This is a genomic window from Martelella mediterranea, assembly GCF_021021415.1.
GTDB lineage: Bacteria > Pseudomonadota > Alphaproteobacteria > Rhizobiales > Rhizobiaceae > Martelella > Martelella mediterranea_C.
The window spans coordinates 1-56,450 of record NZ_JAINWJ010000005.1 but is presented as its reverse complement, the minus strand read 5'-3'; the positions used below and the strand labels follow the sequence as shown (position 1 = coordinate 56,450).

Genomic DNA, 56,450 nt, shown 5'->3' with positions numbered 1-56,450 from the left:
CCGCGATCCAGGTTTCACCGGAATCGGTGGTGGCGGTGAAGGGGCGCTTGGACAGGTCGAGCTTGGTGACGATATCGTTGACGATCTCGGTCCCGACATTTTCCGCCTGGGCGAGCATCTGCTCCATCAGCCACGGGCCCTGAATCGGATCGGCAAAGCCCGGATAATTCTCGACATCGGTGGTGATCGTCAGCTGTCCGCCCTGTTCGAGCCCTGCGATCAGCACCGGCTTCATCATCGCGCGCGCTGCGTAGATCGCGGCGGTATAGCCGGCGGGGCCGGAACCAATGATGAGCACCTGGGTGTGGTGGTCTGCCATCTCAAAATCCTTTTGGCGCGCCACAAAGAGGGGCACGCCGCAACAGTTGCAAGTCTGCCCCCATTTATGGCTGGAAGGCCGTCTGTTTCAAGGCCGGACGGCAAGCTACCAACAGACCATTTCTCCCAGTTGAAAGAATCTGGCTGTATGTTGTAATAAAATTGCGTATACGCCCGATTTTCCCGCCGCAGGAGCCCTTGATGCGCGCCGATCTCGATTCTGTCGATCTTAAAATTCTGCGCGAACTCCAGCGGGACGGTCGCATGACCAATGTCGAACTCGCCGAGCGGGTCGGCATTTCCGCACCGCCATGCCTGCGCCGGGTGCGCCGGCTGGAGGAGGCGGGCATCATCGAGGGCTATAACGCGATGCTGAACGGGCCGAAGCTCGGCTATGATCTCGTCGCCTTCTGCATGGTCGGGCTGAAGCATCAGTCGGAGGTGGAGCTCAAGGCGTTTTCGCGCGCCAGCGAGGACTGGCCGATCGTGCGCCAGGCCTGGATGACCTCGGGCGAAACCGACTTCCTGCTGCATTGCGTGTGTGAAAACCTGATGCAGTTCCAGGATTTCGTCATCGAGGTTCTGACCGCAAACCCCCATGTCGATACCGTGCGCACCATGCTCACCATCCGCCAGATCAAGAAGGAAGGTCTGGTGGCGATCTAAGGCGCTGCCGATGAGCCAGAGCGGAAGTCCTGGCTCTGGCGATGTCTACGCGCTCATCACCGCCTCATAGGCGGAAAATTCCTTCTCCAGCATCATCTCCACGGTGAAATTGGCGAGCACATGGGCGCGTGCCGCTTGCCCCATTGCCTTCAGCCGCGCCGGGTCGGCAAGCGCCGCGTCGATGGCCTCGGCAAGGGCGTCGGCGTTTGCGGGCGGGACCAGAAAGCCGGTCTCGCCGTCGATGATCGTCTCGAGACTGCCGCCATGGGCGGTCGCGATCACGGGCGTTCCCATCACCTCCGCCTCGATCGCCACCCGACCGAAGGCTTCCGGGCGAGTGGAGGTCGAGACGACGAGGTCGGAAGCGGCCATGATCGCCGGAATGTCGCGACGGCTTCCGGCGATGGTGACGCGGCTGCCAAGGCCGCGCTCGGCGATCAGCGCCTTGAGGTCGGCGATAATGCCTTCATTGCCCGATCCGACGATGGCGAGATGCCAGGTCTTGTTCGCCGCGCGATCGGCCGCCTCAACGAGGTAGCGATGGCCTTTCCAGTCGGTGAGGCGACCGACAATGGTGACGAGCGGCGCGCCGTCTTCCGCCCCGAGGTCTTTGCGCACGCTTTCGCGCTGTTCATCGCTGACAGTGGCAGGGTCGAACAGCGTCGTGTCGACGCCGCGCGGGGAGAGGATGATGCGCTCGGCCGGGAAGCCGTAGACCGAGATGATGTGGTCGCGGATGAAGGCGGAATTGGCCACCACGACCGGCGCCTTCAGCATCACGCTGTTATAGGCCCGCTTGAACGCGTTGCCGTGGCTGTAAACGCCGTGGAAGGTGGTCAGAAACCGGGGCTTGCGACGAGACAGGCGACAAGCCAGCCAGCCGGCCCAGGCCGGCGCGCGGCTGCGGGCGTGCACGATATCGATCCGGTTGTCATCGATGACGCGCGCAAGTTTCCTGGCATTGGCGACAATCGCGAGCGGCGATTTGCGGCCTACGTCGAGCGGAATGTAATGCGTGCCGGTGGCCTTCAGCGGCTCCAGAAGCGGGCCGCCCGCGCTCGCCGCCCAGTTTTCGATATGCCTGCGGGCGAGATAGGACGCCATTTCCACGGTGCCGCGTTCAACGCCGCCATCGCCGAGCGCCGGCAGCAGTTGCAGAATTCTGGACTGGGTCTTATTCATGCGAGCCAACGCCGCATATCGTGATGTGTTTCGTCAAATTCGGGCTTGCTCCGTCTGAAACTGGGGATAAAAAGGTTTCCGGAGAAGAGGGGCCTCACAACCCATCCGAATTTTCCCCCATTCTAAATTACTGCCAAGGTTGCATTCGATGTGCCATATTACCTACATGGCTGACAAGTATCTCGGCCTCGCTCTGACGCGTCGGGTTCCCGCCGGAATTTCAAGGATTTGAACTTGCAGACCATCGTATGCATGAAATGGGGAACACGTTACCCTGCGCTCTATGTGAACCGTCTCTGGTCCATGATCAAGCGACACACCGTGCGCCCAACGCGGCTGGTGTGTTTTACCGATGACCCCACCGGCGTTGATCCGGCTGTTGAAGTCTTTCCGCTTCCCGAAATCCACATTCCGGATGCGATCGCCTGGACGCCGTGGCGCAAGCTGTCGCTGTGGCAGTCTCCGCTTGCGAATCTGTCGGGCGATGTCCTGTTTCTCGACCTCGATATCGTCATCACAGGCGATATCGACGCAATGTTCGATTACAAGCCGGGCGTTTTCTGCGCCTGCGAGAACTGGACCCAGATCGGCAAGGGAATCGGTAACACCTCCGTCTTCCGGTGGAATGTCGGGCGCAATACCCATATTTTCACCGATTTCGAGGCGGATGGCGAAGGCATTTGGCGCAAATACGGGATCGAGCAGGTCTATATTTCCAGGGTCATCGACCGGATGGAATTCTGGCCGCGCGACTGGTGCGTCAGTTTCAAGCACACCCTCGTGCCATACTGGCCTCTGAACTTCTTCAGAACGCCAAAGCTTCCCGAAAACGCCAAAATCGTCGCATTCACCGGCAAGCCCGATCCCGACGAAGCGGCGATCGGGGCCTGGCCGGTCGAGCAGGCCTGGAAGAAAATCTACAAATACGCCCGGCCGACGCCGTGGATCGACGAATACTGGCAGTAACGCTCAGGTGGAGGCGCGGCGCTTGCTCTTCATGGCGTAATAGGGCGTGCGCTTGCGGTAGACCGGCTTGCCGACGCGCTGACGCGAACGGAACAGCCGCTTCTTCGGCACGGATCCATCCTGACCCGCATGGGCGGTGAGGAAGCCGAGGCCGAACGCCAAGAGACCGACCAGGGCCAGCGCCGAGCCGCTGCCGGCCGGATGTTTGCGGGCGGTGCGGGCCAGCGCATCCACCTCGTCGCGTACCATCGCGCTGGCGCGTTCCACGGGTGTTTTCTGGGAAAAGCGCAGGCGATCCATGATGTCGCTTGCGGAAGTCTTCTGTTCGAACATGTCTGTACTCCCATGCGTTTTGCGCGACCGTCGCATTAAATTGCGGCGGTAAACGGGCTTCGCGGTGCGCTCGAAAGCCACGCCGCGAAGTCCAGTCATATAACGCGAAACCAGGGGCGCCGGTTCCTTGAAGGGCTGCATGCCCATCCGGCGCGGGACGATCCTTTAGATGAACAGCATGGCCGCGACGAAAACGAAGGCGGCTCCGATCAGGATCGTATGCAGGGAACGTGATAAGCTCATATCGTCTCCTCCATTTATGGTTACGAATATATGACTATTTTCGGCGCTGACAAAGCGATTTTGTTGCTGCGGTGCGCAAACTGCGGCGAAAAAGCGGATGCCTGTTCGCGCATCACGCGGCGATCGTCGTGCCTAAACCCTTCAGGAACAAGGGGTTAAGGGGCGATACCTTTTGGTTATATAGTGATTGCTCAGGCTTATATCTTTTTTTCCACCGCGCGGGACGCTTGAGCTTTTCAGGCGTTACCGCCTATGTTCTGATCCATAGCAAATCGAAAGGAAATCGATGGAGCAGGTTGTCCACGAAGCCGTTGCGCAGGCCGGGTCCCATGGCGGCGATTTTGCGGCTGTCGCGCTGGTCATCGCCGTTGCAGCGCTCGCCGGTCTCGGTTTTCTGTGGCTCAGACAGCCGCCGCTCGTCGGGTTCATTCTGGCTGGCATCCTGCTCGGACCCACCGGCCTGGGGCTGATCGAGAACAATGACAGCGTGGCCTTTTTGGGCGAAATGGGCGTTGTCGTGCTGCTGTTCTTCATCGGCATGGAGCTGTCGATCAAGGCCTTCGTCATCTCCCTGCGCCAGGCGCTCCTGGTGGTCGGCGGCCAATTGGTCAGCGCGGCCGTGCTGGCGGTGCTGATCGGCCTGCTGCTGGACGTGACCACCCGCGAGATCGTGATTCTGTCCTTCGTCATTGCGATCTCCTCGACCGTGGTGGCGATGAAGATGCTGGACGAGATGGATGCGTTGCGCGGCGATGCCGGTCGGATCGCGGTCGGCGTGCTGATCGCGCAGGATATCGCGGTCGTGCCGATGCTGATCTTTGTCTCGAGCTTCGGCGGGCAGGGGTTCGATATCACCGCGACCGCGATTCGCGTGATGGTGGCCGTGGGCATCATGGCGGGGCTGCTCTGGTATTTCGGCCGTTTCGGCAAGCTCAAGGTGCCGTTCGCGGAAAAGGTGGAGGACAAGGTGGAACTGCTGGCGCTCGGCGCGCTGGCGCTGTGCTTTTCAGCGGCCGCGATTTCGGGCGTTGCCGGGCTTTCGCCCGCCTATGGTGCGTTTCTCGCCGGCATCTGCATCGGCAATTCCACCCTGCGCAGCCGTGTCATTCCCGTGGTCGAGCCGATCCAGAGCGTTCTGCTGGTGATCTTCTTCCTGTCCATCGGCCTGTTGATCGACCTGACCTTCATCTGGGACCATCTCGCGATCGTCCTGCTGGCCGCCGTCGGTGTCGTCGCGGCGAAATCAGTGCTGAACGTCATGTTCCTGCGCTGGACCGGCTCTTCGCCGCAGACGGCGCTGATCGCCGGACTTTCCATGGCGCAGGTCGGCGAGTTCTCGTTCGTGCTCGCCGCCGCCGGGCTGGCCGCCGCGGCACTCAGCGACGATCTCTATCGTCTCGTGATCGCGGTCACGGCAATCACGCTGCTGGTCTCGCCGGTCTGGGTTTCGGTGATGCGCCGCGTGGAGGCGACGCTGACGGAGGGGCTGGAAAGCTACCGCAATGCCCTTGCCGTCGCCTATGCGCAGGAGCTGCGCGAGGTCGGGCGCGGCCGGGCCTTTGTAGGCCACGCGGTCGCCGGCTCGCGCGCAAGGCTGATCGCCTTCAACCACGCCCGCCGCGAACGCCGCCGCCGCAAGGCGGAGCACCGGACGGAGAAAAAGGCGGCCAAGCGGGCGAAGGCTTTGCCGGCGCGGTCCGAGCCCGGCGACGACCCGCATCCGTGACAGGGGTTGCGCTGCGGCAAGCCGTGGGGCTAACCTGACGTCGCTCAGTCTCCCGATCCTAGGGAGGCCCCGGATCGGCAGACCGGGAGGAGGGCGGGGCTCGCCTTCGGTTCGCCCGGTTCAGAGGCTTTCAACATGCATTTCCTGTCATTCCTGCGTGAAAACGCCCGCTGGGTGGGCGGCGCCTTCGTGATGAACTACTTCACGGCCTTCGGTCAGACCTATTTCATCTCTCTGTCCGCTGGCGAAATCCGCGCCGAATATGATCTCAGCCATGGTGCTTTCGGCCTGCTCTACATGGGCGCAACCTTGCTGAGCGCGCTGACGCTCGCGCGTTTCGGCCGGATCGTCGATTACAAGAGCGTGGTTCAGGTGGTGCTGATCGTCATGCCGCTGCTGGCGCTTGCGACGGTCATCATGGCGCTGTCGCACTGGATCGTGCTTCTGTTCCTGTCGCTCTACATGCTGCGTCTGTTCGGGCAGGGGATGATGAGCCATATCGCGGTAACAGCGATGGGGCGCTGGTTCAATGCCATGCGCGGCCGCGCCGTATCGCTGTCTTCACTCGGCTTTCAGGTCGGCGAGGCGAGCTTTCCGCTAATCTTCGTTGTTGTTTCGGGAGTGGTCGGCTGGCGGGGAAGCTGGCTTGCAGCGACCGCGCTGATTCTCGTCGTCGGCCTGCCGCTGGTAGTCGCGCTGATGCGGGTGGAGCGGGAGCCGCAGACCGCTGCCACCGAGAACGGCGCCGCCGCCGCGCCTCGCGACTGGACGCGCGGCGAAGTGCTGCGCGACCCGCTGTTCTGGCCGGTGCTTGCTGTCTTTCTCGCGCCGCCCTTTATCGGCACCACGATCTTCTTTCATCAGGTTTACATGGTGGAGCTCAGGGGCTGGACGCTGGAGATGTTCGCGGGCTCGTTTTTCCTGCTGTCGATCGCAAGCCTCACCGCGATGCTGGTAACCGGCGTGCTCGTCGACCGGTTTTCCTCCGTCGCGGTCATGCCCTTCATGCTGCTGCCGCTGGTCGCCGCCTGTTTCATCATGGCTGTAACGGGCGCATCGTGGAGCCCCTACGTCTTCATGCCGCTGATCGGCTGCGCCATGGGCGCATCGAGCACGCTTAACGGCGCGCTTTGGCCCGAGCTTTACGGATCGCGCTATCTCGGCAGTATCAGGGCGAGCGTGATTGCCTTCATGGTGTTCTCCACTGCCGTGGGACCGGGCCTGACGGGCTATCTGATCGACTGGGATGTCAGCTATCCGGGTCAGATCGCGGCAATGGGGATCGTCTGCGCGGCACTCGCGGCGCTGATGTTCGGCCTGCGCGGTCAACTGATCGCACGAGCGGCCGCCTAGCCCCAAAACGAAAAACGCGCGGGCGAGAGCCCACGCGTTGAAAAAAATGCCGATGGAAAGCCGCGATTACTTGATCTTGGCTTCCTTGAATTCGACGTGCTTGCGCGCGATCGGATCGTATTTGGTCTTGACCATCTTTTCCGTCATCGTGCGGCTGTTCTTCTTGGTGACGTAGAAAAAGCCGGTGTCTGCCGTCGACAGCAGCTTGATCTTGATCGTTGTTGCCTTTGCCATTTTATTCCGCCTTCAAGAGCAATCCGCTCTCCCTGATGGAAAACGGAACCGGTACGCCCGGACTTTAATTTGAAAATCAAGAAGCGCCCGCATCGGACGCCTCGCATGCTCGCCGGACCAGTGGCCACGGCAAAATCTGGCGGGACACTACGAATCCTGGCGTAAAAGTCAATACGGCCCCGTTCCAAAAGCCGAACTTGTCGCATTTCTTCGTCGGTTGCGTTGCAGTGGAGGCGATTTTGGGCGAGTTAGAAGGGACAGACAGACTTTACCCGCAAACAACCATGCGACCGCAGCCATGATTCCCTGGATAGAACTTGATAGCGCCGCCATTCCCGGCGAGGCAGGCACGCTGCGTCTGAAGCGCCGCGGCGACGAGTTCTCGATCATGCTCGGCGCGAACGAGTTGATGAACAGCCGGCTTTCCGGGTCCGAGGAGGCGTTGGCGGAACTGTCCTGCGCGAAGCTGGCCGGGCGCAAGGCGCCGGTGGTGCTGATCGGCGGGCTCGGCATGGGGTTCACGCTGCGCGCCGCCCTTGCCGTTCTGCCGGGCGATGCCAGGGTCGTGGTGGCCGAACTGGTGCCGGCGATGGTGAAATGGGCGCGCGGAGAGATGGCCGCGGTCTTCAAGGGATCGCTCGATGATCCCCGCGTTGAAATTCATACCGGCGATGTCGCAATCCTGATCGAAAAATCGAAATCGGCATTCGACGCGATACTGCTCGATGTCGACAACGGTCCCGACGGGCTGACGCGCGCCTCCAATGACCGGCTTTATGATGCCGGCGGCCTGGGGCGTTCCGGAAGGGCGCTGCGCCCTGGCGGCGTTCTCGCGGTCTGGTCGTCCGGTCCGGATCCGCGTTTCACCGCCAGGATGGAGAAGGCCGGCTTTGCCACGGAGGTCCGGATCGTCCGCGCCAATGCCAAACGCCGCGGCGCGAAGCATGTCATCTGGCTGGGCGTCGGCCACAGATAAACTGAGAGTTGGCTTAAGGCGGATGCTTGTCCTGTGTCTCAACCGGCCCATATCTGAGATTAGTTTCGAAGTAGTGCGGGCCAAAACAACGATCGCGCCGATATGGAACGAAAACTGAGGAAAATTCTGCGGTTCATCGAGACAGCGGGTGTCATGTTCGCGGTTTTCGATGAGAACGATGTCCTGGTCTATGCCAACCGGCTGTACCGGGAGGCGTTCTTCCTCACGGACGAGGAATATCCATACTGGGGCGATATGATGCGGCGCAATTTCGAGGCGCGTCGCGGGACGGTTATCGGCGAGGCCGATTTCGATCTCTGGCTGAAGGGCACGCTGTCGCGGCGCGGCAAGGTGCCGTTCCGCGCCTTCGAGACCGATGTCCACGATGGAAGCTGGCTGTGGATGACCGAAACCGTCGACGAGGACGGCTGGATGGTCTGTATTGCCAGCGATATCACCAAGCTGCTCGTCAAGGACAGCGTGTTGCGACAGGAGCGCGATATCGCGCTCAGGCGCTCGCTGACCGACGACCTGACGGGGATCGCCAACCGGCGCTTTGTGATGGAGCGGCTGAACGACATGATCGCCCGGGACGGCGTGGCCGCCAACGGCCGCCCCGGGTGTTTCGCCATTCTCGATCTCGACAATTTCAAACAGGTCAATGATCGTTTCGGCCATTTTTCCGGCGATCGGCTGCTGATCGATTTCGCCCGCGAAATCTCGCTGCAGGTGCGCAGAACCGATTGTTTCGGACGTCTGGGCGGCGAGGAGTTCGGCCTTGTGCTGCCGGCTACGACCGGCGCGGAAGCGATCGTGATCATCAACCGCATGCTGGCGCAGATCAGTTCGCTGCGGCCGTTCCCGGATCACCCGGAATTTTTCTACTCCTGCTCGGCTGGCGTGGCATCGGTTATACCGGGCGAAGCGCAGAGCGAACTCTATGCGCGCGCCGACGAAGCGCTGTACCGCGCCAAGAGCGAGGGGAAGAACAGGGTCTGCGCGTCGGACATCGCTGCTTGAGAAAGACCTGAAGATGCCGGCGGAAAACGGCCGACGTCAGTATTCGGCCGGCTGGTCCTCGCCCTTGCCGTCAAATCCGTGCATCCTCAGCGCCCATTGCAGGCCGACAACGGCGCCCTTGATGGGCTGGATGATGGCGAAGGCGGCGATCGCCGTCAGCGGCACCCAGATGGCGAGATGGACCCAGTCCGGCACATCCAGAAGCTCCGCGCCGGTCATGTAGCCGCCGACCATGAAGTGGCCGAGGATCAGGATGACGAGATAGGCCGGCAGGTCATCGGCGCGATGGTGATGGATTTCGGTGCCGCAGGCCGCGCAGGCATCGACGGTCTTCAGGTAGCGGGAAAACAGTCTGCCCTCGCCACAGGCCGGGCAGCGGCATTTCAGCCCGTTGATGATCGCGGGCATCCGCTGGCGGTCGCTTTTTTCGCCGTAGCGATGATGATTGGCTTGGTCGGCCATGATCGTCTCCGTGAAGCGTCCGACTGTTTCAGAATGGCGCGCCAAAGGCAATCGCCATCGGTCAGTCGAGCCGGCCGGTCTGGCCGCGATCACGCAGGTAGTGATCGGCGATCGTGCATGCAAGCATGGCCTCGCCGATCGGCACCGCGCGAATGCCGACGCAGGGGTCGTGGCGGCCCTTGGTGCGCAGGTCGACTTCCTTGCCGTCCTTGTCGATCGTCTGGCGGGTGGTCAGGATCGAGGAGGTCGGCTTCACGGCGAAGCGGGCGACGATCGGCTCCCCGGTCGAAATCCCGCCGAGAATGCCGCCGGCGTGGTTGGAGAGAAACCGCGGGCGGCCGTCATTGCCGATCCGCATCTCGTCGGCATTTTCCTCACCGGTGAGTTCAGCGGCATTGAAGCCTTCGCCGATCTCGACGCCCTTGACCGCGTTGATCGACATCAGGCCGGCGGCGATCTCCTGGTCGAGCTTGGCGTAGATCGGCGCGCCGAGGCCCGCCGGCACGCCTTCGGCGACCACTTCCACCACAGCGCCGACAGAGGAGCCGGCCTTGCGGACTTCATCGAGATAGCCTTCCCAGACCGGCACAATTTCGGGGTCCGGGCAGAAGAAATCGTTGTTGGCGATCTCGCTCCAGTCCCAGTTGTCGCGGTTGATCCTGTGCTTGCCGATCTGCACCAGCGCGCCGCGATAGGTCACATCGGGCAGCACCTTGCGGGCGATCGCGCCGGCGGCGACGCGGGCCGCGGTCTCGCGCGCCGACGAACGCCCGCCGCCGCGATAGTCGCGCAGACCATATTTGACGTCATAGGTGTAGTCGGCGTGACCCGGGCGGTATTGTCTTGCGATCTCGCCGTAATCCTTCGAGCGCTGGTCGGTGTTCTCGATCATCAGCGAGATCGGCGTGCCGGTGGTGATGAAGGTGACGCCATCCTCCTGCGGCAGCACGCCGGAGAGCACCTTCACCTCATCGGCCTCGCGGCGCTGGGTGACGAAGCGCGACTGGCCCGGCTTGCGGCGGTCGAGATAGGTCTGGATGTCGGAAAGCGTGAACGCGATGCCGGGCGGGCAGCCATCGACGACGCAGCCAAGCGCCGGCCCGTGGCTCTCGCCCCAGGTGGTGACGCGGAACATGTGTCCGAATGTGTTGTGCGACATCAAAAACCTCCTGCGACCGGCCATTTCTCACGGCTCGGCTCTATAGCAATTGGTCGAGGAGGAAAAGGCTCGACGCTACACAATCCAGCCGATCACGCCGGTCTCCGGGTCGAGGCTCAGGATATTGTCCTGCGGGATCGCGAGTTCGGCGGCCTCTGCCGTGCTGGCGCCGCCGACGATCCTGAACAGCGAGCGGATGACGCCGCCATGGGCGACGCAGACCGTCGGCCCCACCACGTCCTTCAGCCATGCGCCCACCCGCCAGGACAGGATTTCATAGCTCTCGGCATCGTCGCCGGGCGGCACGAAGGACCATTTGTCCTTTTCGCGCTCCTCGAGAAGCGCCGGGCTGACCGTCGAGAGCTCCTTGAGCGTGCGGCCTTCCCAGTCGCCGAAGGAAAGTTCCTTCAGCCGGTCGTCGGTGCGGTAGAGCTCCGGCGTCAGCCCCATAGCGGCGCGCACGCGCTCCATCGTCTCGCGGGTTCTCGAAAGCGGGCTCGCGACGAAATCGTAGAGATGGGCGTCGGCGCCGAGAATTTCGGCGAGTTCGCTGCCATTGCCATTGGCCTGGCTGCGGCCCGTATCGTTGAGCGGTATGTCCTGCTGGCCCTGGAGCCGGTACTCGGCGTTCCAGTCCGTCTGGCCGTGGCGGATGACATAAATCTGCAATTTCGGCGTCCCGTGGTTGCTGGCGCGTCGTCCGATCAACTTTCATTACAGGCGGATGCGAAAGTTCAAAAGGAGGAGGGGGTTTTGCACACTTTTCGGCGAGCGGGGAATGGTTCTCAAGCCTTTGAAAGAAAAAGGCGCGGGATGGTTCGCGCCCTCTCTGGCCAGGTGCCGCTCAGTCCTTGACCACCGAAATGTCCGGCGCGTCGACGGCCTTCATGCCCACCACGTGATAACCCGAATCGGCATGCAGCACCTCGCCGGTGACCGAGGTGGAGAGATCGGACAGCAGGAACAGCGCGGTGTTGCCGACCTCGTCGATCGTGCAATTGCGCTTCAGCGGCGAGTTGTATTCGTTCCACTTCAGAATGTAGCGGAAATCGCCGATCGCCGAGCCGGCCAGCGTCTTGATCGGACCGGCGGAGATGGCGTTGACGCGGATGCCGCGCCCGCCGACATCGACGGCCATGTAGCGCACGCTGGCTTCCAGCGCGGCCTTGGCGACGCCCATGACATTATAATGCGGCATCACTTTCTCGGCGCCGTAATAGGTCAGCGTGAGCATGGAACCGCCGTCATTCATCATCTTCTCGGCGCGGCGCGCGATGGCGGTGAAGGAATAGACCGAGATATCCATCGACTTCGCGAAATTCTCGCGCGAGGTGTCGATGTAGCGGCCTGTGAGTTCTTCCTTGTCGGAGAACGCAATGGCGTGGACCACGAAGTCGATCTTGCCCCATTCCTGCTCGAGTGTGGCGAAAACCGCGTCGATGCTTGCAGGATCCGTGACATCGCAATGGCCGGCCATCAGGGCGTTGAGCTCGTTTGCGAGCGGCTCGACGCGCTTCTTGAGATTGTCGCCCTGCCAGGTCAGCGCGATCTCGGCTCCGGCGTCATGACATGCTTTGGCAATGCCCCATGCGATCGAACGGTTATTGGCGACACCGAGAATAATGCCGCGTTTGCCTTTCATGAGGCCGGTTGCTTCCGCCATGTGTCGATGCTCCTTGAAACTCATCTGGTTTCTGCCTATGGCATAGGCGGCTAATCGGTTCAAGCTGACCTTTCCGCGTCGATCGCGCTTTCGCCGGCGAAACGCCGCTTGCAAGGCGCCGCGGTTTGGTCTTCTCTCATATCCATTCTCTGGCTTGCCGGAACGGACATCCGGCGCGATTTTTCCGCGATTTGATTGCGACCGTGCGGCAGGCGAAACATGATCGGGAGTGACGACGATGGCTGACGACGGCGGCAAGGCTGATTTCACCGAGGAGAACGACCCTTTCGAACTGTTCGCCAAATGGCTCAAGGATGCCCAGGCGAGCGAGCCCAATGATCCGAACGCCGTCGCGGTCGCGACCGTCGACGAGGACGGCCTGCCCAATGTGCGCATGGTGCTGATGAAGGAATTCGACGCCAACGGTTTCGTGTTCTACACCAATTTCGAAAGCCAGAAGGGCAGGGAGCTTCTCGGCCAACCGAAGGCGGCGATGTGTTTTCACTGGAAATCGCTGCGCCGTCAGATCCGGCTGCGCGGCCCCGTGGAAGTGGTGACCGACGCAGAAGCCGATTCCTATTTCCAGTCGCGCCCGCGCGGCAGCCGTATCGGCGCCTGGGCCTCGAAACAGTCGCGAACGCTGGAAAGCCGGTTCGCGCTCGAAAGGGCGGTTGCCAAGACCACGGCGAAATACGGCGTCAGCGAAATACCGCGCCCGGCGCACTGGTCGGGCTTCCGGCTGAAGCCGGTCTCGATCGAGTTCTGGCATGACGGCAAGTTCCGCCTGCACGACCGCATCGAGTTCCGCCGCAATGCCGCCGAGGGCGGCTGGCACAAGGTCCGCATGTATCCGTGAGAAAAGCCCGGGAGTTATCGATGGCAAACGAACTTGAAGATCAGGTCGCCGGCCAGGAGAAGAAGCTGGTTCTCGCCCGTTTCGACGAGACCGATGCCTGGGATCTCGGCCAGCGGCTGGTGGACCGTGCGCTGGCGCTCGACGCGCCGGTGGTGATCGATATCCGCACGCCAAGCCGGACGCTGTTTCATGCGGCCCTCCCGGGCTCGGCCCCCGACAACGACATGTGGGCGCGACGCAAATCGAACGTCGTGTTCCACTTTCACCGCTCGTCCTACGCGATCGAGCTGGAACATCGCCGCAAGGGCCGCACCATCGGCCCCGAACTCGGCCTGAACCTCACCGACTACGCCGACCACGGCGGCAGCTTTCCCGTCCGCATCCGCCATGTCGGAGTCGTCGCCGCGATCACGGTATCCGGCCTTGCGAGCAAGGACGATCACGGGCTGATCGTCGATGTGCTGACGGCGTTTGTGAAGGAACAGGGCTGACGGAGAACACTTGGCGCTCGTCAGTTGCGGGCGGCCCCGATCTCGGATCGCTGCCACGTCGTCGGAACCGGCTTTTGCATCATGATCAGCGGGAAAGGCAGGCCGTTATCGTCGGTTTGCCGCCGCTTGATGCCGCAGAAGCCGTGGCGGCGGTAGAAGGAAAGCGCGCGGGTGTTGGCGGCGTAGACTTCCAGCAGCAGGTGGCCCTTGAGGCGGAAGGCGTGGTCGAGCAGCGTGGAGCCGATGCCGCCGCCCTGGCAATCGGGCGAGACGAACAGGCCGCCGATGAAGCTGTCGATAAGGCCGATGAAGCCGACGGGCGTTTCGCCGTCGACCGCAACCCAGGTCTCGGTTTCCGGCAGGTATTTTTCAGAAACGAGCTTCTTCTGCGCGACGAGCAATTCGGCCGGCAGAAAATCATGGGCGACGGACGAGGCCCGATGCCAGATGTCGACAAGCGTGGCGTTGTCCTCCGCCCGATAGGGACGGATGTCGGGTGCGGAAGAGGCCATGGCGGCGGAAGAAGGGGTTACGCAATACATGGGGCCCATTGAGCCCGAAAGGCGTAAACAATCCGCTAAGCCGTGCCTTCAAAAGGCAGCGCTTCTGTCTGTCAGTTTCACGAGATCGTATACGTAGGATTTGTCGTTCTTCTTGCTGACCCACTCGCCTTCGAAAGGGGCCGCGCCCTGTTCCTCAGGTTCCACATTCCACGGGCGGCCGTTGATCGTGCCTGCACTGTCGACCGTGCACCAGCCCTTGTCGGCGTGCCGGATGAGCCGGATATCGAGGTCGACGCGTTTCCAGGCGGGGAAGCCGTTTACAAGTCCGTCAGGCGCGAAACGGTAGATCACGTCGTCTATTCGCCGCCGGAATTCGTATTCGATGGTCACGCCTGCGTGCCGCCGACGGTGATCTGGTCGAGTCTGAGATGCGGCTGGCCGACGCCGACGGGGACCCATTGGCCGGCCTTGCCGCAATTGCCGATGCCGTTGTCGAGCGCGAGATCGTTGCCGACCATCGAGACCCGCTTCATCGCGTCCGGCCCGTTGCCGATCAGCGTCGCGCCCTTGATCGGCGCGCCGATCTTTCCGTTTTCGATCAGATAGGCTTCGGTGCAGTCGAACACGAACTGGCCGGAGGTGATATCGACCTGGCCGCCGCCAAAGGTGACGGCGTAGATGCCCTTCTTGACCGAGGCGATGATCTCTTCCTTGGTCTTGTCGCCGGCCAGCATATAGGTGTTGGTCATGCGCGGCATCGGCAGGTCGGAATAGGACTGCCGGCGGCCATTGCCGGTGGGCGCCACGCCCATCAGCCGGGCATTCATGCGGTCCTGCATATAGCCGGTCAGCCGGCCGTTCTCGATCAGCACATTGTAGCCGGACGGCGTTCCCTCGTCATCGATCGAGATCGAGCCCCGACGGTTTTCGATCGTGCCGTCATCGACGATGGTGACGCCGGGGGCGGCGACCATCTGGCCGACAAGCCCTGAAAAGGCCGAAAGCCCCTTGCGGTTGAAATCGCCCTCGAGCCCATGGCCGACGGCCTCGTGGATCATCACGCCCGGCCAGCCGTTTCCGAGCACCACGTCCATCGTGCCGGCGGGCGCGTCGATCGCCTCGAGATTGACGAAGGCCTTGCGCAGCGCTTCCTCGGCGCCCGACTGCCAGTCCTGGCGCGCGAACAGGTCGGCGAAGCTTTGCCTGCCGCCAATGCCGAACGAGCCGGTTTCCTGACGGTCGCCGTCGCCGACGACGACCGAGATGTTGAGCCGCGTCATCGGCCGCACATCGCCGACGCGATAGCCGTCGGCGCGCAGGATTTCGACGACCTGATGGCTGGCGGCGAGCGAGGCGGAGACCTGGCGCACGCGCGGGTCGCGTTCTCTGAGATAGGCGTCGATTTCGCCGAGCATCGTGATTTTTTCCTCGAACGACGGCGCGCCGATCGGGTTGTCCTCGGAATAAAGCCGCGTATTGGTTCCGCGCGGCGGTTCGGCATAGGTGCCGTCATAGCCTTGGGTCACGGCCTTGGCGGTCGCCGCGGCCCGCTTCAGCGCGCCGAGCGACAATTCGCCGGCATGGGCAAAGCCGCTGGCCTCGCCCGCCACCGCCCTGAGGCCGAAGCCGTGGCCGGTGTTGAACGCGCCGCCCTTCAGCCTGCCATCATCGAAGGACAGCGATTCGCTCTGTGAATATTCGACATAGAGCTCGCCGTCATCGGCGCCGTGCAGCGTGTCTTCAACAATGCCGCGGATCGTCGCTTCATCGGCATCGAAATGGCTGAGGAGGTCGCGGTCTGTCATGGTGATTTCCGTCTTTTTATTCGTCATGCGTCCCATATAGGAACGATCGTCCCGCGATATCAGGGCAGGGCGTCATAGCCCTCGGCAAAGCCCGAGAGGTCGACCGGAATGCCGATCGAGTTCTGATCGACCGAGAAGTTGAGGGTGAACACCGCCTGGGTTCCGGCGCGCAATATCCGCATCAGGTCGTCGTCGATATCGACCTCGACATAGCAGCCGTCGAGATAGCAGCGCGAGAAATAGGCCTTGCCGATATCGACGTTGTCGACGAACAGGTTCATGCCTTCGGGCAGGAAAACGCCGAGCGGGGTCAGAACGCGCAGCAATTTCGCCTCGCGGTCGGCGGTCTTCAGTACCGCGATCGAAAGGCCGATTTCCGGGCGGTCGTCGGCGATCACGTTCTGCATCAGCGCGCATTGCTCGACGCTGGAGCCCGGCGGCTGATCGCAGACCATCGACCATGCGCCGTGATTCTCTCGCACCACGCTGTTGTCGGCCGGCGGCGCGGGCGGCGCCGGCTGAGGGGCGGGTTCGGCGGCGGGCGTTGCGGCTTCCTCAGATGTTTCCCCGGCGCCGTCATCCGCGGCCTCCTGGGCGAGAGCGGGCAGGGCGGCTGAAAACAGCAGGCAGGCGAGGCTTAGCGCACCGACCCTTCGAAGCGCATGATCTGCGGGAAATACGGGCATGGCGCGGGCTCCTCGGGTGAATTGATATCTCTCTTTTTCGATAGCGGGCTTTGTGCCGCGTTCAAAAGAAATTTTCAACGGCTGAAGAAGGGCTTGACCTGGGAAAGCGCGGCGAAATATCAGAGGGAGCGCGTGCCGCATGAGACAATTTGACGCTTCAAATTGGCAAATGCTATGGCATAATTGTGACTGAGGGACAAAAACGGTCGACGGTGTCGTCTGTTCGCCGGCCAAGGGGTGCGTCGGCGTCTTGAGATACTATCATGGCGCTATCGCGCCGCGGGCGGTTTTGTTACTTCTGGCGCAAACGAACAGGATCCGGTTTGACCGAGGTCAAACAATGGTGGGAGAATTCAACGTGATGAATAAAACCAGAGCATGCATGACAGGTCTTCTCTGTCTTGCGGGCAGCGGGAGCGCCTTCGCCGCGCAGCCGCAGCCGTGGGAGATGACCCTGCAGCCGGCGGCATCGCCGATCATGCATCAAATTACCTGGTTCGAGCAGTATACGCTCTGGTTTATCGTGCCGATCGTGCTTCTGGTGCTGGCCCTTCTGGTCCTCGTGATGGTGAAGTTCCGCGAGTCGAAGAACCCGACCGCCTCGCGCACCAGCCACAACACCGCGATCGAGGTCGTGTGGACCGTCGCGCCCGTGCTGATTCTTCTGTTTCTCGCGGTGCCGTCCTTCAACCTGCTCACCAACCAGCTCACCATGCCGGAAGAGCCCGATCTGACGGTCAAGGCGACAGCCACGCAGTGGCTGTGGAGCTATGACTATCCCGAGATCGAGGACGGCGCGATTTCCTATGCTTCCTATCTGCTGACCGATGAGCAGCGCGCCGAATACGGCAAGGAGGACCGGGCGGTCTATCCGCGGCTTCTGGCCGTCGACAACGAGATGGTGGTTCCGGTTGGCGCAACCGTGCGCCTGCTTGTCACCGCCGCTCCGACCGACGTCATCCACTCCTTCGCCATGCCGGCCTTCGGCCTCAAGATCGACGCCATTCCCGGCCGCTTGAACGAAACCTGGTTCAAGGCCGAGGCCGAAGGCATCTATTACGGCCAGTGCTCGGAACTCTGCGGCAAGGACCACGCCTTCATGCCGATCGCGATCCGCGCGGTTTCGCCCGAGCAGTTCACCACATGGCAGGCTTCCGCCGCCACTGACGTCGAAGCCGCCAACCGCGCTTTGATGGCAAGCATCGACAATCAAGAGCAGGGCGCGGACGCGGTCATGCTCGCCGACAAGAATTGAGGAGAGCGATATGGCCGAAGCAGCGCACGCTCACGATCACGACCATAAGCCCGGCTTTGCCGCGCGATGGCTTTTCTCGACCAACCACAAGGATATCGGAACGCTCTACCTGATCTTCGCGATCTGTGCGGGCATTATCGGCGGTCTTCTGTCTGTCGCCATGCGCATGGAGCTGCAGGAGCCCGGCATCCAGATCTTCAACGGCCTGGCCGCGATGGTCTATGGCGATGCCGGTGCTGCCGCCATTGACCAGGGTAAGCATCTCTACAACGTGTTCACCACCGCGCACGGCCTGATCATGATCTTCTTCATGGTGATGCCGGCGATGATCGGCGGCTTCGCCAACTGGATGGTGCCGATCATGATCGGCGCGCCGGACATGGCGTTTCCGCGCCTGAACAACATTTCGTTCTGGCTGCTCGTTCCTGCCTTCCTGCTGCTTCTGCTTTCGATGTTCGTCGAGGGGCCGGCGGGTTCCAACGGGGTCGGCGGCGGCTGGACGCTTTATCCGCCGTTCTCCACCAGCGGCATGCCGGGACCGGCGGTCGATCTGGCGATCTTCGCGCTGCATGTAGCCGGCGTTTCCTCGATCCTCGGCGCGATCAACTTCATCACCACCATCCTGAACATGCGCGCGCCGGGCATGACCCTGCACAAGATGCCGCTGTTCGCCTGGTCGGTGCTGATCACCGCCTTCCTTCTGTTGCTGTCGCTGCCGGTTCTGGCGGGCGGCATCACCATGCTGCTGACGGACCGCAATTTCGGCACGACCTTTTTCACGCCGGATGGCGGCGGCGACCCGATTCTCTACCAGCATCTGTTCTGGTTCTTCGGTCATCCAGAGGTCTACATCCTGATCCTGCCCGGCTTCGGCATTATCAGCCACATCATCTCGACCTTCTCGAAGAAGCCCGTGTTCGGTTATCTCGGCATGGCCTACGCCATGGTCGCGATCGGCGCGGTCGGCTTCATCGTCTGGGCCCACCACATGTATACGGTCGGCCTGTCGCTCGACACGCAGCGTTACTTCGTCTTCGCCACCATGGTGATCGCGGTGCCGACGGGCGTGAAGATTTTCTCCTGGATCGCGACGATGTGGGGCGGGTCGATCAGCTTCAAGGCGCCGATGGTGTGGGCGATCGGCTTCATCTTCCTGTTCACCGTCGGCGGCGTCACGGGCGTGCAGCTCGCCAATGCCGGCCTCGACCGCTCGTTCCACGACACCTATTACGTGGTTGCCCACTTCCACTACGTGCTGTCGCTCGGCGCCGTGTTCGCGATCTTCGCCGGCTGGTACTACTGGTTCCCGAAGATCACCGGCTACATGTACAATGAGAAGGTTGCCCACATTCATTTCTGGGTGATGTTTGTCGGCGTGAACCTGGTGTTCTTCCCGCAGCACTTCCTGGGTCTTTCGGGCATGCCGCGCCGCTACATCGACTATCCGGATGCCTTTGCGGGCTGGAACGCGGTGTCGTCCTACGGCTCCTATATCTCGGCCATCGGCGTGCTGATTTTCCTGTTCGGCATCTTCGAGGCCTTCGCGAAGAAGCGGGTCGCCGGCAACAATCCGTGGGGCCCGGGCGCGACCACGCTCGAGTGGCAGCTTTCCTCGCCGCCGCCCTACCACCAGTGGTCGGAACTGCCGCGCATCCGCTGAGGCGATGCGACAAACAACAAAGCTCGCGCGCCGCCAAATGGCGCGCGGTCTTGTTTGAAATGAGAGCTGACAATGACAGTAATCGACAACGACCTCGGCGACGATCTCGTGCTTTCGGAAGCAACCGGGCGGGATTATTTCGCGCTGTTGAAGCCGCGGGTGATGTCGCTGGTGGTGTTTACCGCTTTTGCCGGCCTGTTCCTGGCGCCGGGATCGATCAATCCGGTCATGGGGGCGATCGCGATCCTGTGCATCGCCATCGGTGCCGGCGCGGCCGGCGCGCTCAACATGTGGTATGACGCCGATATCGATGCCGTGATGTCGCGCACCGCAAACAGGCCGATCCCGGCGGGCCGGATCGGCCGCGAGGAGGCGCTCGCCTTTGGCATTGCGCTCGCCTGCTTCTCGGTGGCGACGCTTGGCCTCGCGGTCAACTGGTTCGCCGCCGGTTTTCTGGCGTTCACGATCTTCTATTACGCCGTGTTCTACACGATGTGGCTGAAGCGGGCGACGCCGCAGAACATCGTCATCGGCGGCGCGGCCGGCGCTTTTCCGCCCATGGTTGGCTGGGCTGCGGTGACCGGCTCGATCTCGCTCGACAGCATCATCCTGTTTTCGATCACCTTCCTGTGGACCCCGCCGCATTTCTGGGCGCTGGCGCTCTTCAAGATGCGCGATTACGACGATGTCGGCATCCCGATGATGCCGAATGTGGCGGGCGAAAAGTCCACCAAGAATCAGATGGTCGTCTATGCGGTGCTGACCGCGATTGCCGGCGTCGCACCGGCGCTGACGGGGCTTGCGAGCCCGTTCTACGCCGTGTTCGCGGCCGGGCTCGGGGGCTACTTCGTCTATCAGTCGCTGAAGGTGCGGGCGATGGCCGAGGGCGACCAGAAGATGGTGCCGGCGAAGAAGATGTTCACGTTTTCGATCTTCTATCTGGCGGCGATCTTCGCCGGCCTGATCGTCGATCGCGCGGCCATGCTTGTGTTCGGGTGAGGCCATGATCGAGACAGTGAAATTGACCGACAAGCAGAAGCGGGCCCGGCGCGCGCGTAATATCGCGCTCGGCTTCGTGCTGTTCGGCCTCGTGGTGCTGTTCTACATCATCACCATGGTCAAGTTCGGCGCGGCCTGAGGAGGCGAAATGACGCAAGCGAGCGGCAAACGCAATAACGGCGCCATCGTCCTGATGTGCCTTGTTTTCGTGTTCGGCATGACCGCGATGAGCTTCGCCGCCGTGCCGCTCTACCGCATATTCTGTCAGGTCACCGGCTATAACGGCACGGCCCAGCGGGTGGAGCAGTATTCCAACGTGGTGCTCGACAAGTCGATCAAGGTGACCTTCGACGCCAATGTTGCGCCCGGGCTGGACTGGGAGTTCAAGCCGGAGCAGAAGTCGGTGTCGCCCAGGATCGGCGAGACGGTGCAGGTCATGTTCACCGCCCGCAACAAGAGTAGCGAACCGATACTCGGACAGGCGATCTTCAACGTCACGCCGCTTCAGGCCGGCGCCTATTTCAACAAGGTGGAGTGCTTCTGTTTCACCGAGACCGTGCTGCAGCCGGGTGAGACGCTGGAGATGCCGGTCGTCTTCTTCGTCGATCCGGCGATTGTCGATGCGGAAGAGACCAAGGATATCAGGGTTCTGACGCTGTCCTATACGTTTTTCGAACACGAGAAGCCGGTCGCAGCGAAGGCGTCTGCCGCAGGCTCCGACGGCAGCTCCTGAAGGAGCGCTGCCACCACTCGCGGATTATCGTTCGCGGGGATTGATTAAAACGGCAAACTCGGACCAAATGCTGATAAAGCAGCGGGCGATTTGCCAAAGACCGGAAACGGTGTAGATGCTAGTTTACTGAGGCGGCGCCCGACGCGGGGCGCGGTTTTCAGGGAGAGAGGAAACGGGGACCAGGAATGGCAGACGCGCATCACAAGAACCACGATTATCATATCATCGACCCAAGCCCCTGGCCGCTGGTCGCTTCCATCGGCGTTTTCCTGCTGGCCTTCGGCGGCGTTGGTTATATGCGCTATCTCAGCGGTGGGTCCTTCAGTATTCTCGGCCTCAATCTGGCGCAGCCGTGGCTGATGCTGATCGGCCTCGCAGTCATCATCTATGTCATGTTCGGATGGTGGTCGGACACGATCAAGGAAGGACGCGAGGGGCATCATACCCCGGTTGTCTCGCTGCATCTGCGCTACGGCATGATCATGTTCATCGCCTCGGAAGTGATGTTCTTCGTGGCGTGGTTCTGGGCGTTCTTCGACGCCAGCCTGTTCACCGGCGAGGCGATCCAGGCGGCGCGCGTGGAAGCGACCGGTGGAACATGGCCGCCGGAAGGCATTGCCGTCGTCGATCCCTGGCATTTCCCGCTCTACAATACGGTGATCCTGCTGCTCTCCGGTACGACGTTGACCTGGGCGCATCACGCCCTGATTAACGGCGATCGTCGTGGCTTGCTGCAGGGCCTCACGCTTACCGTGTTGCTCGGTCTGCTGTTTTCCGGCGTTCAGGCCTATGAGTATTACGAGGCGCCGTTTGCCTTCAAAAACTCCATTTATGGCGCCACCTTCTTCATGGCGACCGGTTTCCACGGCTTCCACGTGATCGTCGGTACGATCTTTCTGATCGTCTGCCTGATTCGCGCGGCGCGGGGATCGTTCACTGCAGAGCGGCATTTCGGCCTCGAGGCCGCCGCATGGTACTGGCACTTCGTCGATGTGGTCTGGCTGTTCCTGTTCTTCACCATCTATATCTGGGGCGGATGGGGCGCGCCGCTGGCTGAAACCGGCCACTGAATTTGAAACCACCCTCCGCCGCCCATCGAGGCGGCGGTCGGTTTTTGGGAAAGGCGCATCATGGCCATACAGGAAGAAAAGACCGCCTCGGGCGGCCGCTATTACACGGTCGTTGACGGCCATGAGGCGGAGATGACCTACTCCCGCAGTTCCGAACGGCTGATCATCATCGATCACACCGGCGTGCCGGACGCGCTGCGCGGCAAGGGTGTTGGTCAGGTGCTTGCCGAACATGCTGTCGAGGAAGCGCGCAAGGGCGGCTGGAAAATCATTCCGCTCTGCCCGTTCTTCAAGGCGCTGAGCGTGCGCAACTACAACGACTGGCAAGACGTCATCAAGTGAAGAGGCGCCTTCCGGCTTCAGGAAGGCTTTCAGGTTCATGCCCGCAGACCAAAATCCGCTCGCCCCGCTCATTCTTTCCGGTCTCAAGGGCCGCTGCCCGCGCTGCGGCGAAGGCCGGCTTTTCGATGGCTTTCTGGCCCTGAAGCCGGAATGCGACAACTGCGGCTTGGACTACGGCTTCGCCGATTCGGGCGATGGGCCGGCGATCTTCGTGATGCTCGCCGTCGGCTTTCTGGTGATCGCGCTGGTGCTGTGGACCGAGATTACCTATTCGCCGCCGTTCTGGGTCCATATCGTGATCTGGGTGCCGCTTGCGATCGCGCTTTCGCTGGCGGCGCTGCGGGCCTTCAAGGGCGTTCTGATCGTGCTGCAATACCGCCACTCCGCCGCCGAGGGCATGATCAAGCGCGATGACGATGCCTAGACGGAAGACGCTTGTGCGGGTGGTGGGGCTGGCGCTGGCAGCGCTCGCCTTCGTGACCCTGATCTCGCTCGGCAACTGGCAAGTGCGCCGGCTGCACTGGAAAGAGTCTTTGCTCGCCTCCGTCGAGCAGCAGTTGCAGGCGCCGCCGATCACGCTCGCCGAGGCCGAGGCGCTGCCGAGGAGTGAAATCGAATACCGGCCGATAGAGGTGACCGGCCGGTTCGAGCATGACCGCGAGCGGCATTTCTTCGCGACCTATCAGGGCCAGTCCGGCTACTACGTCTATACGCCGCTCAGGCTGGCCGATGGCCGCGCGATCTTCGTCAATCGCGGCTTCGTGCCGTTCGACATGAAGGATGCCGCGACCCGACAGGAAGGGCAGGTGACTGGCACGGTGACCGTGACCGGCCTTGCCCGCGACCGGCTCGACGAAAAACCATCCTTTGCGGTCCCCGAGAACGATATCGCGCAGAACATCTTCTACTGGAAGGATATCGACGCGATGGCGCAATCGACCGGTTTGTCTGCCGGTGAGGTGGTGCCTTTCTTCGTCGATGCCGATGACGCGCCCAATCCGGGCGGGTTGCCCGTCGGCGGCGTGACCCGGATCTCGTTTCCGAACGACCATCTGCAATATGCGGTCACCTGGTACGGGCTCGCGGCGGTGCTTGCGGTCATCGTCGGCCTGCTCGTCTGGCGCGGGCGGCGCAAGCATGATTGACCTGCTCGCGCCGGGCCTCGATATCGTGTTCTGCGGCACGGCCAAGGGGCACATTTCAGCGCGCACCGGCTCGTTCTATGCCAACCCCTCCAACAAATTCTATCGCACGCTTCACGAGATCGGGCTGACGCCGGAGCAGGTTTCGCCGAAGGATTTCCGCAAGCTTCTTGATTACGGCATCGGTCTTACCGATCTTAACCAGAGCGAAAGCGGCATGGACAAGGCGCTGACCCTGTCGGCCTTCGATATCGCCGCATTCGAGGAGAAGATGCGGCATTTCCGCCCGAAGCTGATCGCGTTCACCAGCCTCACCGGCGCGCGCATCTATTTCGGGGACAACAAGATAAGCTGCGGTCTGCAGCAGCGCACGCTCGACGGCATCGCGATTGCGGCGCTTCCTTCGACATCGGGCGCAAACGCGCATTGGACAAAGGACCGTCATCATTGGTATCAGTTGCCCGGAATGATTTGAGCGAGATGACCATGACCCCACTGACCATTCGCCTCTGTGGCCCGCGCGGGTTCTGCGCCGGCGTCGACCGGGCGATCCAGATCGTCGTGCTGGCGCTGAAGCGCTATGGCGCGCCCGTCTATGTGCGTCACGAGATCGTGCATAATCGCTATGTCGTGGAAGGGCTTGAGGCGCGCGGCGCGGTCTTCGTCGAGGAGCTCGACGAGATACCGGCCGAACACCGCGAGCAGCCAGTGGTGTTTTCCGCCCATGGCGTGCCGAAATCCGTGCCCGCCGATGCCGAAAGCCGCAACCTGTTCTATCTCGACGCCACATGCCCGCTCGTTTCCAAAGTCCACAAGCAGGCGATGCGCCACGAGCGGCTCGGCCGCCACGTGGTGCTGATCGGCCATGCCGGCCACCCGGAAGTGATCGGCACGATGGGGCAGTTGCCCGAAGGCGCGGTGTCGCTGGTGGAGACCGTGGAGGATGCAGAGCGCTACCAGCCCGCCGATCCCGACAATCTCGGCTATGTGACCCAGACCACGCTGTCGGTGCAGGATACCGCGGCGGTGATCGCCAAGCTCACCGAGCGGTTCCCGAACCTCACCGCCCCGTCTGCCGATTCGATCTGCTATGCCACCACCAACCGCCAGGAATCGGTGTCGGCGGCAGCGCCCGGCTGCGACCTCTTCATCATCGTCGGCGCGCCGAATTCGTCCAATTCCCGGCGTCTCGTGGAAGTGGCCAAACGGGCAGGGGCGAAGGAAGCTATCCTCGTCCAGCGCGCCGCCGAACTTGATTTCGATGCGATCGGCCCGATCGGCACGCTTGGGCTTTCCGCCGGCGCTTCGGCCCCGGAAGTCGTGGTGAACGAGATCATCGAGGCGTTTCGCGCGCGGTTCGACACCACGATCGAACTGGCCGAGACCACCGTCGAGAACGAACATTTCCTCGTCAACCGCCAGCTCCGCGATGTCGAACTGACCGTCGAAGACATGGCCTTCGTCAACGGACGATAAGCATTTGGCCGTCTATACCGATATCAACGAAGACGATCTCCGGCAGTTTCTGAAAGCCTATGACGTCGGCGAACTCCTGTCCTATCGCGGCATCGCGGAAGGCGTCGAGAACTCCAATTTCCTGCTCCACACCGAGAAATTTCCACTAATCCTGACGCTTTACGAAAAGCGCGTGGATGAGGGCGATCTACCGTTCTATCTCGGGCTGATGCAGCATCTGGCCGATCGCGGCCTGTCCTGCCCGCTGCCGCTCGCCCGCGATGACGGCGCGCCCTATGGCAGGCTCTGCGGGCGTCCGGCGGCGCTGATCTCGTTTCTGGAAGGCATGTGGCTGAGAAAGCCCGCCGCCACCCATTGCCGCGAGCTGGGCGTCGCGCTCGCCCGCATGCATATCGCCGGCCAGGATTTCGAACTCACGCGCAAGAACGCGCTGGCGCTCAAGGGCTGGGTCGATCTTTGGGACAAGTCCGCCGCCCGCGCCGATGAGGTGCAGAAGGGGCTTGAGAGCGAGATTACCGAGGAACTCGCGACCCTTGAGGATCGCTGGCCGGTGGACCTGCCCGACGGCGTGATCCACGCCGATCTGTTTCCCGACAATGTGTTCTTCATCGGCGACAGGCTCTCCGGCCTGATCGATTTCTATTTCGCCTGTAATGACTTCCTCGCCTATGACCTGTCGATCTGCCTCAATGCCTGGTGCTTCGAGAAGGATGGTTCCTTCAACGTCACCAAGGCCCGGGCGCTGATCGAGGGCTATCAGAGCGTGCGGCCACTCAACGAAGATGAGATCGAGGCGCTGCCGCTGCTGTGCCGAGGCTCGGCGCTCCGGTTCTTCCTCACCCGGCTCTACGACTGGCTGAACACGCCGGCGGGCGCGCTGGTAGTCAAGAAGGACCCGCTTGAATATCTGCGCTATCTGCGCTTTCACCGTTCTGTGGAAACGGCCAGCGAATACGGACTGGAACAGGCTTGAAGAAAACAGTTGAGATTTTCACCGACGGGGCCTGCTCCGGCAATCCCGGCCCCGGCGGCTGGGGCGCGGTACTGCGTTACGGCGACAAGGAACGCGATCTGTGCGGCGGCGAAAAGCTGACCACCAATAACCGCATGGAGCTGATGGCCGCGATCGAGGCGCTGAAGGCGTTGAAGGAGCCTTGCACCGTGGCGCTTTATACCGATAGCGTATACGTCAAGGACGGCATTTCGAAATGGATCCACGGCTGGAAGAAGAACGGCTGGAAAACCGCCGCGAAGAAACCCGTCAAGAACGCCGAATTGTGGCAGGCTCTTGAAGCCGAGCGCAACAGGCACGATGTCACTCTACATTGGGTAAAAGGCCATGCCGGCCATGAAGAGAATGAACGCGCCGATGAACTGGCGCGTCAGGGGATGGAACCGTTTAAACAGGGGCCAGGGCGCTGAGGCGCTTCGGAAAATATCATGATCATGCATTGCGTATTCATTCGATTTCGACAGGAAGCCGGGCCAGAAGAAAAGCAGGCGCTCTACGATGAGATCGCCGGACTGAAGCGCGTCATTCCCGGCATCGTGGATTTCAAGTCCGGCGCGAACGTCTCGCCGGAAGGCCTTGATAGCGGCTATGGCGACGGCTTCATCGTGACCTTTGAGGATTCGGCCGCGCGCGATGCCTATCTTGATCACCCCGATCACCAGGCCGTGGGCGAGAAGATCGTCGCCGCCGCTGCCGGCGGCATTTCCGGTATTCTCGTCTTCGATATGACGGTTTAAGCCGGATCAGGCCCAGAGCCGGACGATCATGCGTCCGGCCGGATAGAACAGAAACCGCCAGCCGAACCTGAGGGCGCGATAGCCGAAATAGGCCGCGCCCGCCAGCCACATCGCGAAGGTTGCCGTCCAGCTTGCCGCCGTCAGCATGACGCCAGCGAGCGTGATCGCGCCGGAACCCAGCATAAAGACGATGGCGCGGAAGCGCTTGCCGAAGCGGGTCGAGAGCTTGCCAAGCTTGGTCAGGTCGGCCGGCGTGTCGGCCACTTTCAGCATGTCCGTGCCGGCCTTGAAGCCATTCTTGGTCATCACCGTGCCGACCTCCATGGCCGCATCCTGCATCTTCGCCAGCGGCTTGACATCAAGCGAACTTGTCAGCGCCCGCCGTGCCGCCGGCACATTCCCGCGCTTGAGCAGCGGCAGGCTTTTGCGCAGCGCCGGGCCGCTGACCACCTCTCCGGAAAGCCGGGTGAAGGAACGCCGCAGCGGGGTGGCGATCGCGCCCGCCTTGCCGGCGGCCTTCAGCGTGCTGGTGCCGATCTTGGCCGATGACGCCGAGCCGCCGGACAGCACCACCGCGCCGGTGATCGCAAGGCCCGCCACCGACAGGCCCAGGATCAGCGGATCATAATCCTCGCCCTGCAGATAGGAGCCGCCCTCGATGATGATGTCGCGGACATCGCCGACCGTGGTCAGGTCGGTGGCGATCGCGCCCACGAGCCCGACGGCGCTGTCGGGCTTGCCGGTCAGGGCGCCATCCCAAAGCTCGTAGATCTGGTTGCCAAGGCTGCCAGATTCCGAGACGGCGATCTCGACGCGTTCGCGCTCGGCGCCGTCGATGCGCACGCCGCGGCTGTCGGCAAGGGTGACGACGCTTTCGGCAAGATCCGGGTCGTCGCTGGCCAGAGCCTCGCGGATGGCGCGGTCGTAATCGGCTGGCGTCAGCTGCTCCAGCCGGTAATCCGTCAGTTTCACCGGATCATTGCGCAGGGCAAGCAGCTTCACGGATTCGATTCCGTTCGGCACCACGAACGGCGTGGACACGATAAAGGCCACGGCGAGAACCGCCGTCGCCGTCCGCCGGACGGTTCTGCTGGCAACGCGTTGCATTCGGGCCCTCCGTTCGCGGGTATCTTACCAGAACCAATAAAGAAGATGGAATGGTTTGTTATTCTGAACATGCGATGTAATACAATTAATATTAATTAATAAAAGTGGTTTTAACCGCGAAATTACATTGTATCATCTGCAGCGTTGTTTCGAGTGGCGACGAGACTAGCGTGCCAGCCGGAGTACGGCTTGCGGCTCCGCCAAACTCGGCGTGGTAATGCTGCGGGCGCTTCCTGCCAAGTGTTGCGTCCGGGCATGAAAGAAGCCGGTCGGGTATCCCCCGGCCGGCTTCCGTTTTTTCAACGGGCGACTTCGTGAAAGCGACTGCGCGCTCAGAGCTGGCCGAGAATGGTGGCCGCAGCGGAGACGGTAGCCTCCCCGGGATTGTCCTCGACATTCAGTTCCTTCACCTTGCCGTCCTCGACCAGCATGGAATAGCGCTTGGAGCGCAGGCCGAGACCGGGGCCGGACATATCGAGGTCCATGCCGAGCGCCTTGGTGAATGAACCATCGGCATCCGAGAGGTAGCGAATCTTGCCTTCGCCGCCTGTGGCCTTGGCCCAGCCGCCCATGACGAACGGATCGTTGACGGCCACCACCGCGATCTCATCGACGCCGCGGCTCAAAATGGCGTCGCGGTTTTCGAGATAGGTCGGCAGATGGTTGATCGAGCAGGTCGGCGTGAACGCGCCGGGAACCGCAAACAGCACCACGCGCCTGCCCTTGAAAATATCGTCGGTGGAAACCTGCTCCGGCCCGTTTTCGGTAAGCTCGCGCAGGGTGGAGGAGGGCAGCGTGTCGCCTTTTGAAACAGACATGGAAAACTCCTTCTCTTATCCTCTGGGGACGAAACCTAAGGGGAGACCGTTTCAAACACAAGCGGCGTTTCCATCGCCCGGTCACCCGCCTTGGCAAGCAGCAGCCAGTCGCCGCCGACCGAATCCTGGCCGTCGGGAAGGGAGTTCACCGGTATGGTGATGGTGTAGAACCCGTCCTTCATCGCGCCCGCCGGAGCTTCGACGATAAAACCGCCGCTGCTGGCGAGCGTGATTTCGGGGGTGTCGGCTTCCGGCAGGGCGAGGGCAAGCTCCAGGGCCTGCCCGGTGCTGACGGCGCGTTCGACGCGGAAATCGGCCGATGGCGCTTCCGGTAGCGTGGTCTCGGCGACGGCGAGGATCGCGGTATCCACCGCGCTGCCGTCATAGGTGGAGGCGGTGATCTCGAACGTCGTCTGGAACGGGATGCAGATGTCCTTGCAAAGCCCGATAAAGGCGGTGACGTCCATCCGCGGACGCGCGCCCGGCGCGGCCTTGAAGGTCAACGGAAATGTTACCGGCCCGTCATAGCCCATATCCGTCACGCCGGCGAGGTCGATGCGCTTGGGCACCGGGTAGGCGATCGCTTCGAGCGTCACGTCGTCATTGCCGCCGATGGTGATCTGCGGGGGGATGCCGCTTTCGCCGGGCTCGCGCCAGTAGGTGATGAAACCGTCTGCGGGCTCCACCTGCAGCGCGGCGCGGATCGTGCCGTCCTCATCGGGTGCCGTCATGATCATGCGCATGCGCCCGCCGGCATCTTCGGCCCATTCGGTTTGACCGGCATGGGAGAGGCCCGCGAAAGCGGGCAGGGCGAGTGTGGCGATGATCAGGATGCGGCGTGTTTTCATGTCTGCTCTTTAGCGCAGCGGGCGGGGCGGGGATATGGCGCTTCGATGATATTGCGGACAATTTGATTTGAATATCGCGTGACCTTGCCCCATCTTGGTTTCATGCCTACGATGAATTTTGAAAGCGGCGCAAACGGTTCGCTGGAGATCGACGTGTTGGAGAACTTTGCAAAAGGGCGTGAGCGCGGGCCATTCGACGGCCAGTTTCTGATCGCCATGCCGCAGCTTGCCGAGAGCGAGTTCGAACGCAGCGTGATCTATATCTGCGCCCATTCCGGCGACGGAGCGATGGGTTTCATCATCAACCGCGCCCAGTCCGTGACCTTTCCCGAAGTCCTTCATCAGCTCGACCTTGTCGGGGAAGAGCGCGATCCGGAGATGCCGTCCCTGATCGATTTTCCGGTGCTGTGCGGCGGGCCGGTGGAACCCGGCCGCGGCTTCGTGCTGCATTCCTACGATTATTCTGGCGACGGCAGCATTCCGATCAGCGACGATATGGCGATGACTGGCACGCTCGATGTGCTGAAATCGGTCGCCGCCGGCAGGGGCCCGGAGCGGGCGACGCTGCTGCTCGGCTATACCGGCTGGGCTCCCGGCCAGCTTGAAAGCGAGATCGCCAACAATGACTGGCTGACATGCCCGGCGATCGAGGACATGGTTTTCGATCGCGATCTCGACAGCAAATATGAACGCGCGCTGTATTCGATGGGTGTGCGCCCGTCGTCGCTTTCCACCAATATCGGGCACGCCTGAAACAATCCCGCCGGGATTCCCGTTTAGGGGCGTCTGCCAATGATGGCAGGCGCAATTGCGAGGCCTCCATGAAGATCTTTGAATGCGATCATTGCGGGCAGACCGTTTATTTCGATAACGATACCTGCGTCGCCTGTGGCCATCGGCTTGGCTTTGCGCCGGATGATATCGCCCTTTATTCCATCAGGCAGGGCGAGGGAGAGCTCTGGCACAAGGCCGATGACGAGAGCCGGCGTTTCCGGCTCTGCGAGAACACCGGGATCGGCGTATGCAACTGGCTGGTGGACGAGGACGACGACGAGACCTTCTGCCTGGCCTGCCGGCACAACAACCTGATACCGGACACAACCACCGAGATCGGACTCAACCGTTTCAAGCGCATCGGCGCCGCCCAGCGGCATCTGTTCTATTCTCTGCTGCGCTGGGGCGTGGACACGCCGACGCGCAAGCAGGACCCGCAAAACGGGCTGGTGTTCGATTTCCTCGAGGACACCGTGGAGGCCGACGGTTCGGTCACGCCGGCGATGACGGGCCACGATGACGGGCTGATATCGCTGAGGGCGGCGGAGGCCGATGACGTGACCCGCGAGATCATCCGCGACCAGATGAACGAGCCCTATCGCACCATGCTCGGCCATTTCCGCCACGAGGTCGGGCATTATGTCTGGGACAGGCTGGTGCGCGACGACAGACGGCTGGAGAGCTTTCGCGCGGTCTTTGGCGACGAGCGCGAAGACTATCAGGCGGCGCTCCAGCGTCACTATGAGAACGGCCCGCCGCCGGACTGGCCCGAGCACCACGTCAGCGCCTATGCGGCGACGCACCCCTGGGAGGATTTTGCCGAGAGCTTCGCGCATGCGCTCCACATCGTCGACACGCTTGAGACCGCGCGCGCCTTCGGCCTTGCGGTGGATGACGCCCGGCTCGAACCGCTTGGCGACCCCTATAAATGCGTCAGCGGCAAACGTCTGGCCGAGGCATGGATACCGCTGACGATCGCGATGAATGCGATCCATAAGTCAATGGGCCAGCAGGATTTCTATCCCTTCGTGCTCACCCCGGACATCGTCGCGAAAATCGACTACATCGTCACCATGCTGAACGGTCCCAAAGCCGGAAAAGCGGCGACGTAACGCCGAACCGCGCCCGGCAGGGCGATGTCTCGGCGTTCGCAAGCGCGGGGCGGACCTTGCCGGATCAGCTTGCGCCGTTCTCGCGCACAAGACGGATCGCGGTGGAGGAGACGACCGCGGCCCCGTAGATCGGGCCGGTTGCGTAGGTGCAGCCTGCTTCGGCAAAGGCTGTGGCATCGGCCTCATTGTCGAGGTCGCTGATCCCGATTGCCGTGCCGAGGCGCTCGGCCAGTTCGCTAAAGGCCTTGACGATTTCCGCCTGCGGTTCCTGATTGTACTTGAAGATCGCGCTGTCGACATAAGTCGCGTCGAAACGGAAGCTCTTCAGCAGCGTCAGCGAGCCGTGGCCATTGCCGAAGCCCGACAGGGTAACGCCCGCGCCGATGGTGCGCAGATACTGCAGGGCGAGCTTCGCCTGCTCGGGCGCTTCCTGCACGATATCCTCCGGAATGGAGAATACGATCTGGCGCGGCGCCACTTCCGATTCCCGCACGATGCTCTCCAGCTCGATCAGCGTGCTGGTTTTCAGCATCTCGTTGCAGCTCAGTTCGACCATGACGAACGGGCGGGCATTGGCGACGGATTGCTGCCATGCCGCGAGATCGTTTGCCGCTTGACGTACGGTGTAGAGGATGAGCTCCGCCGAGCGGCCGCTCTCCCGGCTCAGCTCGAAAATCTCGCCGGCGGAGACATCGCCGCGCTGGGGATGCTTCCAGTTAAGCGAGCACCTGAAGCCCGCGAGCTTCTGCCCCTCGAACTTCACGATCGGCTGGTAGAGCACCGTCATTTCCTGGCGGTCGATCGCGCGGCCAAGGTCGCCTTGCAGCTGCTTGCGCTCGTCATCGAGCATTCTGAGCGCCGGACGATAGGTCTCGACCGTGTTGCCGCCCATGCGCTTGGCGCGCAGCATCGCCAGCCGGGCATCCTCCAGAAACGCCTCGGCGGTCTCATGGTCATCGTGCCAGGACGCAATGCCGATCGCGGCCGTGAGCGCGATCTCGCGGTTTTCGAACGTGATCGGCACATCGATCGCCGCAGTAAGCGCATCGGTGAATTCGGCGATCGCGTCCGGGTCATTCTGGGATTGCAGGATGATCGCGAAGCTGCTGCCCCAGATTCTGGACAGGGTGTCCTCCGGCTTCAGCAGCCTCTGGATGCGGCGCGTCAGCGCGATCAGGATATTGTCGCCGGCAGCAAAACCAAGCGTCTCGTTGATCTCCTTGAAGCGGTCGATATCCGCCACGATCAGCGTCGGATGGAGATGCGGGGCCGTACGCGACATTGCGATCAGCGATTGCAGCCGGTCGATGAGGATGGTGTGGTTCGGCAGGCCGGTGAGGTTGTCGATCACCGCGTCCTGCAGCAGGCGCTGGGTGGAAACCTTATGGTCCGTCTGGTCGTTCAGCGTGCCGACGCAGCGGATCACCTCGCCATCCGAGCTCAGCACCGGCCGGGCGCGGATGGTCATGAAATGATAATGCCCGTCATTGGCGCGCACCCGGAACTCAAGCTTCAGCCGGCCGCGCCGCCATTCGAGGAACAGGTCGAGGGTGGAGCGGAAGCGGTCGCGGTCGGCGGGGTGGAGATATTGCAGCCATGTCCGCGCGGGGCCGTTCAGCGCGCCGGGCGCAAGGCCGAGCTTGGGCGCGAAATCGGGCTCTGTGACGATCCGGTCGCGGCCGACATCCCAGTCCCACACGGTGGCGTCGGTGCCGAGAAAGGCCAGCGCCTGACGCTCCAGATCGGAAAACAGGCCCGGCTGGTAGACCCCACCGGCAAAGGCGTGCTGGATCACGGTGAAGCCGAGCAGCAGCACGATCAGAACCATGCCGCCGTCGAGCGCCGGTTGAATGATGTCGTTGTCGATCCGGCCGGTCACCGCCATATAGCCGGCAAACAGCCAAGCGACGATCAGCGCCCAGGCCGGCATCAGCAGGATCGCCCGGTCATAGCGCCGGAAGCTCAGGTAGAACATCAGCACGATGCCGGCAAGCACGGTTGCGGCGAACGAGAGGCGCGCGATGCCGGCGGCCGCCGAGGGGTCGAACAGCGCCACCCCGAACAGCGCCATCAACAGCACGCCCCAGGCGGCCGTGCCATAGCCGAGCTGGGCATGCCAGCGCGCCAGATTGAGATAGGTGAACAGGAACACCACCAGTGAAAAGGCGATCGCGACATCGGCGCTCGCCCGCCATATGCGTTGATCGGACGCCGACAACGGTATGATCTGGTTCAGGAAATTGAAATCGATCGCGACATAGAGCAGCACCGACCATGCCAGCATGGCCGTTGCCGGCAGAACCGAGGTTCCCTTGACCACGAACAGGATGCTCAAAAACACAGCCAGCAGGCCGGCAATGCCGAGCACGATGCCGTGATAGAGCGTGAAGGCGTTTTCGGTGTCCTTGTAGGCCTCGGGCTCCCACATGTAGAGCTGCGGCAGTTCGGCGGTGTTGAGCTCCGCCACGAAGGTGATCACCGATCCCGGATTGAGCGTGATCGAAAACACGTCCGCATCGTCGCTGTTGACGCGGTTCAGCGCGAAGCCCTCGCTCGGCGTGATCGCCTCGATCCGCGACGAGCCGAGATCCGGCCAGAACAGGCCGGAGCCGACGAGGCGGAAATGCGGCGCGACGATCAGCCGGTCCAGCTGCTCGTCGGAAATATTGGCAAGTGAAAACACCGCCCAGTCGCCGGAGTGGTTGTCGCCGGTGGAGCGGACCTCGATGCGACGCCTTATGCCGTTCGGGTCGGGAACCGTCGAAATCTGGAACGTCTCGCCCTCATTGGGATAGAGCTCGACCTGCGAGGTCAGGTCGATGGCGACGTCGCCGCGCGACACTTCCACCGGTTCGAGCGCCAGGGCGGGCACGGCCACGGCGATCATCACGACGATCGCTCCAAGAAGGGCCAGGAGCTTGCGGCAGAACCAGGCGGTGAGGGGGGACATTGGCATCAGCGGTCTTCAGTTCCCTTTGCGGTCGTAGTCGTCTTCGAGCAGGGCAAAGAGATGATGATCCTGCCATTCGCCGTTGATGCGCAGATATTTGTGCAAATACCCCTCCTGGGTGAAGCCGGCTTTTTGCAACAGCGACGCGCTGCGCATGTTTGTGGGGATACAGGCCGCCTCAATCCGGTGCAACCTCAACTCCTCGAAGATATAGCGAATTACGAGTTGAAGTGCGGCGAACATATGACCCTTGCCGGCATATTCCTCGCCCATCCAGTATCCAAGCATGCAGTTCTGCGCTACGCCGCGCCGGATCAGCCCGATCGTGATGCCGCCGACCAGCCTGTCGGGGTTTCTGGCAAAGATGAAAAGCTGGATGCCCGAGCCCGACTCGAATTCGAGATTGACGCGGGCGATGCGCTTGCGAAACCCGCGCCGGGTCATGTCGGCTGCACTCCACACCGGCTCCCACGGCTGCAGAAAGGCGCGGCTGCGGGTCCTGAGCGTTCTCCACTCCTCGAAATCTTCTGTGCGCGGAAGACGCAGCAGATAATCGGCGGATTGTATGGCAAACCGATGGCGCCGGCGCGCCCGGGACGAAAGCAGCAACGCAACCACGGCTGTCACTCCGGCGGTTGGCTGCTTGAGCCGCCGGGGCCGCGTGCGAAAACGGCCCGCGGCGCAGTCAGAAGCGGGACTGCCCTGCCGGCGCGACGGGCATGGCGCCCGTCTGGCCTACCCGGCTGCATTCACCGCCTGCTTGTGGTTGAAGCTGAGGCTGCCGGCGATGTCCTCAATCCCGGTAAGCTGGTCCAGCGGACCGATCGCCGAAAGCGTCGGCGGCGCATCGTAGAAGGAGCGGCCGGCGAGGTCGGTCAGGCGGCGCGGCGTGATGTTTTCGATGCGCAGCATCATTTCCTCGTTGGGGATCGGCCGGCCCCAGAGCATCACCTGGCGGGCGATCTGTCCGGCGCGGGCGGCAGCACTTTCCTGGCCCATCAGAAGCTGGGCCCGGATCTGCTGGCGCGCGCGCTCGATCTCGCTTTCATCGAAGTGGTCGGCCGCGCGCTGCAACTCGTTCACGATCACGGGCATTAGTTCAGGCAGTTGCTCGCCGCCGGTTGCCGCGTGGACGGCGAACACGCCCGAGTCCGAAAATCCCCAGTGGAAGGCATAGACCGAGTAGCACAGCCCTCTGATTTCGCGCACTTCCTGGAACAGGCGCGACGACATGCCGCCGCCGAGAATATTGGCGAGAATCTGCGAACAGTAGAAATCCTGGGCGTGATAGGCCGGGCCTTCGAAGCCGAGAATGATCTGCGCATCGGAAAGCGTGCGGCTCTCGCGCACTTCACCGCCGGTATAGATCGCGGCTTCCATCTGCGGCGGGGTTTCCGGTTTGCGCGGAAGGGACGCAAAGCGCTCCTCCACCATACGGGCGAAGGTCTGATGGTCGACCGCGCCGGTGGCGACGATGAAAATCCGGTCGGTGGTGTAGTTGCGGGCGAGATAGCGGCGGATATCGTCCGGCGTGAACGCCATCACGGTCTCCGGCGTGCCGAGGATCGGCCGGCCGATGGTCTGGTCGCGAAAGGCAGCGCCCGCGAAATTGTCGAACACCACGTCATCGGGAATGTCGTTGGCGGCGCCGATCTCCTGCATGATCACGTTCTTCTCGCGCGCCAGCTCCTCCTCGTCGAAGGCGGAGCCGGTGAGGATATCGGCCAGGATATCGACGGCCAGCGGTACGTGATCCTTCAGGACCCGGGCGTAATAGGACGTCGTTTCGGTGGATGTCGCGGCATTGACCTCGCCGCCGACATTTTCGATCTCCTCCGCGATCTGGCGGGCGGTGCGGCGCTTGGTGCCCTTGAAGGCCATGTGTTCCAGAAGGTGGGCGATGCCATGCTCGTTTTGCAGTTCATTGCGCGAGCCCGATTTGATCCAGGTTCCGATCGCAACGCTTTCGATATGCGGCATGTTCTGGGTAACGACGGTCAACCCGGAGGAAAGCCGGGTGTACTCTACGGTCATGCGGTCCTGCTTTCGTTTTGGTCAGTGCTCAACCTTTTTGGATGCCCGAACGAATAAAGGCCTCGATGGCATCCAGGTCGGGAGAAAGGACACTGAAACGCTCCTCCTTGTCCATCAGACCAGCAAGCCATGCGGGAAGCGCCGGGTCAATACCGCTTGCCGATTTTACTGCGTCCGGGAACTTGGCGGGGTGCGCGGTCGACAGCACCACCATCGGGTTTTCCGTGCGTTCGTGTTTTCTCGCGACGGCGACGGCGACGGCGGTGTGGGGGTCGATCAGCACGCCGGTGTCCCTGAGCGAGCGCGCGATTTCGGCTGCAGCGCCCGCCTGATCGGTCTTGCCGGCCGCAAACAGGGCGCGGATTTTGGCAAGCGTCTCGCCCTCGATATCGAAAGCGCCGGATTGCTTCAGTCCGGCCATGGCGCGGCGCACATAGGCGCTGTCGCGGCCGCTCGCCTCGAACAGCAGACGTTCGAAATTGGACGAAATCTGGATATCCATCGACGGCGAGGTGGTGGCCTCGACGCCGCGCATTTCGTAGCGACCGGTCTCCAGCGCGCGGGCGAGGATGTCGTTTTCATTGGTGGCGATCACCAGCCGGCCGACGGGCAATCCCATCTTCATGGCAACATAGCCGGCGAAGATATCGCCGAAATTGCCGGTCGGCACGGTGAAGTCGATAGCGCGGTCGGGCGCGCCGAGCGCAATGCCGGCGGTGAAGTAATAGACCACCTGCGCCATGATCCGCGCCCAGTTGATCGAGTTGACGCCGGAAAGCTTCACCTCGTCGCGGAAGCCGCCATCGGCGAACATCGCCTTGACGAGGTTCTGGCAGTCGTCGAAATGTCCCTCGACGGCGATCGCATGGACATTGTCCGCGCCGAGCGTGGTCATCTGACGCTGCTGCACCGGCGAGACCTTCCCATGGGGAAACAGGATGAAGATGTCGGTGCGGGTGCTTGCCGAAAACGCGTCGATCGCGGCCCCGCCGGTATCGCCCGAGGTCGCGCCGATAATGGTCGCGCGCTGGCCGCGTTTTGCCAGCACATGATCCATCAGCCGCGCCAGCAACTGCATGGCGACGTCCTTGAAGGCGAGGGTGGAGCCGTGGAAAAGCTCCAGCGTGAACCGGTTCGCGCCGCTCTGCACCACCGGCACGACCGCCTCGTGGCGGAAGGTGGCATAGGCGTCGTCGATCATCGCCTTCAGCTCGTCATCGGCGATTTCGCCATCGATGAACGGCTTGATGATCGTGAAAGCGATCTCCTGATAGGTCTTGCCGCGCAGCGCGCGGATATTGTCCGCCGGCAGGAAGGGCCATTCGCGCGGCAGGTAGAGCCCGCCATCCTGCGCCAGGCCCGCCAGAACCGCATCTGAAAAACCGAGGACGGGCGCCTCGCCACGGGTAGAGATATAGTCCACGCAAAGCCCCTTTGTGCTTGCCAGAATATGGAAATTGTCTAGCTTGTGGCAGGCTTTACCTGTTAAGACCGTTCTAATGGAGACGAGGGGGCGGTCGACCAGACAATCTGTGTTGGCGCTGATATAAAGCAAAGCCGGAGGGCTTGAAAAGCCCTTGAGAGAGGAAAGGAAGTTTCGCCGTGTCATTTCGTACTACCCGCCGCGTGGCAGCCGTTCTTGCAATTTCGGGACTGGCGGCCTGCTCGACGGCCCAGCCCGAGCCGGAACCCGCGCCCGCCCGACCGGTGACCCCGGGCATCAACCTGACCGCTTTGACGAAGCTCTGCCCCAAGGTGATGCTCGATGACGAGGTTGCTTTCAAACGCGTCTACTCGCCGGCCAATTCCGAAGCGCCGGAAAATCTCGCCTACCAGGTCTCGCTCGGCGAGTTCAGCCGCACTTGCGCGGCCGCACCCAGCGGCGACCAACTGCTTGAGACGATCTCGATCGCCGGGCGCCTCGTCGGCGGCCCGAAGGCGAAATCGGGCACCTATCAGGTCCCGGTCCGCGTCGAAGTGGTCGATGGCGATGTCGCGCTTTACGATCAGGTGATCCAGCAGGAAGTCACGCTGCCCGCCGAAGGCATGTCGACGCAGTTCCTGTTCCGCGCCGACAACCTGCCGGTGCCCTTGACGGCCGGCCCGAACACCGCCGTCAGGGTCGGGATCGCCCGCTGAGCGGTTTGCATCCTTCTGCAGCGATGTAAAAAAAGGCGGCTCCCGGGCCGCCTTCTGCTTTTTTGATAAATCCGCTTGCCTCTCCTGTGTCATCCTCGGGCTTGACCCGAGGATCCAGGCGGGATCGTACAGTATCAAAATACCATTCTGGTCAACGGCTTGCGCAGTATGGATGCTCGGGTCAAGCCCGAGCATGACCCCTGTGGGGGGCAGCGAGGTTCACAAGCTCTGAAACCGTGGCTTCATCAACAGCAAAAAGGCGGCTCCGAGGCCGCCTTTTTCGTGTCGTGTCTTTCGACCTATCGCAGCCTTCCGGCTGCATGGGCGAGCATGGTGTAGACCTTGCCGGTGTCCGAGGTCAGGTAGGACTGGACCACGCCGCGGTCGCGGTTGTTGTGCATCACGTCCGACAGAAGCTTTTCGAAATCGGCGATATAGCGGTCGACGGAGGTGCGGAATTCGCGGTCGCCTTCATAACGCGTCTTGATCTCGTCGAAGGTGCGCTGGCCCTTCAGCGTGTAGAGACGGCGGGAGAAGATATCGCGTTCGCCCTGCTGGTACCGGTGCCAGAGATCGGCGGCGGTGTCGTGGTCGATCGCGCTGGCGATATCGACCGAGAGCGCATTCAGCGTTTCGGCGGCCGGCCGGCGTTCCGCGGGCTTGCGGCTCTGGCCGGCTTCCTCGCGGGCGGCGGCGCGCAGCAGATCGCTGATCCAGCCTTCGCCGCCGGGGGCGCTGGACGCCGCCGGGCGGGTCACCGCCTGGCGGGCGGGCTGCGCGGGTGCGGCCGTGGCCTTGGTTTCGAAGCTGCCGAGGCTGCGTTCGCCGGAAGTATTGCCGGCGGGCGATGCCGAAAACGGCGGCAGGCTTTCGCTGTTGCGCGGTGCTGTGGCCGGCGCGGATGGCTGCTGGCGTGCGGCCGGCTGCGAAAGCTGGCTGCGCGAGGTGGACACCAGCGTTGAGATATCCTGCAGCGCGCGGATCTGGTCCTCGACGGCCTTGCGCATGGCCTGCGCGCTTTCGCGGGCCTCCTCGGGCATATCGTGGATGCCGCGCTTGACGGCCGCACGGGTGTCATCCAGCTCGGCGCGGATGGCGGCGGCTGCCTGTTCGATCTCGCGCGTCGCGCCGGAGAAGCGCTTGGCGGCGTCCTCGACCGAGCCGCGCATGGTCTCGCCCACGCGCTGCGACATTGTCTCGGCCTCGCGGCCGGTCTGGTCCATGGTCGAGGCGACCATGGCGGCGACTGCCTTCAGGCCGCGCTCGATTTCCTGCGAACGCTCGGCAAGTCCGTTCGACAGCAGGCCGAGAGCCTCCTGACGCTCGGTGAGCGTATTGGCGAGGTTGGACTGGGCGGAGCCGATCAGGTCGGAGGCGCGGTCCAGAATACCGGCATGGCTTTCGATCTTCTCAACCAGTTCGCGTACTGCGGCAAGCGAATTGGACGCGCTGCCGTCGAGCGCATCGACCTTGTTGCCCAGCATGGCGCCGGCCTCGGACATCGAGGCTGCGGAGCGTTCCGCCGTTTCGTTGATGCGGTTGGCGGTCGCGTTGAGATTCCGGTCGACGGAAGACAGGCTGTCGGCCGCCTCGTTGACGACGCCGGCGAGCAACTGGTGGCTCTGGCCGAGATGGCGCACCAGCGCCTCGACATTGCCGGCCAGCGCATTGCTGTCGTCGCGAAGCTGGCGGCTGGTCTCGTCGGCGGCCTGGCGGATTTCCTCCGCCGCGATCCGGCCGGTTTCGGCGTAGCGTGCGATCAGCGGCTGCGCCTTTTCGTCGATCAGGGCGTTGAGCTCTGCCGTGCGACCGGCCAGCATCGAGTTGAGGTCGCGCGAGCGTTCGTCGAGCGCGGTGCCGACGGCCTCGCCGCGGGCTGCAAGGGCCCGGTCGGCGGCGCCGAGGATTTCCTGCAGCGATGCAATCTGCGAACCGAGATTGTCGCGCAGTTCGGCGGCCCGCTCTGTCATGGTCCGCTCGGTTTCTCCCATCGACTGCGAGATCGCGCCGGCGGCTTCGGTGATGCCGGCATTCATCCGCTCGCTGCGCTGGGCAAGCAGGTTTTCGGCATCGCTCATCGTGGTCCTGATCGTCTCGATCTGGTTGTCGATCCGCGCGCTGGTGGCCGACAGAATCTCGCTGATGCGGGCGCTGTTTTCCGATGCGTTTTCGCTGGCGGCGTTGCTCTGCTCGGCAAGCGCCTGCTGCAGTTCACGGGCGCGCTCGAAGATGGCGTTGGCCGAAAGCTCCATGCCCTCGCGCGCCGAAGCGACGGAGTTCGTCACCTGCTCGGTGAAGGCGCTGCCGCTGGCTTCGAGCTTCTGACGCGCCTCCTCGGCATTGCGGGTCATGTCGCCGGCGGCCTCGGCGACGGTGTCGCGCAGACGGCCTGCCAACTCGCCGGCGCGGCGGTCCATCGTGCTGTTGAGATTTCCGATGCCGTGATCGAGCGCCTGTTCCAGCCTGCCGAAGCGTTCCTCGATCTGGCCGTGGCCCTGTCCGAGCGTCTCGGAAATCCGACCGTGGCTCTGTTCCAGGGAATCGGAAAGTCGGCCCTCAGCCTGTTCCAGGGTCTCGGATATTCTTCCATGGCCCTGTCCAAGCGTATCCGAGAGACGGCCCTCAGCCTGTTCAAGGCTCTCGGATATCTGGCCATACCCCTGTTCCAGCGTCTCGCTGATCCGGTTGTGGCGGGCGTCAAGCGCTTCGCCGAGGCGGTCGGCGGCAGAGGAGGAGGCGGTCTCGATGCCGCGCGCCTTTTCGTCCAGCATGCTGTTCAGCCGCTCGTCGAACTGCGCGCCGATCAGCGAGAAGGTGTTTTCGTGCGTCAGCAGCGTTTCGTGGAGCCGCTCCGAAACGGTTTCGCCGGCCTGTTCCAGGCGCTTGCCATTGGCTTCCAGCGCGCCGGAGATGCGCTCATGAAGCGCGTCGGCGGAGGCATTGAGCTGGCTGCTGGCGTCAATGGCGGTGCGCTCGAAGGCCGAGCGCTGTTCGGCGAAGGTGTTTTCGAATTTGGCGCGCGCCTCGTCGGACGAGTGTTCGATCGCGCTGACGTGGTTGGTGAGCGCGGCATCGAGACGACGGCCGGTTTCTTCGGCAAGCCCCTCGATCCGGAACGCGCCTTTTTCCACGGCGTCGCCATGGCGGGCGAGCGTTTCGTTGAGCGCGCCGAAGGAGGTTTCCACCCGGTCGGTCATGGTTTCGGCCGAGCGGGTGATGAGCCCGGCGGCGGTCGAGACCTTTTCGGCGATTGCGCCGGCCGAGCCGCGCAGGCGACCTTCCAGCGCGGTGCCGGCCTTGTCGATGGTGTCCTGCAAGGCCTCGCGCCGGCCTTCCAGCGTCATTTCCAGGAGGCTGGTGGAGGCGGCGATCGACGCGGAAATATTGGTGGTCTGGTCGGTGAGCGTCTCGTTGACCTGCGCGCTTGCCTGATCGAAGGCGCGCTGGATCTCGCCCGCATTGTTGCGCAGGGCGTCTTCGAGCTGGGTCTGGCCCTCGCGATAGGCATCGCGGATTCCGGCTTCGCGGGCCGCGAAGGTTTCCGCGATCCGGCTGTCGATCGCGCTGATGCGGCCGTCAAGCGCGTTGGCCTCGTTGGTAATGGTCGCCTGCAGGCGGCTTGCGACGCCCTCATAGGCGCCGGCGAGCTGGCTCTGGCCGGACTCAAGCGCCGCGGCGAGACGCGCGGTATTCGATTCGATCGTCTGGCCGAAGGTTTCCTCGCCGGTCGAAAGCGTGGTCGCCAGCATGATGGCATGCTCGTTGAAGCGCTCGTCGAGCCGGCTGGCGGCCTCGGTGAGCGTTTTCGCGATGCTGCTCTCGCCATCGCCCAGACCCTGGGTGAGGCGGTCGAACTGCTGATCGATCCGTTCCGAAGCGCCTGCGATGGCGGAGGAAATGCCGGTCTCGCCCGCGCTGATCCGGTCGCTGAAGCGTTCGAACTGGCTGCCGATCTCGCCGGTCGCCTGTTCCAGCGCCTGGCCGAGGCGTCCCTGACCGGCGCCAAGCGTCTCCTCAAGCCGCGCGGAATGGGTGTCCAGCGTCTGGGCGAAGGACTCTTCGCTCGCCGAAAGAGCCGAGGTAAGCATGATCGTGCGGTCGTTCAGCGTATCGCTCAGCCGCTCGGAGGCGGCGTTGAGCGATGCGGCAATGCCGTTCTCGCTGTCGCCGATCTGGGCATTGAAGCGGGTGAGGCGTTCTTCCAGCTTGTCGGCGGCGGTGTTGAGCGTGCCGTCGAGCTGTTCCTGGCTGAGGCGGATGGTATCGCCGAGCTTCTCCGCCTGGTTTTCGAGCGTGACGCCGAAGGTTGCCTCGCTCGCCGAAAGCGTGGTGGCAAGGTCCATCTGATGTTCGTCCAGCTGCTCCTTGAGCCGGCTTGAGGCGTTTTCCAGCGTCGCGGCGATGCCGCTCTCGCTGTCGCCCACCTGGGTGTTGAAGCGTTCGAGCTGGGCGTCAAGCCGTTCGGAGACGCCCGAAAGCGTGCCGCTCAGGCGCTCATTGCCCGCGCGCATGCTTTCCTCGACCCTGGCCGAATGGGAATCGAGCGTCTGGGCAAGGCTTTCCTCGCTCATCGAAAGCGTGGTGGTCAGCATGATCGCCTGCTCGTTCATGCGATCGCCGAGCCGTTCGGCGGCATCGCTGAGCGAGGCGGCGATGCTGGCCTCTCCGCCGGCAAGTTGCTGGTTGAGGCGAGCGATATTGCCCTCCAGGCGATTGCCGGCTTCATCGAAGGTCTGGCCAAGACGCTCGTGCTCGGCGCTGATCTTGCTGCCAAGCTCGCGGCTGCGGCTTTCGAGCGTCTGGTCGAGCGCCTCGACATTGGCCGACAGGCTGGCGGCGAGCGCCTGCGTTTCGTCGCTCATGCGCTCCTGAAGGCGCTCGGATGCGCTCTCCAGCATGCTGCCGATGGTGGATTCGCCTTCGGCCAGCGAACGCGAAACGCGTTCCACGCCGCCATTGAGACGATCCTCCAGAGCGTTGCCGCTGGCTTCGAGCGCGCCGGTGAAATTTTCCAGGCGGCTGTCGATATTGCTGCCGAGACGGGTCAGCGTGGCTTCCAGCCGCTGGTCGACATACTGGCTGCGTTCGTCGAACCGGTTTGCCGCTTCCTCATTGGCCTCGTTGAGCTTCTGGGTAAAGCGGGCCTCGGTCTCGGTGATGGTGTCCGTCAGGCCGCCGACCACGCGTTCCAGCGCCGCGTTCATCGCGGTTTCGCTGCTTTCGGCGACGTCGCGCAGCTTGGCGGTGCGCTCCGACAGGATTTCGTCAAGCTTGGCGCCGCGTTCGCTGAGCGTTGCGGTCAGGCGCTCGGTATCCTCGTTCAGCGCGGTCGCGCTGGTGTGGAAATCGCCGATAAGCTTGCGGCCGCGCTCGTCGAAGCGGGTGGAAAGGTCGTTGAAGCGATCGTCGAACAGTTCGCTCAACTGGCCGTAGCTGCGATCGAAGGATTCGCGCAGCGTCGCCGAGCGTTCCTCCAAAAGGTCGCCGAGCGACTGGGCCGCGCGGCTTGTGCTTTCCGTGAGCGTCGCCGCGCGGGTTTCGAGCATCTTGGCAACGCCGTCTCCGGCGGTTCCGACCGTCTGGGTGAGTTCCTCCATCACCTGGGCGATGTCGGATTTCATCTGGTCGTTGGTGCCCAGAAGCGACGTGCGGATGCGGGCGGCGTGATTGACGACGGCCTCGCGTTCGGCCGTCAGTTCCTGCACCAGATTGCGGATCCGCATCTCGTTTTCGGCATAGCTGCGCTCGAGCGCGTTGACTTCGGAGTGGACGAGGTTTTCCAGTTCCGAGGCGCGCGCGATGGTGCGCTCGATGCCTTCGTTCATGGCATAGACTTCGCGCCGCACCGCCTGGCTGACATTGCGCACCTGCTGGGCGGCGTTTTCGTCCGGATCGGACAGTTTGAGGGCCACTTCCGCCATCGAGCGGGCGGCCTCCTGCATGTCGCGGGCGCGAGCGAGCATCAGGTTGAAGGCGTAGAACACGAAGATCGGCGCGACCGTCAGGGCCGCGGCAAGGCCGATGCCGTCGATCGAAAGAATATCGGCGAAGGAGCGGGCGCGGAAGATTTCCGAACCGAAGGCGACCATGGTGCCGCCAACGCCGAGCGCCAGCCAGCCGGCGGCCATGATGGTGGAGTTGCGCAGCGCCTTGACGGTCGAGGAGCGCTCGAAGGCGCGCAGCACGCGCTGGGTGGAGACGATGCCGGGGTCGTTTGCAGGGCGGAATTCGGGCGATTTTGGCCGGGCGGCCGTGGCGCGCGAGGAAGCAGGCGTAGCGGATTGCTTGCGCTGCGAGGGCGCGCGCAGCCGCGGCGCCTTCTTCTGCGCCGCGTCGGCTTCACCGGAAGTGTCGTCGCTCGCCACATCGGATGCAAGCGCGTCCTCCAGTGCGTGGAGTGCCTGATCGTCGAGCGAAGAGCCGCCAGTTTGGTTCGCCATAATACGCCTCGCAACACACGGGCGGTCTCGCATGAACGCGAAAGCCGGCCCGATTACTCTATTTCAATCCCGAACCACACAGCCTTTGCGGCCTGTCTGGCGCGGTACACATTTCCTGAAACAGCGTTCAGATGCCTTTTCGAACGGGACCTTTTACATGTGTGAAAGGTCTGTAAACTCGGGCAAATGTCTTCTATTTCAAAGGATTATCCCAGCTTTTCATCGCACATTCGCCAGACACGCACAACATCGTGAAAGTCTCCCTCCCGAAGCTCCCCGCGATCGATCGCGCAAGAGCCGGTTTTGCGGCGGCAAAAACCGATCAAATTCCGATATTTAGCAAATATTAACCATAATGCGCCTTTTCTGAGGCTTTCGCAAAACCAAAACGCGGGGCCTTCAAGCCCGGCGGCCGCCATCCCATATGGTCAAGGGCGATATTGACTGCCTCGCCCAGATGGCCCAATTAGCGCTGAACGACCCTCCCGAAAAGACCAAGGCCCGGCAAATGTTCAAACTGAAATTCATCGGCAATGACGATACGGTATATGACCTTGAGGTACAGGACGGCTCGACCGTTATGGAAAACGCGGTTCGCAACGGCGTGCCCGGCATCGAGGCGGAATGCGGCGGGGCCTGCGCCTGCGCCACCTGTCACGTCTATGTCGACGAGGCCTGGACCGACAAGGTTGGCGAGCCCGAGCCGATGGAAGAAGACATGCTCGACTTCGCGGTCGACGTACGCGCCAATTCGCGGCTTTCCTGTCAGATCACCATGTCCGCCGAACTCGACGGCCTGACGGTGCGGGTGCCCGACAGCCAGGGCTGAGGCGCGCGCAGCAGGGACAATGACGGCTTTCCGGGTGGACGCGCGGAAGGCCCGGATGTATGCGGGTCGTGGCGGCTTCCTGTCCTTCGCTGTGACGCCGCGCGCGCCATCTTTCTGTCTTGCCGCATGTTCGCGGACCTTGCCTGGTTCCGCCTGACTGCCAATTGCCCTGGAGGAACATCATGATCGAAGCGTCCGCCAGCATGTTTCAGCCGCGACGGCTTGAATGCGCGCACGGGCGCTCGCTCACGCTCGGGCCGCGCGGCGTGCTGATGGCGATCGTCAATGTGACGCCCGATTCCTTTTCCGATGGCGGACAGTTCGGCAGCGTCGAGGCTGCTGTCGACTTTGGCCTTCAGGCGGCGGAGGAGGGGGCGGCGATCCTCGATATCGGCGGACAGTCGACCCGGCCGGGCGCTGACGATGTGACGCCGGCGGAGGAACAGGACCGCGTGTTGCCGGTGATCGCGGCGCTGGCGGCAAGATCCGATGCGCTGATCTCGATCGATACCTACCACGCCGAGACCGCCCGGCTCGCGGTGGCGGCGGGCGCGCATATCGTCAACGATATTTCCGGCGGCACGGCGGAGCCCGACATTCTCTCCGTCACGGCTCGAAGCGGGGCGGCCTATTGCCTGATGCATACCAGCCGCAGGGCGGACACGCTCTCCGATCCACTGGCCGATCAGTTCGCCTTTATCGAGGCGGCGCTCAAGGTAGCGCGCGCGGCGGGGATCGCCGACGACCGGCTGGTCCTCGACCCCGGTTTCGGTTTCGGCAAGGACAGCGACGACAATCTCGACATCATGGCGCATCTTGAGCGGCTGCACGAACTTCGCCTGCCGCTCCTGATCGGCACCTCGCGCAAGCGTTTTGTCGCCGCCCTTGCGGGCGCGGACGACAATCTCTCGCGCGATTTCGCGACGGTCGCCACCACCGCGCTCCTGCGGCTTGCCGGCGGGGCGATATTCCGCGTGCACAATGTCGCGGCCAACCGGGCGGCGCTTGCCGCCGCCGATGCAATCATTTCCCGACGGTATGGAGACCGGTCATGAGCGGACGCTACACGATCACCATGAAAAACTGCGCTTTCTATGCCTATCACGGCGTGCTGCCGGAGGAGGAGCGGATGGGCCAGCGCTTCTTCGTCGACGTCATCGTCGATGTCGATGATGCGGCAGCGCTTGCCGACGATTTCACCAATGCCGTGGATTACGGCGGGCTCTATCCGGTCGTGGGCGCGGTGGTGACGGAACGGCGCTTTCAGTTGATCGAGGCGCTTGCCGCCGCAATCGCCGAGGCAGTGACGGCCTATCATCAGGCCATCACGCGCGTCGAGGTCGCGGTGCGCAAACCCTCGGTGCCGATCCCGGGCATACTCGATCACGTCGAGGCGAGGCTGGTGCGCGATGTCCGCTGAACCCGTCCGCGCCGCGCTCGGGCTCGGCGCCAATCTCGGCGATCCGGTTGCCGCCATGGCGCGGGCCTTGCGGATGCTTGATGACGGGGAGGGCACAGCAGTCGCCGCCGTGTCGAAGCTCTACCGCACGCCGCCCTGGGGCCTTGTCGAGCAACCGCCCTTCATCAATTGCTGCGCCCTTGTCGAAACGTCGCTTTCGCCGCAGGCGCTGATGCAGCGCTGTCTCGATATCGAGAAGCAATTGAAACGGGTGCGCGATGTCCGCTGGGGGCCGCGGCTGATCGATATCGATATCCTGACCTATGGCACGGAGACCTTGAATACCGAGACCGTGACCATCCCGCATCCGCGCATGCTGGAACGCGGCTTCGTGCTGATGCCGCTTGCCGAAATCGCGCCCGACCTTGCGGTCGACGGTCGCGCGGTGTCTGAATGGGCATCCGAGGCCGATATGGCGGGCATTGTCGCGATCAGCGATGACGGGGCGTGGTGGACGGCGTGAGCGCGGTTCGGTTTCCCGGAGCCGCCGCTACTTGATCGCGCCGACGGTGAAGGGATCGCCCTCGCGCTTCAGCGATAGGCCGATGACCGGCACATAGCGGGTGCCGCCCTTGATCAGCAGCGTGATGTTGAGATCGTTTTCGCTCTGCATGCTGGTCACCAGCGCGCCCTCGACCTCCTTGCGCCGCAGCGAAATCACGGCTTTCTGGTCCTCGATGCTGCCGCCGGTCACGGCAAGTCCTTCGCCTTCCTCGCCATCGAGAAACTGGCCGCGATAGCTGTCGCCGTCGCGGATGAACACGGCGGTGATCGGGTGGGAAAACAGGCCGGCGCGGCATTTGCCGTCCAGCTTGAAGCCGCCTTCCTCGCCCGTCACCGGAAGACCGTCCAGCTCGCATTTGAAATGCGTGCCCTTCAGCTTGCCCTCGACGATCTTACCGGGGCCTGTCCATTTGCCGGCGACCTGGCGGAAGAACGCGTCGTCATCGCTTTCCGCAAGGGCGCTTGCCGGAAGCGCCGCCGCGAGGGCCGCAATCAGCAGGGCGGAGCGAAGGATGCGGGGAGTGGGGGCCATCGATTGTTCCGGTTACGCAAGACAAGGGTTCGGTAGCCAATCATGACGGCGAATGGTTAAGCTTTGGTTTGCGCACAATCTATGCTTGCGCGCGGGAGCCTATGGGTTGGAGAGGTCGCGCTTTTCGCCGGGGGCGAGATCGCCGATGAAATCGCCCATGCCGGGGCGTTTCAACGCGTGGAACGGCATCGGGCGGCACAGGTCCATGGCGGCGATGCCGATGCGGGCGGTCATCAGCCCGTTGATCATGCCCTCCCCGAAGCGGGCGGAAAGCTTGGACGCCAGCCCGTGGCCGAGCACCTGCTGGATCAGGCTGTCGCCCACCGCAATCGATCCGGTGACGGCCAGATGCGAGAGCACGTCGCGGATCAGCCGGAACATGCCGACGGAGCCCGGACGGCCGCCGTAAAGCTCCGCCATGTTGCGGATCAGGCGGATCGATTCGTAGAAGACGTAAAGAAGATCGACGGCGGCGCGCGGGCTGATGGCGGTGACCACCGAGACGCGCTTGGAGGCGTTGAGGATCAGTGCGCGCGCTTTCAGGTCGAGCGGCGCCATCATCTCGCGTTCGCAAAACTCGACAAGCTGCGGGGCATCGACCACCTCCTCGTCAAGCTCTGAAAGGCGCTGGCGGCCGCGCGCAGTTTCGGCCTTGCCGGCAAGCAGCGTCGACAGCTCGCGGGCGGCGACCCGCGCGCTTGCGGCATCGCTGCTTGCATGGGCCTCGGCCATCTTCAGCTTGATATGCTGGATCGCGCCGAGCCGCATGATCGCGATGATCTCGCGGGCGGCGACCACCAGCGCCGCCGCGACGCCGACCACCACCGCACCGAGTGCCAGCCAGCCGAGCCAGGGCGCGCGGTCAAACAGCGAGCGCACCAGATCGTCGATCCACAGCCCGATCGCCAGCGACAGCAGGATGCCGAAGGCGATGCCGGCAAGCTTGGAAAACGAGAAGCCGCGCTTCTTCATGGTCGCCACCGGCGGCTCCATCTCGTCGGCGGCAATCGTCTCCGCATCGCGCAGAAACGGGTCGTCCTCGTCGGGCGTCACTGGCGGCGGATCGAAATGGCGGGGCGGGCGGCGCGGCTCGTCTTCCTTGCGGGAGGCTTTTTCCTCGATATCGAATACCGCCGGGCGGCGCGTGTGGTCGGGGCTCATGCCAGTCTGTCTCCGATCAGAAACTGCAGCGCGCGGTCGAGCCGGATATGCGGGATCGACGGTCCGCCTTCGCTGGCCTCGATGTCGATCTCGGGCGGACGGAACCGCACGGCGTTGATGTCGGCAAGGCCTTCCGGCACGTCGCCGCCGCGCTTCAGCATGCGGAAAAACGCCTCCGGATTGGCCGGGAGGTCGCCGGGGAAGATTGCTGTTTTTCGAATTCCATCAAAGGTTTCCGCGCCGATCTTCTCGCCTTTTATCGGGGTGCCGACGATGACAGGTAGAACCTGCGATCCGGATTCGACCGTCGCCTCCCGCGTCGCCCGAACGGAGGCGATCGCCATCACGTCGATGCCAGCGCCGGAAATGCCGATGGTCTTGATCGCGTCGTTGACGAGCCGACGCGTCAGCTTCTCCAGCCGGTCATGGCTTTCGTGATGCAGGTGGTCGGCCTTGGTGGCCGCGATCAGCACCCGGTCGATCCGCCGCCGCGCCAGCGAGGAGAGCCAGGAATTGCGTCCCGGCCGGAAGCAGGACAGCACTTCGGAAAGCGCGCGTTCCAGATCGGCGATCGCCTCCGGCCCGCGGCTCAGCGCCTGCAACGTGTCGACCAGCACGACCTGGCGGTCGAGACGGGCGAAGTGGTTGCGGAAGAACGGTTTTACGACGACGGATTTATAGGCCTCGAAGCGCCGCTCCATCTGGGCGGCGAGCGATCCGCGCTTGAACTTCTCGTCGCCGAGGCCGGGAAGCGGCGCGAAGGTAAGTGCAGGTGAACCTTCCAGATCGCCCGGCATCAGGAAACGGCCGGGGGGCAGGGTGGAAAGCGAATGCTCGTCGGCGCGGCAGGCGGTCAGATAGGCCGAGAAGCTTTCATGCAGCGCCTTCAGCGTCTTCTCGTCGGCCGGCGCGTCGTAATCGAGAGAGCCGGCAAGCTCCATCCAACCCTTGGCGAGCGCTGTCCGCGCGGGGCTTGACGCCCGCGCCTCGGTCTCGCGACTGAAGGTGCGGAAATCCTGGCCGAGGAGCGGCAGGTCGAGCAGCCATTCGCCTGGATAATCAACGATATCGATGGCGATGCTGCCACGCGAGAACATCCGGTTCCAGCGGCTCGCGCTCTGATAATGCAGCGTCAGGCGGAGTTCGGACACCGCGCGGGTCGAATCGGGCCAGATGCGTTCGTCCACCAGCCGGTCGATATGGGTTTCGTAATCGAAGCGGGGGACCTGATCGTCGGGCTGCTCTTCCAACCTGATATCGGAGATGCGCCCCGAACGCATCGCCTCGAAGAACGGCAGGCGGCCATTATGCAGCAGATTGTGGACCAGCGAAGCGATGAACACCGTCTTGCCGGCCCGCGACAGGCCGGTGACGCCAAGCCGCAGCGTGGGCTGAACAAGGTCGGAGGCGCGATCCGTGATGTTGTCGAGCGTAAGTCTGGCATTGTCGCCCAGCGACGTATGGATCGGCATCAAGTTCGGCTTCCTTTCACGGGTCTACCCGCAATATAGGGAGGCCGGCGCGCGGATCAAAGCACCGTCGCGAACGGGAGCGCGGATACGCAATGGCTCAGTTCGGCGCCAGGAAGGCCGTGATATTCCATTGCGGCGCCTCGGTTCCCGCGCCATCGCCCGCATGGTCGAGCACCGCCATGCCGGCGGTGGGAAAGCCGTAGGGGCAGGCTCTGTTGAAGGCTTCGGGGCCCACCAGCATCAGCAGTGTTTCCTCTATGCCGGGATTGTGGCCGCAGATCAGCACGGTTTTGGCGTCGGCATTCTCGGCCAGCGCCTCGAGATAGGTCACGGGCGCGGCCTGGTAGAAATCATCGACGAATCGGCACTCCGGCGCGCGGCCGAGCGTGCGATAGGCGGCGTCCGCCGTCTGCCGACAACGCATCGCGGACGACGACAGGATCAGGCCTGGAACGTAGCCGCTCTGCTTCATCCGCTCGGCAAGTTCGGCCGCGTCGTCGACGCCGCGCTTGGAGAGCGGCCGGTCGTAATCGCGCATGGTCGGCTCGGGCCAGACCGCCTGGGCATGGCGCAGAAGATAGATCCGGTCGGGGTGCGGGTTGATGGTCGACATTCTCAATCTCGAAGCGGCGTGAAGCGGTATCGAACGCGCGGTGGCTGCGCTGACATTCAAAAATCGACCATGTCTTTACCATGATTTTTTCACAAGGCCTCACGCTTTTTTGTCGCCTTTCTTCGATGTTTCCCGAGCCCCGAAAATCCATTGGAATGCAGCCGTTGAGAGCGATCTTCGACGGTCCTGCAACGCAGGCGCGATTTTGAACGGCATTGTGACAGAGAGGTCGTTCTTCAGGCAGGGCCTATTTTTTCAACAGTTTTTTACATGCCCAAATATGAAGCAGAGGCTTGAATTTTCGTATTTGTTTGGGATATACACCGCCCGTGGGGTGTTGTTCAGGAGAATGGCTTTGAACAAGAACATTGATCTTAGTAGCTATGTTCTCTCCGATAACGAAGAGTTCATGAATCCCAACCAGCGGGCCTATTTTCGCGCAAAACTGATCGCCTGGAAAAACGATATCCTGCGGGAAGCACGCGAAACGCTCGAACATCTGGCCGCCGAAAGCGCCAACCATCCCGATCTCGCTGACCGGGCCTCTTCCGAAACCGACCGTTCCATCGAACTGCGTGCGCGTGATCGCCAGCGCAAGCTGATCTCGAAGATCGATGCGGCGCTGCGCCGGATCGACGAGGGAACCTATGGTTATTGCGAGGAGACGGGTGAGCCGATCGGGTTGAAGCGGCTGGATGCGCGACCAATCGCAACCCTGTCGATCGAGGCGCAGGAGCGCCACGAGCGACGCGAAAAAGTCTACCGCGACGAATAGCATGACACATCAAAAGGCCGCGCCAGAGGACGCGGCCTTTTGATTCTCATCGCTGTTTTTTTTGCGCGCTGGCGAATCACCTGGGCTCGGTGGGCGCGGTTGCGGGCTTGGCGGCGGCCTCTTCGGCCGAAGGCGCGCGGCGCGCGCCGATGGGCGCCGGTATGCGCGTTTCCAGCAGGATATCGTTCGGGCCGCCGATCATCACCAGATGCTCGACATTGTCGCGCCGGATCAGCACCACCCGGCGGCGCGCGTCGACGGCCGCGGCATCGACCACGAAAAGCCGCGGCTTACGGTTCTTGCCGCCCCGGATGAAGGGCGATGGCGGGCGCAGATGCATCAGAACCCAGATCGCGACAATGATCACGATGATCACGCCGATCGCTATCAGCGGTATATCGAAAATCATGCTGCCGAAACCGAGGTCGCCCATTGTCTGCCTTTCACTGCCTATGCCCTGTTCGCGCTTTGCCTGCGCATGCGCGCGCCAATCTAGCATGGCTTACGGATTGAAATCGCGCCTTTTTTGGCAATATCACCAGAACGAAGCAAGGCATGGACGAAACCGGGCCTGATCGGGGCGGAAACCGGGCGGCAATACCGAAATTTAAGCATTTGTCGCTAGATATGCTTGCAGAACTGGCCGATCCTGTTGCATCGGGCACCAACGATGTTTCGCGGCGCGGGCCGGACGGATGACGAGGTTTCAATGACATCAGGGCAAAAGGACGACACGGGCAGCGAGACCACCGTCAGGCGCGGCTTCGGCGCCGGCATCATCTCCCGGCTGGCGCTGGTGCTTCTCATCCTGGCGACGATCGTGGCGCTTGCCTACCAGTATCGCGGTTATCTTCCGGCCGATCTTCTGCTGGCGATCCTCGGCCTGTTTGCCGTTCTCGGCGTGTTCTTCGTGCTGGCGGTCATGACCGGTCTGGCGGAACTGTTCCCGACGGGACGCCAGAATCACTTCGCCCGGCCGTTTCTCGACCAGTACCCCGAAGCCGTGGTGATCACCGATCATCGCAACCGGCTGGTCTATGCCAATGCGGCCTATGGCCGGCTGACGGGCGCGGCCGAGCCTGTAACGCTCGATACCCTGCTTTCGGAGGAGCCGGAGAGCTCGGAAGTGCTCTATCGCCTCAGCCAGGCGGTGCGCGCCGGGCGTGACGGGCAGGAGGAGTTCCGTCTCGTCAAGCCGCTTGCGGACGGCGAGGGCCCGCGCTGGTATCGGCTGCGCGCCCGTTTCTTCCCGGTGACCGACAGCCGCGCCGCCACCCGCAATTTCCACATTTGGCAGATTTCCGACATCACCGAGGAGCGCCAGGAGCAGGAACGCTATTTCCGCGAGCTGCAGAAGGCGATCGATTATCTCGACCATGCCCCGGTCGGCTTCGTGGCGGCGGATAGCGATGGCAAGGTCAGCTATATGAACGCCACGCTTGCCGGCTGGCTCGGCGTCGATCTCGCCGCTTTCGTGGCCGGCCGGATGAAATTCTCCGATCTGGCGACCGGCGAGGGCATGGCGCTTCTGACCGCGCTCGATCCCGAGCCCGGCGCGCGCGTCAGCGAACGGATCGAGGCGAACCTGAAGCTTGCGTCAGGGCAGACCATGCCGGTGGTCATGCTTCACGAGGCCGTTGGCGGGCGCGAGGGCAGGGCCGGCGACAGCCGCACCGTGATCGTCAGGCGCGAGGCCGACGAGCGCGCCGGCGATGCGGCCCCCGGCCGGTTTTTCGACGATACGCCGATGGCGATCGCCACCGTCGACCGCGACGGCAGGCTGCTCACCACCAACACCCGCTTCCTGACCATGTTCGCCGATCTCGTGCGACGCGAGGATATCGGCACGGGCACGCGCGCGGGCGGGCTGATCGATGCCGGCGACCGGCCGCGGCTGGACGAGGCGCTGGCCGCCGCCGCGGCGGGCCAGAGCGACATCGCCCCCTTCGAGGCGCGCCATTTCAGCGACGACAGCCGTCACTTCCGCTTCTTCGTGCATGCCGCCAGCGGCTCCGCGCCGGATGCGCAGGCGCTGATCTATGTGATCGAAATCAGCGAGCAGAAATCGCTGGAGGCGCAGATGGCGCGCACCCAGAAGCTCAATGCGGTCGGCACGCTTGCTGGCGGCATCGCCCATGATTTCAACAATGTGCTGACCGCGATCCTGCTTTCGGCCGATCACCTCCTGCTGCAGTCGCGCGCCTCCGATCCGGAATTCGCCGATCTGGTCGAGATCAAGCGCAATGCCAATCGCGCCTCGGGCCTCGTGCGGCAATTGCTGGCCTTCTCCCGCCAGCAGACCATGCGGCCGGAAGTGGTCGATCTCAACGACGTCATCGGCGACAACCGGATGATGATCGAGCGCCTCACCGGCGGCTCGGATGTGCGCCTCACCACCGATTTCGCCCGCAATCTGTGGCCGGTGAAGACCGATCCCGGCCAGTTCGGCCAGGTGATCACCAATCTCTCGGTGAACGCCCGCGACGCCATGCCCGATGGCGGCACGCTGAGGGTGACGACCCGCAACGTGCCGGCCGCCGACGTGGCGAGCCTCGGCCTGCGCGAGGTGCCGGAGAAGGACTTCGTGATGGTCGAGGTCGCCGATACCGGCACGGGCATTCCGCCGGAAGTGCTGGACAAGATCTTCGAGCCGTTCTTCACCACCAAGGATGTCGGCAAGGGCACCGGTCTCGGTCTTGCCATGGTCTATGGCATCGTCACCCAGTCGGGCGGCTTCCTGCATGCGGTTTCCGAAGTCGGCAAGGGCACGCGCTTCATCATCCTGCTGCCGCGCCACGTGCGCGCCGCCGGCGAGAAGGACATGGCGGAGGCCCCGAAGGACCACAAGGGCAAACCGATCGCCGCCGCCTTCGGCGAGGGCAATGAGAGCGACAACGAGGCCCCGCGCGAGGAGGATATGGACCTCACCGGCCAGTCCGCCGTGGTGCTTCTGGTGGAAGACGAGGACGCGGTGCGCCGCTCCGGCAAGCGCATGCTGGAAATGCGCGGCTTCACCGTCTACGAGGCCGATACCGGCGTCCACGCCCTGAAAATCCTCGAAAAGCTCGAGGGCTCGGTCGATATCGTCGTGTCCGACGTGGTGATGCCGGAAATGGACGGCCCGACGCTTCTGCGCGAGGCCCGCCGCATCTATCCCGACCTCAAATTCATCTTCGTCTCCGGCTACGCCGACGACGCCTTCGCCAAGAACCTCCCCGAAGACGCCAAATTCGGGTTCCTCCCCAAGCCGTATAATCTGAAGCAGCTCGTGGCGGCCGTGTGGGAGATGATCCGGGAGGGGTGAGGTTTTTTGGGTGGACTTTCAGCGATGAGGGCAGTTCAAGCCTTGTCGTATGAGGGGCAATTATTGGTGGCTGCTTAGCGCCGCCATATCGGACTTTCGCAGGGTATCGGTTTTTCAGCAAAGCTGCTGTTCATTTCACACTGATCGAATGCCAGTAGAGGGCGGAGTGCGGTGGTTCGCTGCACAGAGAGCCAACGACTGCAATGCGGACAAAGTGGAAGTTCGCGAACGCGAAGGTCCTTCTCACTGGCGGTGGCTGATGTAAGATATGCTAATGGCTCGCTTCTACTTTCCTCATCTCTTTTTGATTCCCTCCTCATCGGAGGAGGTTCTTCTTGAACCCTATGGACTGCACCCGCGTCTATGGGATGTTTCCGTTTTTGATTTGTACTCACTTGTTGCTGAAAGGCATCCGGTGCGAATGTCTGCGGAGCTAATGCAGATATTTCTGCCGAAGGTTAATCTCGAGATCTCAGAGGCCGATTTAAAAGTTATTGAGTGATATCAGAAG

General features: G+C 62.9%; 56 protein-coding genes (1 of these 56 running past the window's edge). 31 read left to right on the top strand and 25 right to left on the bottom strand.

The window, feature by feature from the left end; translation table 11 throughout:
* On the bottom strand, window positions 1-319 hold the beginning of the coding sequence (gene trxB / locus K7H91_RS03475) for a thioredoxin-disulfide reductase (protein WP_230718830.1). The gene continues 659 nt to the left of window position 1, outside the view; only the first 319 of its 978 coding nucleotides appear in the window; it begins with the start codon at window positions 317-319; its stop codon lies off the left edge, out of view.
* Window positions 320-516: 197 nt separating this feature from the next.
* Between trxB and K7H91_RS03470 the strand changes: the two genes are divergently transcribed.
* On the top strand, window positions 517-984 hold the full coding sequence (locus tag K7H91_RS03470) for an Lrp/AsnC family transcriptional regulator (RefSeq protein WP_230719010.1): 468 nt from the start codon (window positions 517-519) through the stop codon (window positions 982-984).
* Window positions 985-1,029: 45 nt separating this feature from the next.
* Here the strand turns inward: K7H91_RS03470 and K7H91_RS03465 are convergent, their stop codons facing one another.
* Complete coding sequence (locus K7H91_RS03465) at window positions 1,030-2,166, bottom strand: glycosyltransferase family 4 protein (protein ID WP_230718829.1); 1,137 nt, start codon at window positions 2,164-2,166, stop codon at window positions 1,030-1,032.
* A 234-nt stretch (window positions 2,167-2,400) separates the two neighbouring features.
* Between K7H91_RS03465 and K7H91_RS03460 the strand changes: the two genes are divergently transcribed.
* The gene (locus tag K7H91_RS03460) at window positions 2,401-3,132 is read left to right on the top strand and encodes a hypothetical protein (RefSeq protein WP_230718828.1); all 732 of its coding nucleotides are present in this window, start codon (window positions 2,401-2,403) and stop codon (window positions 3,130-3,132) included.
* Between the two features lie 3 nt (window positions 3,133-3,135).
* On the opposite strand, the gene K7H91_RS03455 is transcribed toward K7H91_RS03460, so the two are convergent.
* Window positions 3,136-3,465, bottom strand: coding sequence for a hypothetical protein (locus K7H91_RS03455; protein WP_230718827.1), 330 nt, complete (start codon window positions 3,463-3,465; stop codon window positions 3,136-3,138).
* Window positions 3,466-3,994: 529 nt separating this feature from the next.
* Between K7H91_RS03455 and K7H91_RS03450 the strand changes: the two genes are divergently transcribed.
* On the top strand, window positions 3,995-5,434 hold the full coding sequence (locus tag K7H91_RS03450) for a cation:proton antiporter (protein ID WP_230718826.1): 1,440 nt from the start codon (window positions 3,995-3,997) through the stop codon (window positions 5,432-5,434).
* A 135-nt stretch (window positions 5,435-5,569) separates the two neighbouring features.
* Entirely contained in the window at window positions 5,570-6,787 is a 1,218-nt protein-coding gene (locus K7H91_RS03445; RefSeq protein WP_230718825.1) for an MFS transporter, read from the top strand.
* Window positions 6,788-6,853: 66 nt separating this feature from the next.
* On the opposite strand, the gene rpmG is transcribed toward K7H91_RS03445, so the two are convergent.
* Window positions 6,854-7,021 (bottom strand): 50S ribosomal protein L33, encoded by a 168-nt coding sequence (rpmG, locus tag K7H91_RS03440; RefSeq protein ID WP_018066542.1) that lies wholly within the window; start codon window positions 7,019-7,021, stop codon window positions 6,854-6,856.
* Window positions 7,022-7,319: 298 nt separating this feature from the next.
* Between rpmG and K7H91_RS03435 the strand changes: the two genes are divergently transcribed.
* On the top strand, window positions 7,320-7,997 hold the full coding sequence (locus tag K7H91_RS03435) for a spermidine synthase (RefSeq protein WP_230718824.1): 678 nt from the start codon (window positions 7,320-7,322) through the stop codon (window positions 7,995-7,997).
* 102 nt (window positions 7,998-8,099) lie between these two features.
* The gene (locus K7H91_RS03430) at window positions 8,100-9,017 is read left to right on the top strand and encodes a sensor domain-containing diguanylate cyclase (RefSeq protein WP_230718823.1); all 918 of its coding nucleotides are present in this window, start codon (window positions 8,100-8,102) and stop codon (window positions 9,015-9,017) included.
* 36 nt (window positions 9,018-9,053) lie between these two features.
* Here the strand turns inward: K7H91_RS03430 and K7H91_RS03425 are convergent, their stop codons facing one another.
* The 4 genes from K7H91_RS03425 to fabI all read right to left on the bottom strand — a co-directional run bounded on the left by K7H91_RS03425 (window position 9,054) and on the right by fabI (window position 12,301).
* Entirely contained in the window at window positions 9,054-9,479 is a 426-nt protein-coding gene (locus K7H91_RS03425) for a DUF983 domain-containing protein (protein ID WP_230718822.1), read from the bottom strand.
* Window positions 9,480-9,540: 61 nt separating this feature from the next.
* Window positions 9,541-10,638, bottom strand: a complete 1,098-nt coding sequence (gene aroC, locus K7H91_RS03420) for a chorismate synthase (protein WP_230718821.1) — start codon at window positions 10,636-10,638, stop codon at window positions 9,541-9,543.
* 75 nt (window positions 10,639-10,713) lie between these two features.
* The gene (locus tag K7H91_RS03415) at window positions 10,714-11,307 is read right to left on the bottom strand and encodes a histidine phosphatase family protein (RefSeq protein WP_230718820.1); all 594 of its coding nucleotides are present in this window, start codon (window positions 11,305-11,307) and stop codon (window positions 10,714-10,716) included.
* Window positions 11,308-11,482: 175 nt separating this feature from the next.
* On the bottom strand, window positions 11,483-12,301 hold the full coding sequence (gene fabI / locus K7H91_RS03410) for an enoyl-ACP reductase FabI (RefSeq protein ID WP_230718819.1): 819 nt from the start codon (window positions 12,299-12,301) through the stop codon (window positions 11,483-11,485).
* Window positions 12,302-12,539: 238 nt separating this feature from the next.
* Here fabI and pdxH point away from each other — a divergent pair, with 238 nt between their 5' ends.
* Both pdxH and K7H91_RS03400 read left to right on the top strand, forming a co-directional pair.
* Complete coding sequence (gene pdxH / locus K7H91_RS03405) at window positions 12,540-13,157, top strand: pyridoxamine 5'-phosphate oxidase (RefSeq protein ID WP_230718818.1); 618 nt, start codon at window positions 12,540-12,542, stop codon at window positions 13,155-13,157.
* 20 nt (window positions 13,158-13,177) lie between these two features.
* On the top strand, window positions 13,178-13,648 hold the full coding sequence (locus K7H91_RS03400) for a heme-degrading domain-containing protein (RefSeq protein WP_230718817.1): 471 nt from the start codon (window positions 13,178-13,180) through the stop codon (window positions 13,646-13,648).
* 20 nt (window positions 13,649-13,668) lie between these two features.
* On the opposite strand, the gene K7H91_RS03395 is transcribed toward K7H91_RS03400, so the two are convergent.
* The 4 genes from K7H91_RS03395 to K7H91_RS03380 are packed head-to-tail and all read right to left on the bottom strand — an operon-like array spanning window position 13,669 to window position 16,642.
* On the bottom strand, window positions 13,669-14,190 hold the full coding sequence (locus K7H91_RS03395) for a GNAT family N-acetyltransferase (protein WP_419197440.1): 522 nt from the start codon (window positions 14,188-14,190) through the stop codon (window positions 13,669-13,671).
* 48 nt (window positions 14,191-14,238) lie between these two features.
* A complete protein-coding gene (locus K7H91_RS03390) occupies window positions 14,239-14,541 on the bottom strand; it encodes a hypothetical protein (protein ID WP_230718816.1) in 303 nt (100 codons plus the stop codon).
* Window positions 14,538-15,956 carry a metalloprotease TldD gene (gene tldD, locus K7H91_RS03385; RefSeq protein WP_230718815.1) on the bottom strand — a complete coding sequence of 473 codons (1,419 nt, stop codon included), beginning with the start codon at window positions 15,954-15,956 and terminating at the stop codon, window positions 14,538-14,540. The genes K7H91_RS03390 and tldD overlap by 4 nt, the downstream gene beginning before the upstream one ends.
* A gap of 59 nt (window positions 15,957-16,015) precedes the next feature.
* Window positions 16,016-16,642: an invasion associated locus B family protein gene (locus K7H91_RS03380; protein ID WP_230718814.1), complete on the bottom strand. Its 627-nt coding sequence runs from the start codon at window positions 16,640-16,642 to the stop codon at window positions 16,016-16,018.
* Between the two features lie 358 nt (window positions 16,643-17,000).
* On the opposite strand from K7H91_RS03380, the gene coxB reads away from it, so the two are divergent.
* The 14 genes from coxB (at window position 17,001) to K7H91_RS03315 (ending at window position 27,068) form a co-directional block, all read left to right on the top strand.
* A complete protein-coding gene (coxB, locus tag K7H91_RS03375) occupies window positions 17,001-17,897 on the top strand; it encodes a cytochrome c oxidase subunit II (RefSeq protein WP_230718813.1) in 897 nt (298 codons plus the stop codon).
* Window positions 17,898-17,907: 10 nt separating this feature from the next.
* A complete protein-coding gene (gene ctaD, locus K7H91_RS03370) occupies window positions 17,908-19,557 on the top strand; it encodes a cytochrome c oxidase subunit I (RefSeq protein WP_230718812.1) in 1,650 nt (549 codons plus the stop codon).
* A 72-nt stretch (window positions 19,558-19,629) separates the two neighbouring features.
* Complete coding sequence (locus K7H91_RS03365; protein ID WP_230718811.1) at window positions 19,630-20,556, top strand: heme o synthase; 927 nt, start codon at window positions 19,630-19,632, stop codon at window positions 20,554-20,556.
* A gap of 4 nt (window positions 20,557-20,560) precedes the next feature.
* Window positions 20,561-20,695: a hypothetical protein gene (locus tag K7H91_RS25535; protein ID WP_018066523.1), complete on the top strand. Its 135-nt coding sequence runs from the start codon at window positions 20,561-20,563 to the stop codon at window positions 20,693-20,695.
* 9 nt (window positions 20,696-20,704) lie between these two features.
* Entirely contained in the window at window positions 20,705-21,289 is a 585-nt protein-coding gene (locus tag K7H91_RS03360) for a cytochrome c oxidase assembly protein (protein ID WP_230718810.1), read from the top strand.
* Between the two features lie 185 nt (window positions 21,290-21,474).
* The gene (locus K7H91_RS03355) at window positions 21,475-22,359 is read left to right on the top strand and encodes a cytochrome c oxidase subunit 3 (RefSeq protein ID WP_230718809.1); all 885 of its coding nucleotides are present in this window, start codon (window positions 21,475-21,477) and stop codon (window positions 22,357-22,359) included.
* A 60-nt stretch (window positions 22,360-22,419) separates the two neighbouring features.
* Window positions 22,420-22,701, top strand: coding sequence for a GNAT family N-acetyltransferase (locus K7H91_RS03350; RefSeq protein WP_230718808.1), 282 nt, complete (start codon window positions 22,420-22,422; stop codon window positions 22,699-22,701).
* Window positions 22,702-22,738: 37 nt separating this feature from the next.
* Entirely contained in the window at window positions 22,739-23,125 is a 387-nt protein-coding gene (locus K7H91_RS03345; protein ID WP_230718807.1) for a DUF983 domain-containing protein, read from the top strand.
* Window positions 23,118-23,846 (top strand): SURF1 family protein, encoded by a 729-nt coding sequence (locus K7H91_RS03340; RefSeq protein ID WP_230718806.1) that lies wholly within the window; start codon window positions 23,118-23,120, stop codon window positions 23,844-23,846. Before K7H91_RS03345 ends, K7H91_RS03340 begins: the two co-directional genes overlap by 8 nt.
* Entirely contained in the window at window positions 23,839-24,318 is a 480-nt protein-coding gene (locus K7H91_RS03335; RefSeq protein ID WP_230718805.1) for a mismatch-specific DNA-glycosylase, read from the top strand. Before K7H91_RS03340 ends, K7H91_RS03335 begins: the two co-directional genes overlap by 8 nt.
* Before the next feature lie 5 nt (window positions 24,319-24,323).
* Window positions 24,324-25,319 carry a 4-hydroxy-3-methylbut-2-enyl diphosphate reductase gene (ispH, locus tag K7H91_RS03330; RefSeq protein WP_230718804.1) on the top strand — a complete coding sequence of 332 codons (996 nt, stop codon included), beginning with the start codon at window positions 24,324-24,326 and terminating at the stop codon, window positions 25,317-25,319.
* 4 nt (window positions 25,320-25,323) lie between these two features.
* A complete protein-coding gene (locus K7H91_RS03325) occupies window positions 25,324-26,292 on the top strand; it encodes a homoserine kinase (protein ID WP_230718803.1) in 969 nt (322 codons plus the stop codon).
* Window positions 26,289-26,741, top strand: coding sequence for a ribonuclease HI (rnhA, locus tag K7H91_RS03320; RefSeq protein ID WP_230718802.1), 453 nt, complete (start codon window positions 26,289-26,291; stop codon window positions 26,739-26,741). Before K7H91_RS03325 ends, rnhA begins: the two co-directional genes overlap by 4 nt.
* 18 nt (window positions 26,742-26,759) lie before the next feature.
* Entirely contained in the window at window positions 26,760-27,068 is a 309-nt protein-coding gene (locus K7H91_RS03315) for a Dabb family protein (RefSeq protein ID WP_230718801.1), read from the top strand.
* 6 nt (window positions 27,069-27,074) lie between these two features.
* Here K7H91_RS03315 and K7H91_RS03310 read toward each other — a convergent pair whose 3' ends face one another.
* The 3 genes from K7H91_RS03310 to K7H91_RS03300 form a co-directional block, all read right to left on the bottom strand.
* Window positions 27,075-28,175 (bottom strand): hypothetical protein, encoded by a 1,101-nt coding sequence (locus K7H91_RS03310; RefSeq protein ID WP_230718800.1) that lies wholly within the window; start codon window positions 28,173-28,175, stop codon window positions 27,075-27,077.
* Window positions 28,176-28,507: 332 nt separating this feature from the next.
* Window positions 28,508-28,993 (bottom strand): peroxiredoxin, encoded by a 486-nt coding sequence (locus tag K7H91_RS03305; RefSeq protein ID WP_018066511.1) that lies wholly within the window; start codon window positions 28,991-28,993, stop codon window positions 28,508-28,510.
* 35 nt (window positions 28,994-29,028) lie between these two features.
* The gene (locus tag K7H91_RS03300; RefSeq protein ID WP_230718799.1) at window positions 29,029-29,841 is read right to left on the bottom strand and encodes a protein-disulfide reductase DsbD domain-containing protein; all 813 of its coding nucleotides are present in this window, start codon (window positions 29,839-29,841) and stop codon (window positions 29,029-29,031) included.
* Between the two features lie 141 nt (window positions 29,842-29,982).
* Here K7H91_RS03300 and K7H91_RS03295 point away from each other — a divergent pair, with 141 nt between their 5' ends.
* Entirely contained in the window at window positions 29,983-30,594 is a 612-nt protein-coding gene (locus K7H91_RS03295) for a YqgE/AlgH family protein (RefSeq protein ID WP_419197444.1), read from the top strand.
* Window positions 30,595-30,662: 68 nt separating this feature from the next.
* Window positions 30,663-31,727, top strand: coding sequence for a zinc-binding metallopeptidase family protein (locus K7H91_RS03290; RefSeq protein WP_230718798.1), 1,065 nt, complete (start codon window positions 30,663-30,665; stop codon window positions 31,725-31,727).
* Between the two features lie 64 nt (window positions 31,728-31,791).
* Here K7H91_RS03290 and K7H91_RS03285 read toward each other — a convergent pair whose 3' ends face one another.
* The 4 genes from K7H91_RS03285 to thrC all read right to left on the bottom strand — a co-directional run bounded on the left by K7H91_RS03285 (window position 31,792) and on the right by thrC (window position 38,134).
* A complete protein-coding gene (locus tag K7H91_RS03285; protein ID WP_230718797.1) occupies window positions 31,792-34,683 on the bottom strand; it encodes an EAL domain-containing protein in 2,892 nt (963 codons plus the stop codon).
* A gap of 9 nt (window positions 34,684-34,692) precedes the next feature.
* Entirely contained in the window at window positions 34,693-35,286 is a 594-nt protein-coding gene (locus K7H91_RS03280; protein ID WP_230719007.1) for a GNAT family N-acetyltransferase, read from the bottom strand.
* 126 nt (window positions 35,287-35,412) lie between these two features.
* Window positions 35,413-36,711, bottom strand: coding sequence for a M16 family metallopeptidase (locus tag K7H91_RS03275; RefSeq protein WP_230718796.1), 1,299 nt, complete (start codon window positions 36,709-36,711; stop codon window positions 35,413-35,415).
* A 28-nt stretch (window positions 36,712-36,739) separates the two neighbouring features.
* Window positions 36,740-38,134, bottom strand: coding sequence for a threonine synthase (thrC, locus tag K7H91_RS03270; protein ID WP_230718795.1), 1,395 nt, complete (start codon window positions 38,132-38,134; stop codon window positions 36,740-36,742).
* A gap of 179 nt (window positions 38,135-38,313) precedes the next feature.
* Here thrC and K7H91_RS03265 point away from each other — a divergent pair, with 179 nt between their 5' ends.
* Window positions 38,314-38,850: a hypothetical protein gene (locus tag K7H91_RS03265; protein WP_230718794.1), complete on the top strand. Its 537-nt coding sequence runs from the start codon at window positions 38,314-38,316 to the stop codon at window positions 38,848-38,850.
* A 299-nt stretch (window positions 38,851-39,149) separates the two neighbouring features.
* On the opposite strand, the gene K7H91_RS03260 is transcribed toward K7H91_RS03265, so the two are convergent.
* Window positions 39,150-45,290: a hypothetical protein gene (locus tag K7H91_RS03260; protein WP_230718793.1), complete on the bottom strand. Its 6,141-nt coding sequence runs from the start codon at window positions 45,288-45,290 to the stop codon at window positions 39,150-39,152.
* Between the two features lie 508 nt (window positions 45,291-45,798).
* Here K7H91_RS03260 and K7H91_RS03255 point away from each other — a divergent pair.
* The 4 genes from K7H91_RS03255 to folK all read left to right on the top strand — a co-directional run bounded on the left by K7H91_RS03255 (window position 45,799) and on the right by folK (window position 48,041).
* Window positions 45,799-46,119 carry a 2Fe-2S iron-sulfur cluster-binding protein gene (locus K7H91_RS03255; protein WP_230718792.1) on the top strand — a complete coding sequence of 107 codons (321 nt, stop codon included), beginning with the start codon at window positions 45,799-45,801 and terminating at the stop codon, window positions 46,117-46,119.
* 182 nt (window positions 46,120-46,301) lie between these two features.
* On the top strand, window positions 46,302-47,174 hold the full coding sequence (gene folP, locus K7H91_RS03250; protein ID WP_230718791.1) for a dihydropteroate synthase: 873 nt from the start codon (window positions 46,302-46,304) through the stop codon (window positions 47,172-47,174).
* Complete coding sequence (gene folB, locus K7H91_RS03245; protein ID WP_230718790.1) at window positions 47,171-47,539, top strand: dihydroneopterin aldolase; 369 nt, start codon at window positions 47,171-47,173, stop codon at window positions 47,537-47,539. The genes folP and folB overlap by 4 nt, the downstream gene beginning before the upstream one ends.
* Window positions 47,529-48,041 carry a 2-amino-4-hydroxy-6-hydroxymethyldihydropteridine diphosphokinase gene (folK, locus tag K7H91_RS03240; RefSeq protein ID WP_230718789.1) on the top strand — a complete coding sequence of 171 codons (513 nt, stop codon included), beginning with the start codon at window positions 47,529-47,531 and terminating at the stop codon, window positions 48,039-48,041. Before folB ends, folK begins: the two co-directional genes overlap by 11 nt.
* A gap of 27 nt (window positions 48,042-48,068) precedes the next feature.
* Here folK and K7H91_RS03235 read toward each other — a convergent pair whose 3' ends face one another.
* The 4 genes from K7H91_RS03235 to K7H91_RS03220 all read right to left on the bottom strand — a co-directional run bounded on the left by K7H91_RS03235 (window position 48,069) and on the right by K7H91_RS03220 (window position 51,860).
* Window positions 48,069-48,614: a hypothetical protein gene (locus K7H91_RS03235; RefSeq protein WP_230718788.1), complete on the bottom strand. Its 546-nt coding sequence runs from the start codon at window positions 48,612-48,614 to the stop codon at window positions 48,069-48,071.
* Window positions 48,615-48,713: 99 nt separating this feature from the next.
* Window positions 48,714-49,775, bottom strand: coding sequence for a YcjF family protein (locus K7H91_RS03230; protein ID WP_230718787.1), 1,062 nt, complete (start codon window positions 49,773-49,775; stop codon window positions 48,714-48,716).
* Complete coding sequence (locus tag K7H91_RS03225) at window positions 49,772-51,250, bottom strand: YcjX family protein (RefSeq protein ID WP_230718786.1); 1,479 nt, start codon at window positions 51,248-51,250, stop codon at window positions 49,772-49,774. The genes K7H91_RS03230 and K7H91_RS03225 overlap by 4 nt, the downstream gene beginning before the upstream one ends.
* Window positions 51,251-51,344: 94 nt before the next feature.
* Window positions 51,345-51,860: a SixA phosphatase family protein gene (locus tag K7H91_RS03220; protein ID WP_018066493.1), complete on the bottom strand. Its 516-nt coding sequence runs from the start codon at window positions 51,858-51,860 to the stop codon at window positions 51,345-51,347.
* A 355-nt stretch (window positions 51,861-52,215) separates the two neighbouring features.
* Here K7H91_RS03220 and dksA point away from each other — a divergent pair, with 355 nt between their 5' ends.
* Window positions 52,216-52,635 (top strand): RNA polymerase-binding protein DksA, encoded by a 420-nt coding sequence (gene dksA, locus K7H91_RS03215; protein WP_018066492.1) that lies wholly within the window; start codon window positions 52,216-52,218, stop codon window positions 52,633-52,635.
* A 76-nt stretch (window positions 52,636-52,711) separates the two neighbouring features.
* Here dksA and K7H91_RS03210 read toward each other — a convergent pair whose 3' ends face one another.
* Complete coding sequence (locus tag K7H91_RS03210; RefSeq protein WP_018066491.1) at window positions 52,712-53,068, bottom strand: flagellar biosynthetic protein FliO; 357 nt, start codon at window positions 53,066-53,068, stop codon at window positions 52,712-52,714.
* 276 nt (window positions 53,069-53,344) lie between these two features.
* Between K7H91_RS03210 and cckA the strand changes: the two genes are divergently transcribed.
* Window positions 53,345-55,939, top strand: coding sequence for a cell cycle histidine kinase CckA (gene cckA / locus K7H91_RS03205; RefSeq protein WP_230718785.1), 2,595 nt, complete (start codon window positions 53,345-53,347; stop codon window positions 55,937-55,939).
* Window positions 55,940-56,450 lie beyond the last annotated feature (511 nt).

Bases quoted from the DNA above. Each gene is read 5' to 3' on its own strand.
- K7H91_RS03210 (WP_018066491.1), bottom strand. From the start codon at position 53,068: ATGGGCGACCTCGGTTTCGGCAGCATGATTTTCGATATACCGCTGATA.
- folB (WP_230718790.1), top strand. From the start codon at position 47,171: ATGAGCGGACGCTACACGATCACCATGAAAAACTGCGCTTTCTATGCC.
- K7H91_RS03450 (WP_230718826.1), top strand. From the start codon at position 3,995: ATGGAGCAGGTTGTCCACGAAGCCGTTGCGCAGGCCGGGTCCCATGGC.
- K7H91_RS03315 (WP_230718801.1), top strand. From the start codon at position 26,760: ATGATCATGCATTGCGTATTCATTCGATTTCGACAGGAAGCCGGGCCA.
- K7H91_RS03340 (WP_230718806.1), top strand. From the start codon at position 23,118: ATGCCTAGACGGAAGACGCTTGTGCGGGTGGTGGGGCTGGCGCTGGCA.
- K7H91_RS03380 (WP_230718814.1), bottom strand. From the start codon at position 16,642: ATGCCCGTATTTCCCGCAGATCATGCGCTTCGAAGGGTCGGTGCGCTA.
- rpmG (WP_018066542.1), bottom strand. From the start codon at position 7,021: ATGGCAAAGGCAACAACGATCAAGATCAAGCTGCTGTCGACGGCAGAC.
- K7H91_RS03350 (WP_230718808.1), top strand. From the start codon at position 22,420: ATGGCCATACAGGAAGAAAAGACCGCCTCGGGCGGCCGCTATTACACG.
- K7H91_RS03400 (WP_230718817.1), top strand. From the start codon at position 13,178: ATGGCAAACGAACTTGAAGATCAGGTCGCCGGCCAGGAGAAGAAGCTG.
- cckA (WP_230718785.1), top strand. From the start codon at position 53,345: ATGACATCAGGGCAAAAGGACGACACGGGCAGCGAGACCACCGTCAGG.
- K7H91_RS03430 (WP_230718823.1), top strand. From the start codon at position 8,100: ATGGAACGAAAACTGAGGAAAATTCTGCGGTTCATCGAGACAGCGGGT.
- K7H91_RS03275 (WP_230718796.1), bottom strand. From the start codon at position 36,711: ATGACCGTAGAGTACACCCGGCTTTCCTCCGGGTTGACCGTCGTTACC.
- K7H91_RS03345 (WP_230718807.1), top strand. From the start codon at position 22,739: ATGCCCGCAGACCAAAATCCGCTCGCCCCGCTCATTCTTTCCGGTCTC.
- K7H91_RS03310 (WP_230718800.1), bottom strand. From the start codon at position 28,175: ATGCAACGCGTTGCCAGCAGAACCGTCCGGCGGACGGCGACGGCGGTT.
- K7H91_RS03465 (WP_230718829.1), bottom strand. From the start codon at position 2,166: ATGAATAAGACCCAGTCCAGAATTCTGCAACTGCTGCCGGCGCTCGGC.
- tldD (WP_230718815.1), bottom strand. From the start codon at position 15,956: ATGACAGACCGCGACCTCCTCAGCCATTTCGATGCCGATGAAGCGACG.
- K7H91_RS03445 (WP_230718825.1), top strand. From the start codon at position 5,570: ATGCATTTCCTGTCATTCCTGCGTGAAAACGCCCGCTGGGTGGGCGGC.
- K7H91_RS03230 (WP_230718787.1), bottom strand. From the start codon at position 49,775: ATGAGCCCCGACCACACGCGCCGCCCGGCGGTATTCGATATCGAGGAA.
- K7H91_RS03355 (WP_230718809.1), top strand. From the start codon at position 21,475: ATGGCAGACGCGCATCACAAGAACCACGATTATCATATCATCGACCCA.
- K7H91_RS03255 (WP_230718792.1), top strand. From the start codon at position 45,799: ATGTTCAAACTGAAATTCATCGGCAATGACGATACGGTATATGACCTT.
- K7H91_RS03335 (WP_230718805.1), top strand. From the start codon at position 23,839: ATGATTGACCTGCTCGCGCCGGGCCTCGATATCGTGTTCTGCGGCACG.
- K7H91_RS03235 (WP_230718788.1), bottom strand. From the start codon at position 48,614: ATGGCCCCCACTCCCCGCATCCTTCGCTCCGCCCTGCTGATTGCGGCC.
- aroC (WP_230718821.1), bottom strand. From the start codon at position 10,638: ATGTCGCACAACACATTCGGACACATGTTCCGCGTCACCACCTGGGGC.
- K7H91_RS03220 (WP_018066493.1), bottom strand. From the start codon at position 51,860: ATGTCGACCATCAACCCGCACCCCGACCGGATCTATCTTCTGCGCCAT.
- K7H91_RS03260 (WP_230718793.1), bottom strand. From the start codon at position 45,290: ATGGCGAACCAAACTGGCGGCTCTTCGCTCGACGATCAGGCACTCCAC.
- K7H91_RS03285 (WP_230718797.1), bottom strand. From the start codon at position 34,683: ATGCCAATGTCCCCCCTCACCGCCTGGTTCTGCCGCAAGCTCCTGGCC.
- K7H91_RS03455 (WP_230718827.1), bottom strand. From the start codon at position 3,465: ATGTTCGAACAGAAGACTTCCGCAAGCGACATCATGGATCGCCTGCGC.
- K7H91_RS03365 (WP_230718811.1), top strand. From the start codon at position 19,630: ATGACAGTAATCGACAACGACCTCGGCGACGATCTCGTGCTTTCGGAA.
- K7H91_RS03360 (WP_230718810.1), top strand. From the start codon at position 20,705: ATGACGCAAGCGAGCGGCAAACGCAATAACGGCGCCATCGTCCTGATG.
- K7H91_RS03290 (WP_230718798.1), top strand. From the start codon at position 30,663: ATGAAGATCTTTGAATGCGATCATTGCGGGCAGACCGTTTATTTCGAT.
- pdxH (WP_230718818.1), top strand. From the start codon at position 12,540: ATGGCTGACGACGGCGGCAAGGCTGATTTCACCGAGGAGAACGACCCT.
- K7H91_RS03395 (WP_419197440.1), bottom strand. From the start codon at position 14,190: ATGTATTGCGTAACCCCTTCTTCCGCCGCCATGGCCTCTTCCGCACCC.
- ctaD (WP_230718812.1), top strand. From the start codon at position 17,908: ATGGCCGAAGCAGCGCACGCTCACGATCACGACCATAAGCCCGGCTTT.
- K7H91_RS03425 (WP_230718822.1), bottom strand. From the start codon at position 9,479: ATGGCCGACCAAGCCAATCATCATCGCTACGGCGAAAAAAGCGACCGC.
- ispH (WP_230718804.1), top strand. From the start codon at position 24,324: ATGACCATGACCCCACTGACCATTCGCCTCTGTGGCCCGCGCGGGTTC.
- fabI (WP_230718819.1), bottom strand. From the start codon at position 12,301: ATGGCGGAAGCAACCGGCCTCATGAAAGGCAAACGCGGCATTATTCTC.
- folK (WP_230718789.1), top strand. From the start codon at position 47,529: ATGTCCGCTGAACCCGTCCGCGCCGCGCTCGGGCTCGGCGCCAATCTC.
- folP (WP_230718791.1), top strand. From the start codon at position 46,302: ATGATCGAAGCGTCCGCCAGCATGTTTCAGCCGCGACGGCTTGAATGC.
- K7H91_RS25535 (WP_018066523.1), top strand. From the start codon at position 20,561: ATGATCGAGACAGTGAAATTGACCGACAAGCAGAAGCGGGCCCGGCGC.
- K7H91_RS03300 (WP_230718799.1), bottom strand. From the start codon at position 29,841: ATGAAAACACGCCGCATCCTGATCATCGCCACACTCGCCCTGCCCGCT.
- K7H91_RS03435 (WP_230718824.1), top strand. From the start codon at position 7,320: ATGATTCCCTGGATAGAACTTGATAGCGCCGCCATTCCCGGCGAGGCA.
- K7H91_RS03305 (WP_018066511.1), bottom strand. From the start codon at position 28,993: ATGTCTGTTTCAAAAGGCGACACGCTGCCCTCCTCCACCCTGCGCGAG.